Here is a 57671-nt window from a genome sequence, read left to right on the forward strand (position 1 = left end):
TTAAAACTGTTGTAATACTTACACAGTCTATGTTTTCAGCCTGAGCATCATTAAAATATAGTTACTAAAATTTACTAAACTTTATTACTCACCATAAAAATACCGGAAGAACCATAATAATTTATTATTTTAAGTAAAAATTACGCACAAACACTTAATTATGAAGCAATCCAATAATAGTGGCATACTTGAAAAGTTTGTCAATACAGTGATGGGTGTAAAAAATGGCAAGCAACAACAGTCTCGACAAACATCAATATCTACTGGGAAAGAAGTAGATATTAAAGCAATTTTAATTTATAAACTAGGTACTATCCTACAAATATTAACGATGACTGTTGTCTTACTAGGGATGGAAAAATTAGTGATGTTGATTGATCATAATTCTTCTATTCCCAGTTGGGTTAGCACATTCTTGGCAGGATTATTTTTTGCTGTATTAAGTATTCGTTCACGAATTTTTTCACTGTTAGATAACACCCGTTCTGGTCAAACGTACGACCAAGTGATTAGACCAAAATGGGCTCCGCCACCTTTAGCTTTTCCCATAGTTTGGATGATCATAGCTGTTTTGCGTGTAATTTCTTCTGTATTAATTTGGCAGCAAATGAATCACCAATTTTTAGTACTACCTTTAATTTTATTTGTAGTACATTTGGCTTTAGGAGATACTTGGAATACAATTTTTACTGTAGAACGTAGATTGGGCGCTGCTGTTCCTGTAGTTATTTTAGGCCCTTGGTTATCTGCTTTAGTGGTAACGGCAGTTTATTGGCAGACTAATCCTTATGCCGGAATGATATTATCATTTTCTTGTGTATGGCTAACCGTAGCGGCTGTATTGGTATTTAGAATTTGGCAATTGAATGGTTGTGAGCCATTGTATCCATTAAAACTCACATCAGAAAAATAAATAAAAAAAATCTTGAGCGATCGCAATTGAACACCAGATCAAGCTATCATCGAGTATTGTGGCTATTGCGTGTGTGAATCCTGGCATCTATCTATGACCGCTTCTGACTCTGATAACCAGTCAAAGGAATCTCTTCAACCCCCTGCGCCTCACGCGGACACGCGACTGGTAGACCGCAGTAAGCTGAGTAAAATGTATCAGCATTATGTGGAAATCAAAGATAAACATCCCCATGCTTTGTTGTTGTATCGGGTAGGCGATTTCTTTGAAACTTTTTTCCAAGATGCTGTTACTGTGTCGCGGGAACTGGAATTAGTTCTCACCAGCAAGCATGGTGGCGAAGTGGGACGAGTGGCGATGACTGGTGTACCGCACCACGCTTGGGAACGCTACAGCACCCAATTGGTCGAAAAAGGCTATGCAGTGGTGATTTGTGACCAAGTAGAAGATGCTTCTGAAGCCGTGGGTTTGGTAAAGCGGGAAGTGACGCGCATCCTCACCCCTGGCACGTTGTTAGAAGAGGGGATGTTAAAATCTAGCCGCAATAATTATTTGGCGGCGGTGGTAATTGCGGGGAATCATTGGGGTTTAGCTTACGCAGATATCTCCACGGGAGAATTTCTCACAACCCAAGGTAGCGATTTAGAACACCTGACGCAAGAATTAATGCGTTTGCAACCTTCCGAGGTGTTGGTTCCCACCAATGCACCTGATTTGGGTGCTTTGTTGCGTCCGGGGGAAACGTCACCCCATCTTCCCCAATGTTTACCGCCATCATTTTGTTATAGTTTGCGATCGCAAATACCTTTTTCTCAAGGAGAAGCTAGAAGTAAATTATTGCAGAAATTCAAGGTGCGATCGCTCGAAGGTTTAGGATGTGATCATCTGCCCTTAGCTGTGCGGGCGGCTGGCGGTCTTTTAGAATATGTGGAAGATACCCAAAAAGAAAATACAATTTCTCTGCAAAGACTCCGCACCTATACACTCACAGACTACTTAATTATTGACCATCAAACCCGCCGGAATTTAGAAATTACCCAAACCGTCCGCGATGGTACTTTTCACGGTTCTTTACTGTGGGCGTTAGATAGAACTAGCACCGCGATGGGAAGTCGGGCTTTACGGCGTTGGTTATTACAACCCCTACTGGATATTAAAGGTATTTGGGCGCGGCAAGAAACAATTCAAGAATTAAAAGAAAATACACCTCTGCGTCAAGATTTGCGCTATTTATTACGGCAAATCTACGATTTAGAACGGCTTACAGGTAGGGCGAGTTCGGGAACTGCCAATGCGCGAGATTTAATTGCTTTAGCTGATTCTCTCTCGCGTTTGCCAGAATTAGCCCGTTTAGTTGCTGATGCTAGTTCTCCTTTTTTGAAAGCTTTGCAAAAAGTCCCGCCAGTATTAGAGGAATTAGCCCGAAAAATTCAAGCCCACCTGGTCGAAGCACCACCCATTCATTTAAAAGAAGGGGGCTTAATTCGTCCTGGCATCAATGTATTATTAGATGAAAGAAAAGCGACTGTCGAAGCAGATCATCAATGGATTGCTAATTTAGAAGTTGATGAAAGGGCGAGAACAGGTATCCCAACGCTAAAAGTGGGATTTAACGAAACCTTTGGCTACTACATTAGTATTTCTCGCACCAAAGCCGACCAAGTACCCGCCAACTATATCCGCAAGCAAACCCTGAAGAACGAGGAACGCTACATCACCCCAGAACTCAAAGAAAGAGAAGCGCGGATTCTCAGTGCGCGGGATGATTTATATAAGTTGGAATATGAAATTTTTGTGGCGTTGCGGGAAGAAGTGGGCGAACAAGCCGAGGCTATCCGTCAACTGTCTCGCGCAGTGGCGGCGGCGGATGTGTTATGTGGTTTAGCTGAGTTAGCTGTGCAGCAAGGTTACAGTCGTCCTGAAATGATATCAGGGCGAGGATTAGAAATTGTAGATGGTCGTCACCCAGTGGTGGAACAGTCTTTACCTGCGGGTTTCTTCGTCCCCAATTCCACATATTTAGGGAGTGGGGAGTCGGGAATTGGGAGTAGTGAAAAAGCCCCACTCCCCACTCCCCACTCCCCACTCCCTGACTTAATTATTCTGACAGGCCCGAATGCCAGTGGTAAAAGTTGTTACTTGCGTCAAGTAGGATTAATTCAACTGATGGCGCAAATTGGGAGTTTTGTCCCGGCTAAATCTGCCAAACTGGGAGTATGCGATCGCATTTTTACCCGTGTTGGTGCTGTGGATGATTTGGCAACTGGTCAATCTACCTTTATGGTGGAAATGAATGAAACCGCCAATATTCTCAACCATGCCACATCAAAATCTTTAGTATTATTAGATGAAATTGGACGCGGGACAGCCACTTTTGACGGTCTTTCCATTGCTTGGGCGGTTGCAGAATATATCGCTACCGAGATTCGTTCCCGGACAATTTTTGCCACTCACTATCATGAATTAAATGAGTTAGCAGGGATGTTACCCAATGTGGCTAACTATCAAGTCACCGTCAAAGAATTACCAGACCAAATTATCTTTTTACATCAAGTCCAACCCGGTGGTGCTGATAAATCCTATGGTATTGAAGCGGGGAGGTTAGCTGGTTTACCTGCGGTGGTTATTCAACGGGCAAAACAAGTCATGGGAGAAATTGAGAAACACAGTAAAATTGCGATCGGGCTGAAAAATTTGACGTGAAATTAGAATTCAGAAGTCTGAATATTTATAAGAAGCAAAAAACTTTGATAAATCAAATGGACATTTTATTATGAATTAGATTCTATCTACACAAAGGTGAATTTTCCGTAACTCTTTGCGCCTCTGCGCCTTTGCGTGAGGCATACAGTTTTTGTGTTCCAACATTCATATCAAAAGTCACCTAAATAACTTTATTTAGGTGATTTCATATAGTAAATTTCCCTGATAAATAAAATAAAAAATAGTGCTTAACTGCCGAAAAATAAAACATACAAAAGGGCATCTAAAGATTAGATGCCCGTCATGTAGGAAACCCCCAAAAGGGTTGTCCTTACACCTTCCCAACTATCAGCAACATTAGATAATTTCTAATTAGATAACTAGAAATTATCTAAATCACAAATGTGAATACTGTAATTCTAAGAAATAAAAAATACGAATGCCGACAGTGTAACCACGGAAAAAGTGCCAAGAAACAAAATGCTATGTTTGAGCAGAAATGCTGATACAGATATATGAAGCAAAATTATCTGTACAAACTGGGGCTAGGGAGTAGGCGATCGCATTTTTTGAATATCTAATTCTCTTTTGCCAAGGTCTTGTGATTCTGCTCTGGGTAAAATACAACTCCGCAAATTGCTGCTAAAAATAACCAAAACAGGGTATTGACGCGAAAATCAAATAAAGTTACATCCACAGTATTGAATAATATCAACTCGCCAAATACCAAAAGATAACTGAAGAACAATAACCTATCTGCTTTAACCAAAGAATTAGATTGCCGTAAAAATTGCATACCTGCAATTAATATCCCAGCGAGTAAACCACAAAATAACAGAGTAGCAGGAAATCCGGTTTCCGCAGATAACATTAAAAACAAGTTATGAGGATGACCTAAATCAATATTCATTTTGGCTTTGTAAAGTGCGGAGAAACTACGTAAACCCCAACCAGTCCAAGGATGCTGTTGTGCCAAAGACCAAGCAAATTCCCATTGAGTTTTTCTCATTAAAGCTACTGGTCTGTCGGGATACATTTCATCGTTTAACCGCGCCCAAAAGAAAGCCGGAACTACACGACGGAAAATTTGGGCTATGGGGGAAGGGGCAAAAGCAGCCAACAAAATAGTAGAAATTACCCCAACCACACTACCAACCAAGATGCGCCAACCTTGATAAAGTGCGTAAGCTAAACAGGCAATCATCGCGATCGCCCATCCGTTGCGCGAATTAGTTAAAATCAAGGCAGCAAAACTGGCAATCAGTATTAGCGTCAACAAGCCAATCAGAGATTTTTTTCTTTTTCTGGATTGCCATTGTTCCAGTAATAAAGCTATCCCGACAGTAAAAATAATCGCCAAATAAGCAGCCAATAAGTTGGCGTGCATAAATAAAGCCGCCATTCGCCCTGGTGGTTCGCCTCCAGGCGCAACTGCCCAATCTAAAACAATCCACAAAAACTGTAATTTTAACGCCCAAGCTAAAAACAACTGTCCAAAGCCAATCACAATTACTGGTACAGCCCCAATTACCAAAATCCAGGCTATTTGGCGCAATTGGGCAACTGTCTGAATCAAGTTACCCCAACCAGCAAATACTAAAAAGTAAGGTACTAAATTAAATAAGCCTAAAAAAGCATCGGTTTTATAAGTGGCAAATCCTGACGTAATCAGCAGTAATAATGTCAAAATTGCAAAGCCCCGATTGATGGGGCGGCGAATAATTTGGCGGTATTGTTGCAGCCAAGTCAGTAAAGATGCCAAAATTATCGCCACCACCCCAACAAATGGACTGAGGGGAAAAATCAGTAGCCCAATTTGGAAAGTATTCCAAGCAAATTGGCTTTTCGGGTTGGGATGATCAAAAGCGAGGTTCAAGCTGGCTCCCAACATTCTGTGCGAGTAAGACGAATTTGGGCTAAAGCAAAAATAGTCGGGATGATGCGACCATAATTAGTAGCGATCGCTCGCCAACCTAAATCAGCCAAAAACCAAGTCCACATAGCCGGGCCGACAAAAGCAAATACCGTGCGAACTGCCCCATAACGAGCTGCACTTAGCGTCATACCCCGCCGCGCCATTTGCATCGCCACATAAGTTTCAAACTGGGTTTTGGCTACTGTTGAACCTGTAACCGCAGCTTGTTTGGCTACTTGATAAGTAGCAAAGTGCAAGGCAAATTGTCGCGCAATTTGTTTGAGGATGAACGGTTGAATGACAGAAGTAACAGCTAAAGCACTACCACCCTTAAACAGCAATCCCAAGGGATCACGCTGCAACATTAATGGTAATGGTTCTTTAAGTTCCGTTTTCACCAAATGACGCTGGACTTTGACAGTCAATTTTTGTTTTTCTTTTTCTGGCAGTTTTTTCCACACTTGCCCCAGCAGATGTAAAAATACTTCTGCTTCTAAATCGACAGTTGTTAAATGATTGGAATAAGGAATTTTTAAATATTTACAAACTTGAATTAAGGCTTGGCGGTAAGTTACTTGGTTTGTGCGTCCCCGCAACACTGTTACTCCATCAGCTGCCAAAAACCGGAAACGCTCTTCTAATGAGTCTAACCAAGCTTGGCGGCTCTGACTTTGAACTTCGATCGGTTCAGGTGTCTGAACATAATCTAGGGGATTGAACTTTCGACTAAACAAAATTGCTGTTAAATCTTGCAATTCATCATCTGTTGCTAGTTCTAAGGCCGCCCTGAGTTCATCCAATGTTCCTTTCCTCCCTTCCGTGCAGCTTGTCTGTACTTTATTCTACTATTAGCTTTTGGCGGTCTTTAGTAGTCTTTTTATCATGCGCCATCTGTATTTTGTCATTGAATCAAGAATTCAGAAGCCAGAATCCTCTACGGTAATGTTGCTAGAACACCTCTACATTCTGCGTTCTGACTCCTGAATTCTGTTTAATAATAACCAAAGACTTAACACAAAGGACTATTAACTAATGATAGACGTTGCTGTAATTGGTGCTGGTATGGCGGGGTTAGTTTGCGCCCAGCAATTAAAGCAAGGGGGATATTCAGTATTAGTTGTGGAGAAATCCCGTGGCTTGGGGGGAAGAATGGCCACACGTCGCTTATATGATACTTGGGCAGATCATGGCACTTGTTATCTCAAACCCAAGGGTGAGTTTTTCCAAGAGTTTATTGATTTATTGTGCGCTCGCCAAATTATCACAGTTTGGAATCGTGACCAACTCCCACCGCGTTATATTGCACCTGCGGGGATGAGTGCGATCGCTAAATTTCTGGCGCAAGGTTTGGATATACTACTCAATCAACGGGTAATCGCCATTCACCCAACCCCCGAAAATACTTGGCAATTGACGCTGGAATCTAGCAATGCAGAAATTACAGCCAAGGCGGTTGTAGTGGCGATTCCTGCACCCCAAGCTGTGATGTTATTAGAAGCTTTGGGTGAAGAATTATTAGGAACAGACTTTTTAACTAACCTGCGTTCGGTGGAATTTACGCCTTGTCTTAGTGCGATCGCAGGCTACCCCAATTCCACACCTCTACCAGATTGGCAAGCCCAAAGTTTTACAGATGATCCGGTTTTAGGATGGATTGGTTTAGATAGTAGCAAGCGTCCTCAACCAAAACAACCTGTATTTGTCGTCCAAAGCAGTGGAAATTTTGCCCAACAACATCTCGAATCCTCCGATTTACAACCAGTCGGGCAGAAAATGTTGCACCACGCCGCCCAAACTCTCGCACTACCTTGGCTAGAGACACCCGAATGGATGCAGGTGCATCGTTGGCGTTATGCCTTTCCTAGCCATCCTTGGACAGAAAGCATTTTATCTTCTGCCAGTGCTTCCTTACCTTTGGTGTGCTGTGGTGATTGGTGCGGCGGTAATCTCGTTGAAGGTGCAATGCTCTCTGGACTGGCTGCTGCCTTTGCAATTAATCATCATCTAAACCAAGCCACTCTCACTAATGTGAATTTTTTCAAAAATCTTACCTTTTCATAACATCTGTCGTTAGACTGGTTGCTTTGTGTAGCCATGTCTTTTTTCTCAAGATTTGCTACATTTTTACCTCAAAAATTTGTTATCTAGAATACATAGAGCAAGCTAAAAAATAATTTAGAAATCATAGGTAATAAATCAATAAGTAATGTAAATTACTAGGCAAGTTTTACTTACCTCAATATTTCATTCTCCAGAATGTTGTTAATAAAAAATTAAAATTGATCCCTTAATATTTATGCTGCGTTTTGTGTAGATTTTCGCCAAAAAGATAGAAATTTGAAATAATTGGGATTGTGGATCTACCGCTTTGTTAATGTCATAGTTGGTTGAATTTTATAGACAAAATTCAGAGTTAACTAGTATAAAATTTAACTTAAAATTCCATACCAAAAGTCTGATTTTGTACTGAAATCAAAGTTAAATTTAGGGTATAAAAACCAGTTCCGTGAAGCGGTTTTGGCGGATTAGTAGAACTCAGTGAGTCTGTAAAACAAAACTCAACCGTATTTCAATGGAGATAAAACCTTATGAGAACAGTAGTCAATTTAACCAGAGAATCATTAGTCAGCGAAATCAAAAGTGTTTTAGATACTTATGCCTACTATCCTTATCAAGAAACCTTTGCGATTCCTGAATTACGTCAAGAATTAATTGATTTTGTCATCAGCCGCATTCCCTGTTTTTATAACGAAGAGTTTGACAGAGAATTTCCCCTGCAAAATATCATCAAAGATGCTCCCATAGAGCAGAAATTTCCGCGGAGTCCATTAGAACAGAAATTACATTTACAAAACTTGATTCATCAAGGCATTTTTGCCATCATGCAAGATAAATCAGCTTGGATTAACAATCATCTATGTAGCACAGTTGAGCCTGGTTGTGAACCTTCTCAATGGTTTGGTTAATTAAATAAAAGTTTTTACATCTCTTCTTTGCAGCAACTCCCTATTATCTACAACTGGTGAAAAACTAGAAGTGAGCAGTGACAACAACTCCCCACTTTTAGTAAGTCTTAAGTACGGTGTGTTGATGATTTCAGCCTGACGCATCATACTTAAGATTTACTTTATCAAAAGTATCTAAATTCCAGATTTATCTGCGTCCATCTGCGTCCATCTGCGGTTAAATTTTTCTTGCTATACTTACTTATATAAAAAGCACTACAAGCTAGATTTATCAAGGTTGAGGTGTAACTAATAAAGTTAACGAATGAAAACTATCAGCACACTGTTTAATGCAGAACGGAACCAACTACAGATAGAGATTGATAATATAACTAGTATTGAACAAGTAGTTAAACTAGTTCAAAATCGACTCGATAATTTAGAAAGAATTTATATTAGCGAGCTAAATTTAACTCAAGTCCGTTTAGCATCATTTTTCTTAGAGATGCTGCGACAGTCAGTCGGTAATTTGACTGTGGTTAATCAGTCTCCACTTGAGTCACAAGAACAAAAGCAAATTAGTAATTTAACTACAAATGTTTCCCCTAAAAGATTAATCCTAAAACTGCTAAAGGTACTTATTTATATTGGCATTTTAGGTTCTTTATTTTCCTTAACCAAAATTAACTTCAATGCTTGGATGGGTATCTTACTAACTTCGCTGCTTCTTGGTTTAGAAGTTGTGCTGCAACTGGATAAAAGTAATGTTACCTCCACGGAATTATTAGAGATACCCCAACCTGTGCTGCAAGTGGATAGCAAACTGCTTTTAGATAACTTAGCTGATGCGCTGAATACTATTGATATAGCAGTGGCTAGGTTTGCAGAAGGAAACAAATTAGAAGACGATCGCACCTTAGAAGAACTACCAGAGTTACTGAACTTCCTCCAAAGGTTGATGGGTGCGTCATTTCTTGAACAGCCGCAAATGGCGATCGCTTTAACAAAACTCCTCCCGCAAATTCTTATGTCTCAAGGAATCCGCGCTCAAATTTACCAACAGCAAGCACCGCAAAGCGAGCGAGAATATTTTGACTTTGAACCGAGTATTGACCCAAACACCAAAGATTACGTTACCATCACACCTGCCTTGTTAAAAGGCGATCGCTTACTCCGGCGCGGTAGAGTGATTGAACCAGCGTACTCTGAGGCTAGGGATTAGAGGTTAGGGGTTAGGGATTAGAGGAAAGTTGCTGTAAAAGTATGAAAATTTCAGAAACAATTGGTTTTGATTTGGGACATGGTGAGACAGCCGTAGCCAAAGCCATAGTCGAAAGCATCGAACCGCCCCAAATGCTAGAAATTAATAACAAGAAAAATCAAATTACCGCTTTAGGTTGGCATCCCAAACTTGGTTATTTGGTAGGAGAACAAGCCTTAATTCAAGCTGGTGTTACTCAACTGACAATCTCATTCAAGCAAAAACCCAACCACGATGCAAATTACAGGAAAACAATCTCCACTTTTCTCGCTACTTACTATCACAAACTGCAAGAAAGCAAACAAATAGAAGGCGGTGAAAGTAGTTATTTTTACATTGGTTGCCCTTCAGGATGGTCAATGAGCGATCGCCAAGCATACCAAAAACTACTTCAAGAAGCTGGTATTTCCCACCTCAACGTTATACCAGAATCTCGCGCAGCTTTCATGCAAGCCAAAGAAGGCGGAAAGTTGGAGTATGAAAAACTCCTCGCATCGGTGCTAATTGTCGATATTGGCTCTTCCACCACAGATTTTACTTTAGTAAAAAGCTTACATGAAATTCCGTTAGATTTCGGAAGTAATGCTTTAGGCGCATCCTTAATTGATAAAGCGATTTTTGCCCGTACACTCGCCAAACACGACCAAAAAACATTACTAGAAAAAGTATTTCAAGAATATCCTCATCATCAAGCGCGTTGTGAACTAGCTTGTCGCAAAGCCAAAGAAGATTATTTTTCTAATGAACAGTTATATAACGACCCGCAATCTTTTGCCCGTGGCTTTGAGTCCATCAACGAACAGATTTATTTTATTCCCCAAGTCAACAAAGTGATGATGGAGGAAATTCTGCATCAACCGTTACCTGAACTAGGAAATAAAAGTTGGGTTCAAGCATTTCATGATGCTGTCAGCGAAGCCAAAGCCAAACTAGAACAACTTGATACAGTCCCCAAACTAGTGCTGATGACTGGAGGTGCATCCCGAATGAAATTTATCCACCAAATTTGTCAGCAAATGTTTCCCGAACCTGAAAGCCAACTCCGCCCCGACCCTGAACCGGAACGCTGCATTGCACTCGGTTTAGCGCGAGTCGGAAGATGGGATTTACGGGCGACGGCTTTTCAGCAAGAAGTTAATCAACTATTAGATTCCCAAAAACTCAAAGAATTGATTGCTAGACATATCCCAGAGTTAATTGAATTGTTAACTCAACCATTAGCCGACAATTTAATTGAACAAGCCGTGAAACCAGGAGTAAAAGACTGGCAAACCAATAAAATTCGCACTCTGGCTGATTTAGAAACATATATGAAAAATCGGGCAGAACAATGGTTAAAAGGCAATATTGCCCAGCAAATAATTAACAATCAATGTATTCTTTGGTTTAACAACAAAATTCAACCAGACTTAGCCGCAGTTACAGATCCCATCTGTCGGAGATTTCACATACCCAGAAGTAGTTTAAGGTTTGAAGATAGCATCGAACCCGCTTTTGTTAACCCAGAACTACGAATTGGCGATGCAATTTTGGCTGATACCGTGGCGTTTATTGTCAATGTCGTCATTGGTGGCGGTACTGTTGCTAGTCTGATTACCCTCATTCTTACAGGACACTTGACTTGGCCAATCGCATTAGTCTACGGTGCTTCTGTGATGGCAGCAGGTATGGAACTGAATCGGAAAACTGTCCAAGAAACAATCAAGAAAAATTTTGATATCCCCAGTTGGATTCGTTCTAATTTGATGAGCGATCAGAAAATTGCAGATATGTGCATTCAAATAAAACCAGAATTAGAAAATGTCTTTCGAGAACAATTAACTAATAATCAAGCAGCTTTTGAACAACTCACCCAAAAAGTTGAACAAGGTCTGCAAAAAGCACTTTCTACAAAAGTTCAAGAGGCGGTTATTTTAATTCAATAATAAAGTAAAATATGGGATGAATTTGTTTCACGCAGAGGCGCAGAGACGCGGAGAGGAGAATGAGTTTAATATTTAAGTAAGTGAGATTTTATTTCTTAATTTAGCAACACCTCATAAAAATACCTATCTGCGTTTATCCGCGTGCATCTGCGGTTAATTTTATTGCATTTTTTTAAGTAAGGCGTGATGATTGATAGTTCCGCAATCAAATTGTATTACTATATCAAAGACTAGAATCTCTGTTATAGCAGTCGAAGCATAGTTTAGGACTATGTTTGTATCTGAAACTCTTGAAAACACTTAGTTATTACTCAACACTCAAAACTCAGCACTCAGCACTCAGCACTTTGCAGTATCAAAAGCATCTATGCCGAAACGCCTTCTAGTTGTTGAATCTCCTGGGAAAGTCAAAAAGCTCAGTCAGATTTTGGGTTCTGATTGGATTGTGCGAGCTAGTTGTGGACACATCCGCGAACTGAGTAATACGGGGGAAGATTCTTTGGGTTTCGTCATTGATGATGGTAGTGTTAAGTGCAATTATGTACCGCGTGACCAACGCTCTAAAGAAACTATCCAGCAGCTAAAGGCAGTTACCAAACAAGTTGATGAAGTGGTTCTCGCCACTGACCCAGATAGGGAAGGTGAAACAATTGCTTGGCATTTAAAAGAAGTGCTGGGATTGCGAGAACCAAAACGAGTTATTTATAGTGAAATTACCGCATCGGCGGTGCGGAGTGCGATCGCAAATCCTCGCAAACTAGACTCTAACTTGGTCGGTGCTGGACTTTGCCGTGATTGTCTCGATAAGCTGGTTGGTTACAAAGGTAGTCCCTTGGTTTGGGCATTGAATAATGGTGCGAAGAGTGTCGGCAGAGTTCAAAGTGCAACTTTGCACCTAATATGTCAGCGAGAACGGGAGATTGTCACCTTTGTACCCCAAGACTATTGGAGTGTTTGGGTAGACTACGCTGAAGGATTCCGGGCTTTTTACAAAGGTACAACCAATTCTCTCAGCGATGCGCCGGAACCAGAAACGGAAACCCACGACGATGCAGCAGGTAATAACACCCAAGCGCCAGAGTCAAAGCGGGTTCTCTCGGAAGCAGAAGCCATACGTTTAGTTGAAGAAGCACGTCAGCATCCCCATCAAGTCGTTCATGTTGAAGGTAAAACCGTTTATCGTCAACCACCGCCACCATTTATTACTTCCACGCTGCAACAAGCAGCCGGTTCCAAGCTGAAATTAGCTCCTGACAAAACGATGGTTTTAGCCCAAAAGCTGTATGAAGCTGGGTTAATTACATATATGCGGACAGATTCAGTAATGTTAAGTCCTGAGTTCTGCGCGGCGGCTCGTAAGTGGTTGGAAGAACATGATCCGCAGAATGTACCACAGCAGCTTGCCAAGCATCGCAGCGCCAAAACAGCCCAGGAAGCTCATGAAGCAATTCGCCCTACTGATGTGTTTCGTCCATCAGTCCAGCTACGTCAAGAATTACCGCCTGAAGAATTTGATTTGTATGTGATGATTTGGAAAAGAGCGATCGCATCCCAATGTAAATCTGCTCAACTCCGCAAAACTCAGATTATCACACAGTCTAATTCACTGTTGTGGCAAGCTAGAGGGCAAGTAGTGGAATTTTATGGTTACGCCCGCTATTGGAATAACATCAGCAAAGATTCTGTTTTACCTCTTGTGCAGCAGGGACAAGCATTAACCCTAGAAAATGCCAATTTCGAGAAAAAACAAACTCAGCCGCCACCACGTTACAGCGAACCGAAATTAGTACAACTCATGGAGCGTAAAGGCATTGGTCGTCCTAGTACTTATGCTCCCACAGTTGCAACCTTAAAGAAGCGGGGTTATGTGCAGTTAACTAAGGGAAATCTGCAACCGACAACTTTAGGGCTAGAAGTTGATGATTTTTTACAGAAAGCTCTGCCAGATTTACTAGAAGCAGAGTTCACCGCCAAAATGGAAAGCGCCCTTGATGCGATCGCAGAAGGTAAACAAGGCTGGCAGCAATACTTAACAACTTGGAATAAAAATTACTTCGTCCCAGCTTTAGCAAAAGCCAAAACTGTTGCTGTAAGTCCTTCAAATACGAAATCTTCAGTAGCTGAACGTAAATATGATACTTCTAAAACTCGCTGCCCTGAATGTAATAATTTTCTCGCTAAAATTCCCAGCAGCAAAGTTAAGAAAAAATATTTCCTCAAATGCACCAACGGCTGTGCAAATATAGTCCTATTTTGGAGTGACTTCAGCAAGTCTTGGCAACCACCACGCACCCAAGAAACCAAGCCAGAAAATCACTCCCCAACTCCTGCGAAATTAAGCTCATATCCCTGTCCAGTTTGTAAAAAACCACTAGAAGAGTATAGCTACACCAAAGACGGACAAAACAAAACCATGCTGCGTTGTTCTGCTGCGTCTCGTCAAGATAAAAAGCATAAAGATGTGGCTTTTTTTAGTACAGCTAAAGGTTGGTGGAGTCCGAAGTTTGGCGAGTTGAATCCAGTAGCAAAATGAGTCAGGACTTACGCAAAAAGATTGTCTGCGAAGAATGGGTGTAAGGGTTTTGAATCAGGGGTAGATGTAGCCTAACTGACACAAGAGACAAACTAACACACAAATTTTTGGGAAAATCTGGGAATACTAAGAAAAAATTCTTCAACTTGAACGCAGTATGATTAGCACTCAAGTCAGTATTCCTGGGTATGTAGTCGGCGAACAACTCTATGATGGTTCGAGAACTGTAGTTTACCGAGCAGTTCGAGAAACTGACAATTTACCTGTAGTAATCAAACTGCTAAAAAATCTTTATCCCAGCTTTAGCGAACTAGTACAATTTCGCAATCAGTATACTATTGCTAAAAATCTCAAAAATCCCGGAATCATCCAAACCTATAGCCTGAAATCATTCCAAAATGGCTATATTTTAGTGATGGAAGACTTTGGGGGAATTTCCCTCAAGGATTATTTTGTTAAAAATTGTGTAGCTTCGCTGGGTGAATTTTTACAAGTGGCGATCGCACTCTGTAACACCTTAGATATACTCTACCACGAGCGGATTATTCATAAAGATATTAAACCCAGCAACATATTAATTAATCCTGAAACCAAGCAAGTTAAATTAATCGACTTCAGCATTGCATCTTTGCTGCCCAGAGAAACCCAAACTCTAGTCAATCCCAATGTTTTAGAAGGGACACTGGCTTATATATCTCCAGAACAAACCGGGAGAATGAATCGCCCAATTGACTATCGCACAGATTTTTATTCTTTGGGTGTAACTTTTTATGAATTACTTACAGGCGAGTTACCATTTTCATCAAATGATCCAATGGAATTGGTACATTTTCACATTGCAAAAACACCAAGGTTAGTACATGAAATTCATCCACAAATTCCAGATGTGCTATCACAAATAGTCGCTAAATTGATGGCGAAAAATGCTGAAGACCGCTATCAAAGTGCATTAGGATTGAGATTTGATTTAGAAAATTGTTTACATCAACTAAAAGAAATTGGTGAAATTCAGAACTTTAAAATTGCTAGTAGGGATGTGTGCGATCGCTTCATTCTGCCTGATAAACTTTATGGTAGAGAAGCCCAAGTAGAAACCCTAATGCAAGCGTTTGAGCGCGTCAGTCAGGGTGCATCAGAAATAATGCTGGTGGCAGGTTTTTCGGGAATTGGTAAAACAGCCGTAGTTAATGAAGTACACAAGCCGATTGTGAAACAGCGCGGCTATTTCATCAAAGGTAAGTTTGACCAGTTTAATCGCAACATTCCCTTCTCTGCATTTGTGCAAGCGTTCCGTAATTTGATGGGACAATTGCTCTGTGAACCTGATAGCCAACTCGCCCAATGGCAAGCCAAGATTCTAAATGCTGTGGGAGAGAATGGACAAGTCTTAATTGAAGTGATTCCCGAACTAGAGCAAGTGATTGGAAAACAACCTCCGGTGCTTGAACTCGAAGGCAATGCAGCTCAAAATCGATTTAATCTGCTGTTCCAAAAGTTCGTTGCTGTCTTTACCAAGGTCGATCACCCATTAACAATCTTTTTAGATGACTTGCAGTGGGCGGATTTAGCTTCGCTGCAATTGCTGAAACTATTAATGCAGGACAATGGCCATCTGCTGGTGTTGGGAGCCTATCGGGATAATGAAGTATCACCTGCTCATCCGTTTATCTTGACGGTAGAAGACCTCAAGAAATCTCAGGCGCTCGTCCAGACTATGACCTTGGCTCCCCTGACATTTGACAGCATCAACCGCCTCATTGCCGATACGCTAAATTGTGCGCCCCAACTGGCGCAACCCCTGACCAAATTCATCGATCGCAAGACCAAGGGGAATCCCTTCTTCACCACCCAGTTTCTCAAAGCGTTACACGAAGAAGGCTACATCACGTTTAAGAGCGATCGCCGTTATTGGGAATGCGATATTGCCCAAGTCGAAGCACTGACGATCGCAGATGATGTGGTGGAGTTTATGGCACTGCAATTGCAGAAATTACCCACCGAAACCCAACAGACGCTAAAATTGGCGGCTTGTATTGGCAACTCGTTTGATTTGACGACATTGGCGATCGTCTCTGAGCAGTCGTCTACGGATATCGCCACAGTCCTGTGGAAAGCCTTGCAGGAAGGCTTAATTTTACCAACCAGCCAAATTTATAAGTTCTTTCAGTTAGGGGAATCAGAGCAGACTCACACACAGAATAATATCAATCCCACCTATCGGTTTCTGCACGATCGCATTCAGCAAGCGGCCTACTCGCTCATTGCCCAAGAACATCGACAGGCGACCCATCTGCACATCGGTCAGCTCTTGTTAAGCAAGACAACTGCCCGTGAGCGGGAAGAACAACTGTTTGAAATTGTGAATCATTTAAATATTGGACGTTCTCTCCTAACAACACCACAGGAACGTGAAGAATTAGCAGAATTAAACTTGCTGGCAGGGCGGAAAGCCAAAACCTCGACAGCATATAATGCAGCAGTAAACTACCTCGCCACCGGCATCTCCCTATTGCCCAACGATGCCTGGGAGAATCGCTACAATCTCGCCTTAGCGATCCATACTGCACTGGTAGAAGCCGCTTATCTCAACACTGATTTTGAGCAAATGGAGCATTGGGCAAACCTCGTCTTGCAGCACGCCCGGACTCTACTTGATACCGTTCCAGTCCAGCAAACCCGTCTGCTGGGGGCTAAAGCCCAGGGGCAACTGCTTGAGTCACTCCAGATTGGCTTGCAGGTCTTAAAGTCCCTCGGCGTGGAATTTCCTGAGCAACCGACCCCCGCAGAGATTGGACAGGCATTTGCTACTACTGGTCAATTATGGCAAGGGCGATCGCCCTTGAATTTACTAGATTTGCCAGCCATGAGCAATCCCAATCACTTAGCTGCAATGGAAATTATGCCCGTTTTAGTGCCATCTTCGTTTCGGGCGATGCCTGCTCTCTTGCCACTGCTAATTTGCAAGCAAGTGGAATTGTCGATTCAATCGGGCAATTGTCCTACTTCGCCTTGCTCCTACGGTGACTATGGATTGATGCTCTGTAGTGTCATGGGTGATCTAGAGTCGGGTTATGCCTTTGGTCAACTGGCATTGGGTGTCATGGAACGGTTTCAGGCAAAAGCCTGCAAAAGCCGAGCTGTCTATATCGTGAATTTTTTCATTAGCCATTGGCAGGAACCACTGCACAACCTCCTCCAACCTTTACGAGAGTCATATCAGAGCGGTCTGGAAACGGGTGATTTGGAATGTATCGCCTTCAGTGCCCATGCCTACTGTTACTACTCCTATTTTGCTGGCAAGGAATTAATGGGTCTGGCAAACGAGATGGCAGCCTACCATCAAGTTGTTTATCCGCTCAAACAGGTGGTGATTATCAAGTATTTGGAAATGGCTCAACAGGTGGTACTCAACCTCCTCGGAGACACAGAGGTTCCCTGGCAGTTATCTGGTTCTGCTTATAGTGAACAATCTCTATCTTTCCAAACAACCAACCCTGACCAAGTTGAATGCTTCCACTTTTATTTCAATCAAACCTTTCTCTTCTATCTGTTTGAGCAATACGAGCAGGCGACGCAAACATCTGTCTTAGTGGAAGAGTATATGGGTGGTGGGTTAGCAACCTTCTCGTTAGCCCTCTATTCCTTTTATGATGCGTTGTTGCAACTGGCGCAATATCAGCAGGCTACGGCAGCAGAACAATCGCAAATTCTGACCCGTGTGCAGCAGCAGCAGGATAAACTGCAACGATGGGCAACTCTGGCTCCGTTTAACCATCAACACCGCTGGGACTTGATCGAAGCCGAGCGCCATCGGGTTTTGAGGCAACGGGCTGATGCGATCGAACACTACGATCGCGCCATTGCAGGAGCGAAAACCAACGAATATATCCAAGATGAAGCCTTAGCAAACGAACTCGCTGCTAAATTTTACCTGGAATGGGGTAAAGAGAAAATTGCTCAAACATATATGCAAGAAGCATACTACTGCTACGCTCGTTGGGGAGCAAAGGCCAAAACCGATGACTTAGAAAAACGCTATCCCCAATTACTCCAATTGATTTTGCAACAGCGAAAAATTAACCTCAATCCTTTAGAAACTATCGCCACAATCTCCCGTAATTCTGCTTCTCGATCAACTGCCACTTCCAGCAGTGACAGCACCAGTGTTTCAGATGTCCTAGATTTAACCTCTGCGCTCAAAGCTGCTCAAGCTATTTCTAGCTCTCTGAATTTAAATACACTCATCACTAGCCTCACTCGGATTATTGTCGAAAACTCTGGTGCGAAAAAAGCTGTACTGCTGCTGACTGAAGAAGATAATTGGCAAGTTCGAGCCACTACTTTGATTGAAAATCAAGAAATAAAAACTATTCTGGAACCAAAATCACTAGAAAATTGTCCAGATATTCCCGTCAAAATTATTCATTATGTCAAAAATACGCAACAAACAGTTGTGATTGACAATTGTCAAACAGATATTCCTGGTTTAATCGGGAAATATATGTTGTCATACCAACCCCAAAGTGTATTATGTAGTCCGATTATTAATCAAGGGCATTTAGTGGGCATTATTTATCTAGAAAATAAATTGACAAGTGGGGTATTTACTGCGAAACGGTTACAAATTATTAATTTACTTTGTACTCAAGCGGCAATATCTCTAGAAAATGCCCAACTCTACACTAATTTACAAGCAAGTGAAGCTCGGTTTTTACGACTGGCAGAAAATGCACCAGGGATGATTTATCAATTCCAGCTTTCTGTAGATGGTATCGCTTCATTTAACTATGTAAGTTCTGGATGTTATGGAATTTATGAAGTTTTACCAGAAGCAGCAGTAGCCGATGCTAATAACTTAATTTCTTTGATACATCCAGAGGAAATCAATTATTTTTCTGAGTCTGTAGCCATTTCCGCGCAAACCTTACAGCCTTGGCAATATCAAGGCAGGATTATTACACCTTCTGGTAAATTAAAATGGATTCAGGCTATCTCTCGTCCTATCAAACAAGATGATGGGATAATTATTTGGGATGGCTTAGTATTAGATATTACTGAACGTAAACAAGCCGAAGCTGCTGTTAAGCAAAAATCTCAAGAATTAGAAAAAGCGTTAAGAGATTTGCAACAAGCACAATTACAAATTGTCCAAAGTGAAAAAATGTCTGCATTGGGTAATTTAGTTGCTGGTGTAGCCCACGAAATGAATAATCCTTTGGGTTTTATTTCAGCAACTCTCTTACAAGCTCAACCAGCAATTTCTGATTTGAGCAAACACATTACACTGTATCAAGAAGCCCTGCCAAATCCCGGCGATGAAATTCAATCACACGCTGAAGAAATTGACTTAGATTATAGCTTGGAAGATTTGCCGAAGATGATGAATGCAATGGTCATTGCCTGCGATAGATTAAAAAATATCAGCACTTCTCTACGGACTTTTTCTCGCGCCGATAAAGACTATAAAGTGCCATTTAATATCCATGAAGGCATTGATAGCACCATTTTAATTCTCAAACATCGCCTGAAATCGAACGAACAACGACCAGCAATTGAAGTTGTGACTAATTACGGTAATTTACCTCAAATTCAATGTTTTCCTGGACAATTAAATCAAGTATTTATGAATATTCTCTCCAATGCTATTGATGCTTTAGAAGAATCTAACAACGGGCGCAGCTTTGAGGCAATTACTGCTAATCCTAACATGATTACCATTAAAACATTTATGGCAGATAATCATGTCCACATCTCAATCGCTGATAACGCGAATGGCATGAGTGAAGAAGTTAAACAAAAAATCTTTGACCATTTATTTACTACGAAAGCTGTGGGTAAAGGTACAGGTTTAGGTTTAGCGATCGCACGGCAAATTGTCGAAGAAATTCATGGTGGCAAGCTAAGTTGTCATTCTGTTGTTGGTCAAGGTACTGAGTTTGTGATTGAAATTCCAGCATCAGTTTGAAAATGTCACGTTCCTCAAACTAAAATGTTTAGTCTGCCTTGGTGTCAGCTACGCTATCTCCACTTTTGTATTATGTTGTCTTGATTTTGTAGTATATTAAGAACTTGTTGCTAATTGTGGTGGAAGTGATGACATCTTTATTGGAATACAAGACATTTGTGGATGTTGAAGACGTAAAAGATTTGGGTGTTATTGTTGGACAAGCCTTTGTTAGGTCTGCCAGTGCAAGTGAAAATTTCTTCAAATTGATTGGTTTGGAGAACTTGCGGGTGATTTGTCGAGAAGGGAAAGTGGCTGGCGGATTAGCGACTGTACCGATGGGGATGTGGTTGGGGGGTCAATCTGTACCAATGGTAGGGATTGCTAGTGTGGGAATTGCGCCAGAATATCGTGGAGGTGGAGTTGCGATCGCACTTATGCAAAATATGCTGCAAGAACTCTATGCAAAAGGAACCCCCATTTCCGTTCTCTATCCCGCGACGCAACAACTTTACCGCAAAGCCGGATATGAACAAGCTGGTAACTATTGTACTTGGGAAATTTCCACTCAAGATATTCACTTACACAAGCCACCTTTAGCTTTACAACCAATAGCAGACCTTAATTGTGAAATCTTGCATCAACTATATCAACAACAGGCGCAACTAATTCATGGTTATTTAGACCGAAATTCCAGTATTTGGAAAAGAGTAACTCAATTAGGAGAAAAAGAAACTGTTTATGGTTATTTAATTGGCAACCAAGACCAACCCGAAGGCTATATTATCTTGAGTCAACATTATCAGGTAGATCATGCAGTGATTAAAATTCGAGATTGGGTAGTTTTGAGTCATGCTGCGGCACAAACTTTCTGGTCTTTTTTGGCTAACCATCGTTCTACAATCAAAAAAGTCACTTGGCAAAGTTCGATTATTGACTCCCTAACATTAGTATTACCAGAACAAACAGCCAAAATTAAACATCAAGAACGTTGGATGTTACGGATTGTGGATGTATATAAAGCATTGCAATTACGAGGGTATAAATTAGGAGTAGAAACCGAATTACATTTAGCAGTTAAAGATGATTTATTAACTGGTAATAATGATAAATTTATTCTTTCTGTTGCTAACGGACAGGGTGAAGTTAAGCAAGGTGGTAAAGGAGAATTACAGATAGATATTCAAGGATTAGCTTCTTTGTATACGGGTTTATTTACCCCTCATACGTTAAAATTAGCAGGAAAATTAGAAGCTCCAGACACAGCACTATTAGCCGCAACAGAAATTTTTACTAGTTCTGCACCGTGGATGGCTGATTTCTTTTAAAAATTCCAAACTGTTCTGTGACAAAATAGTTTTATTGTCCTGGAGACGATGCACTATGGTTTCTACAATCAAGCACCGCTACACTTTGGATGAATATCGCGCCATTGAAGAAAAAGCCGAAGGACGCAGCGAGTATCGAGATGGAGAAATTGTCCCAATGCCAGGAGGAACGCTCAAACACAGCCGCATCGGTCGAAACATTTTGACATATCTTAGCTTTTTGTTGCGTGATACTTCATTTGAGCCAATTAACAGCGATTTGCGCCTATGGATTCCTGAATATCGGCGGGGTGTATATCCAGATGTGATGGTTTTTGATGGAGAACCACAACTCAATGAAGGACGCTTAGATGAAGTATTAAATCCTACAGTAATTGTTGAAGTCTTATCGCCTAGCACCGCAGATTATGACCGACAACATAAGTTTCGGATGTATCGTTCTATTCCTAGTTTTAGTGAATATTTATTAGTTGAACAGAATGAGCCTTTTGTTGAAAAATATACCAAGCAAACTCAAGGTTGGTTGCTGAGTGATTTTAAAGGTTTAGAGGGTTCGATTGCTTTGGAATCTGTTGGTGTTGATTTACCAATAGCGGAAATTTATCGCGGCGTTGTATTGGAAATTTAGGTGAAAAACTTGTGGCATTTGTTGGGTTTCACTTCGTTTCACCCAACCTAAAGAAGATTGCGATCGCCCTACAATAACCAAGCAAATAAATCTCTAACAGTAAGCTGAAGTTCATTTATAAAAGATGGTACAGAAATAAGTGCATCTGGCTCATCAAATACGGTAGTTTCTTGCTTGGGTTGAAAAACAAACACTGTTTGCTCATCTGGATCTATTAACCAACCTATTTGAGTTCCATGCTTTAAGCAATGAAGAATATTTTTCGTAACTTTTGTTTGATTTTGATCGGGCGATAAAATTTCAATTGTCCAGTCTGGAGGCAGAGCAAAAGTATTAGCTATTTCTCCATTTTCATCACGAGGAATTCTATCCCAAGTAAAAACTACAATATCAGGTACAATTGAACGTCCGCCAAATGTACAACGCAATTCAGGAAAGGCGCGAGCAATGCGTTTTGGCTTGACTATATTATTGATAGCAGGGACAAATTCTCCTTGAATCGCGCTATGTTTACCCTGTGGCATTGGTTTTTGGATAATTTGACCATCAATATATTCTAAGCTCGGTTTAGTTTCTGGTAGTTTGAGAAATTCCTCTAACGTTATGGGTTGAGTAGGAGTTTTTACCATTGAGACTTCCTCGCATAATTACGAATAATCTATCTTACGCAGAGGCGCAGAGGCGCGGAGAGGATTAGGAGTTTAACTTATGCAAAAATTCTTTTAAACTCCTACTTCTCTGTGTCCTCCGCGTCTCTGTGGTTCGTTCAAATTTAAGCCGCGTAACAAATAGGGGTAGGTTTTAAACCCACCCCTTTTTTGTCTGATATTCTGCGCCCAACGGCTGCTGCTACGGGCTTTAAAACATCAACTAAGTTCACCATATCTTCTAAAGACAATGCTTGACGGGCATCGGAAACGGATTTTTCTGGTTCTGGGTGACATTCAATAATTAATCCATCTGCACCACAAGCTACAGCAGCTTTGGCGACGGGTGCGACTAGTTCGCGTTTACCGACGGCGTGGGAAGGATCTACAATCACAGGCAAGTGAGTGATTTGCTTGAGTGCGGCGACTGCGCCTAAATCTAAGACGTTGCGGGTGTAAGTGTCGAAGCTGCGAATACCGCGTTCGCACAGGACGACATTTGGGTTTCCATGACTGAGGATATATTCAGCAGCCATAACGAATTCTTCTATGGTGGCGGCTAAACCACGCTTGAGCAAGATTGGTTTATCAACTTGTCCCAAGGCTTTGAGTAAGTCGAAGTTTTGCATGTTGCGGCTACCTATTTGCAGCATATCAGCAGATGCGGCGACAGTTTCGATTTGGGAAATTGCCATTACTTCTGTAACTACTGGCATATTGTAGAGCGATCGCACTCTCGCTAAAACTTCTAATCCCGCTTCAGCCATTCCTTGGAAAGCATAAGGCGAGGTGCGGGGTTTGTAAACACCACCGCGTAAGGCTTGTACAGGTGCAGATGATAGCTTTTGAGCAACTGTTTCCATTTGTTCTAAGCTTTCCACTGTACAAGGGCCGCCAATAATTACTAATTCTTCACCACCGAAGGCGACTGTCTCTGAAAGTTTCACAATTGTTTGGTGGTTGGGATGAGATTGGGCGGCTAGTTTAGCGTTAATCATGGTTTGATTCTCTGAAAGTTATGAAGTGTAGTAAAGTGCTGAGTGCTGAGTGCTGAGTGCTGAGTGCTGAGTATTAAATACTCCCTCTGCCTGTTTTATGCTGTGAATGAAAAAGCCCGGAAACTGAGAGTTCCGGGCGCGTTCTGGCTAATTGGCATGACGCTATTTACCCGGAGTTTGCTCTAGGCCAAAAGTAAAAGCTGTAAAACCAGTTAGTGAAATTAGTCGTCATGCTCAATACTCCTAAAAACAAAAAAACCGCAGAAGTCAGTTCTGCGGTTCATCGGGCGGTTTCCAGTTGGAAACGTGACTCACTCCCGGTGAACCGCCTTATGCCAAAAATAAAAGTAGTAATTGCTGCTGAACATATACGCTGGGCTGAGATACAAAATTGAATATAAAGCTTCCTTGAGCTTCAAGATAACAAAAGCGATCGCTCACGTCAAGCACCACAGGACATCAAAAAGCGATAGACTCATTACAACTCTGGGAATGGAGGCTTGTGGCTAGTTGGTAACTGAAACATGGGCTTTTAGGACACTCAAATGAGGCGAAGCAGTTCTCGCCAACCCTAAACAGCTTGGTTATTCAACTTGCACAAACATATATACTTTTGCGGAAAACTCAGTTTGATTATGCCCAGTTCCAAAATCTTCAGCAAATCTTTTGACACCTATGAAGTTTACCCTTGCCCAGTTTGTCGAGTCGGTAAAATATCACAAATGCCATTAATGGAGACTATGGCTTGTGATTTTTGTCAAGAGATTTTTACTGTCAATGTAGAGCAGCAACAAATCAAAATGCCTTCACGGCAACCGCCTTTGGTTTGGCGATGGAATGGCTTGAGTTGGACAGAAGCGCAGTTAGAAGGTGTGGAGTTAGGTTGGGGTTACGGATTTGCTGCGATCGCTTTTATATTTTTCCCTACAACTTTAATTGGCATTGTCGCTTTTTATTTTCCCCCATCGCTGGATTCTCCCCTCACTTGGATACCATACATCTGGACTATATTAACTTTTTTGTCACATTTATCAATCATTTTGTGGATTATTGTTGAGGTTTATCAAATTCCTGTTGCGGCATATTTCAGAGCTATAAATCGGTGGCGAAATGGAGAAATAGGAAGATGACGGTGATACAGATAAAAAGGGACAATAACTTAATTACTGGATGGTACAAGCCCCAAATTTATCTATAGAATCATTCGCAAATCCAACATCATCCTTTCTCAATGTAAGCTAATCGTCATTTAAATTACACCATGTTCATTGGTAATAAAAACTGCAAACCCTCTCCCTTACTCCCTGTCCCCTGCCCCCTGCCCCCTGCGACCTCAATCTGCTTTTTCATATACTTAACAGCTGATCCGTGGGGTTAATCACCAATCTCAATTCTCAAATCTAAAATTGTCTGACAATCGACTATCAACAACATCCTATGAACGAGTTGGAGCGGTATTATCGAATATTAGAATTAGAGCCTGGTGCAACACTTGACGAAGTTAACCAGGCTTATAAAGATTTAGTCTTTGTTTGGCATCCTGACCGCCTTCCCAAAGATAATATCCGCTTGCAACAAAAAGCTCAAGAAAAGCTCAAAGCCATTAATGAAGCGCGGGATAAATTGCGTTCTTTTAACGGTCATTCGACCAATGGTAAGCATCATACTGCTACACACCATCCATCACCCCAACCAAATGGGAAGCATTATGCTGCATCACCATATCAGTCGCCTCAACCGAATGGTAAGTATGATCATGCGTCACACTATCAGTCACCTCAACCAAAAAGACCGTCACCAACCCCCCATCACACACCAAACCAAAATCCAGATTTGAGTGGTAAAGATTTCAGTCGAGCTAATTTAAGTAACAAAGATTTATCTGGAAGAAACTTAAGTTATGCCAATTTAACTGGTGCAGACCTCAGCGATACTTTTATGCACAAAGTAATTTTGCGGGGTGCAAATTTATCAGAAGCCAATTTATTTAGAGCAAATCTACTTCTAGCCGATCTCAGAGAAGCCAATTTACGTAACGCTAACTTAATTGGTGCAGACTTGAGTGGTGCTGATTTGCGGGGGGCTGACTTGACTGGTGCAAAAATTCGTTCTGGCGATCGCTTGCTAGTGAAGTTGATTGGTGCTAACTTAGCAGGGGCGATTATGCCCGATGGTCATACCCATAGTTAATGATTAGCATATTAACTGCGATCGCTATTCCTCTTCACCCACACCAGATACATAAACTGTTAAGCATATAAGAAAGCACATTGAGGCCACAGAGGGCAGAGAGTAAGGGAGTAAGGGAGAGGGTTTGCAGCTTTTATTACCAATAAATATGGTGCAATTTAAATGACGATTAGCTTACCAAAGCTATCTAAAACTCCTAGGTACAAATTCCCGAATTTTCTCTTGTTTTCTGTTTCTTCAAGCAACCAATAATCTCTCCCCATCAGATGGAATTTGTAGATAAAAATTACGTATTTTAACGAATTCCAAATTGAGATTTATCACAGAAAATGTAGCAATCCATATTTTTGTTACATCTCCTGCATTTTTCCGGCTAATATTAATTAGCTGAGTATGTATGGCTGACACTAAAGATTTAAGTTAGGCTAAAGCCATTTGTGTGGGGATAACAAATATATATGCGCTCTGCCAATGCTCAAAATACTTCTGTGAAAGATAATCAGACTAGAACTTCCTCTACAAAAGAGTCTGTAACTCAATCGTCAAATCATCCAAGTTGGATTGTTGGCTTAGTTAACAATCTAAGTATCAGTCAAAAAATTGCTTGGGGTTATACTGTTGCTCTAGGGGCGGCTGTTATTGGAACAGTAGCAGGATTTATGCTAGGGGATTACTATCAGCAACAAGCCATCATTCAAAAACAAGAAAAATGGCAAGAAATTCAGCTAATTCGTAGTCTTAACTCTGTTTTATTAGAATTACAATCTCATCAAGGTAAAATCTTAGTTTTTACAGATTTAAAACATTGGCAAGCAGAACGCATTCATGTTATCCAAAACTCTGCTGAACTTCAACAAATTTGGGCAGAACTAACAACTTATGTTAATCAACATCCTAATAAAAAAATATCGAATTTCTTAGAAAATTATCAAAGTATTCCTACAGTATATAGCCAACAAATAATGGCGATATTAAATCAAAACTCTACATCTAATTTAAAGGCTGAAAATATAGCCAGTATAAAGGAAAAACTGTTAGCCCTTTCTCAAGGCGAAATATATTTTCAATTACACAATACTACAGATGCTTTGGAAGAATTACTCGCAGCTTCTGAGGGGACTTTTCAACGCAAAGAAGTGGCGGTACTGGCTACAGAAAAAGTCCGAGACAGAATTATCATTATTAGTATGCTGTCATCGGTAGCGATCGCTATTATACTAGCCCACTACACCAGCCGAGCGATCGCACGTCCACTCAAAGCCGTTCACGATATCGCGCTGAAGGTAACTCAGGAATCTAACTTCAATTTACAAGCACCAGTCACCACAGCCGACGAAGTGGGAATGTTAGCCGACTCACTTAATCAACTCATTCAACGAGTTCATCAACTTTTAGCAGAACAAAAAGCCGAAGCATCTCGACAATTAATTCAAAATGAGAAAATGTCGAGCCTCGGACAAATGTTAGCGGGAGTCGCCCACGAAATCAATAACCCCGTCAACTTTATTTATGGGAATCTTCAGCACACTAATGCTTACTTTCAAAATTTGTTAATGCTGCTAGAAGCCTACCAAGCCAAAGTACAAGATGATGAATTAGATGAGTTAGCTGAAGAAATTGACTTAGATTTCGTCAAACAAGACTTGCCAAAGCTATTACAATCAATGCAAGTGGGAGCTAACCGAGCTAAAGAAATTGTTTTAAGCTTGAAGAACTTCTCGCGGTTAGATGAAAATGAATTTCATGCTGTAGATATTCACTCTTGTATAGAAAGTACATTATTAATTTTAAATAATCGCCTGAAAAAAAGAATTAATGTAGTGAAAAAATATGGCGAAATTCCCAATATACAAGGCTATGGTGGTGCATTATATCAAGTGTTTATGAATATTTTATCTAACGCTATCGATGCTTTAGAAGAGTCCCAAAATGAAGAAGAATATCAAGAAATTGTTATTTCTACACAAAAACTCAATGCAGATTTGATAGAAATCAAAATTACTGATAATGGTTCTGGAATTTCTCCAGAATATCAACAAAAAATATTTGAAACATTTTTTACTACAAAACCCATTGGAGTTGGTACAGGTTTAGGTTTGTCAATTAGCTACCAAATTATTGTCGAAAAACACAAAGGTCAACTAATTTGTGAATCGGAGTTTGGTGAAGGCACGACATTTGCGATCGTATTACCAATCAAACATTCAACTGATGATGATACCTCTTTAGAAGAGAGCGACTTAGCTCTTACCATTAATGACTAGAGCCTAGTTCTCGCAATACCTGTTCGCCAGGAATAGATGTAATTTCTTCCTGTTCAACGGTTTGTAACCTGTTTTAAGCTTCTTTTTAGTTTGCTGATTTGGTATTGTAATTAAGAGTATCACCTTAAATTAACATACTATCAAAAAATCAAATTTATCTATGAATATTGCTATCATTGGTTGTGGTTATGTAGGTTGTGCAGTGGCTAAATATTGGCAGCAAAAGATGACTTTTATTGTTACCGCCACCACAACTACCCCCAAACGCATCCCAGAACTTCAAACTGTAGCGCAAAAAGTTTTCATTGCTAAAGGAAACGACGCAGCCACACTGCAATCAGTTTTGCAAAATCAAGATGTAGTTTTGTTGAGTGTGGGGGCAAAAGGCGCAAATTTATATGAAGAAACTTATCTAGAAACTGCAAAAACTTTAGTGGCAATTTTGCCGCAGTTACCTAATATTCGCCAAATTATCTACACGGGCAGTTATTCTGTTTATGGCGATCGCAATGGTGCTACAGTCGATGAAGATACACCCATAGAACCAACCCATGCTTCAGGCATAATTCTGCGAGAGACGGAAAAACTTTTACTTTCAGCAGCCAGTGAGAAATTGCATGTTTGTATTTTGCGCTTGGGTGGTATTTATGGAAATAATCGAGAACTAATTAAAATATTTAGTCGTGCATCTGGTACAACTCGCCCTGGTAATGGTGAAGATGTCACGAATTGGATTCATTTAGATGATATTGTCAGCGCCATTGAGTTTGCCCGTCAACAACACTTAAATGGTATTTATAATTTGGTCGATGATGCACATTTAACCAGCCAAGAATTACTAGATACTTTATTTGCGAAACACAATTTACCTACAGTGCAATGGGATAGTTCCCAGACAAGCAACCGCCCATATAATGCCAATGTATCAAATCAGAAAATCAAAGATGCCGGATACAAACTGATTCATCCCCAAATGATTTTTTGAATTTAATTCATCTTACTCAGTGCTGAGTGCTGAGTGCTGAGTGCTGAGTAAGAAAAAGATTACTCAACACTTTCTCACTTGGTAAATGTTATATCTTTTAACTCAGCACTCAGCACTTTCAACTCAGCACTCTTTACAAAGGACGATAAACGCGATAGTTAATTTCTGGGAAGATATTATCCATAACTTCGATTTTTTCTAGCCAACCACTGTCAACTTTACCGATTTTGACATCTTCATAAAGTTTATTAAACCGCATCAGGTGCGATCGCGTCCGGCGGACTGCATAAGGAACCATTGTTCCTGTCCGCATAATAAATGCCCAGTCAGAAGATTGTGCTAATAACAGTTCTCTTGCTGCTTGGTTTAGCGCCCGCCATTGCAACTCATCAGCAGGTTCCAACTTCGAGATTTCAATCATCCGTTCTGCGGCTTTGTGCAGATGGGGATAAATCCAAGCATTTGTTTCATTTAACCAATATTCGTGGAAACCTTTGTAACCCCAACTCGACTGAGAAGGACGGCAAACTTGCTGGCTGGGTTCGGCTCGGAGATAATCTGCCAAGTGAGTCATTTTATATGTACCTTGGTCATACCATGACTTACGGAATAAGTAGTCAATAAACCAAGGGCCTTCATACCACCAATGTCCGAACAACTCCGCATCGTAGGGCGAAACAATAATCGGCGGACGCTGCATAATTCCGTAAAGATGTTCAGCCTGACGTTCGCGGTTATACATAAAGTTGGCAGCATGTTCGGCGGCTTTTTCCCTTGCCCAGTATGGATCATACAGTGCCTTATCTGATAAACCTAAACCGCGTCCGGTAATTTTATGGTATTTAATCCCCGTATTTTTGCGCTGACCATTGGGCATGATATAGGGTTTGATATACTCATATTCTGCTTCCCAGCCCAAATCTTTGTAAAATTCTCGATATTCGGCTGCGCCAGGATAGCCCACCTCAGAAGACCATACCTGTTGTGAAGATTCATGGTCTCTACCAAACGCTGCTACCCCTGTTTCGGTAAAAATCGGCGCGTAGCTACCAAAACGCGGACGGGGACGGGCATAAAGAATACCATGTCCATCGGTGAGGAAGTAACGCAAGCCAGCATCAGCCAGCATCCTCTCCAGCCCTTCATAGTAGGCACATTCTGGCAACCAAATACCTTTAGGCGGACGACCAAAAGTTTGTTCGTAGTGTTCACAAGCTACTTGAATTTGCGCCCACACAGCTTGGGGATACATTTTCATCAATGGCAAGTAGCCGTGAGTAGCGCCACAAGTGATAATTTCTAAGTTATTACTATCTTGGAATTGCTTAAAAGCAGTTACCAAATCACCGTTGTAGCGTTCCCACATTTCCCGCGCTTCGTTAAACTCAGTAGCGTAGTGTTCCGCGAGATAACGAATATGCCCATTGTTAACATTATGCTCAATTTCTAGTTCTGTAAGTTCCTCTAATTTGGCTAAGTGAGCATCATAGCGTTCTTGCAATAGGGGATCACGTAGCATCGACACCAAAGGCGGTGTCATACTCATGGTGATTTTAAAGTCGATGCCGTCTCGCTTTAAGCCTTCAAAGACTTTTAGTAAGGGAATATATGTTTCGGTAATGGCTTCATAAAGCCATTCTTCCTCCAGCACATAGTCACTTTCTGGGTGACGAACGAAGGGCAGGTGTGCGTGAAGTACAAGCGCGACGTAGCCAATAGCCATAGTAATTTCGGGGTGATACTGGTAAATTTAAGGTCGAGGGGTTTAGCAGAAATTAACAATATTTTAAGACCTTCTGGGTATCGTCGTAGTCTGATTGTATTGAGAAAGTTGGCTATGGCAGATAGGGAAATCAGGCAGAAGGCTGAAAGATTATGCACGAAGGTTGTTTGTGGAGAATGGGTGTAGGGGAGAAAGGGTATGGGGTGTAAGGGTTTTAATGACCTATACCCCTTCACCATCCTTTCAAACCTAGATTTTGTATATTACTGTGTAAGTCTTGTGATCTGAAGCTTCACAAATGATTTAGTATTACCGGGAGTTTTTTAGTTTTTTGGAAAGAAAAATTCTAGTTCATAACTCAATTCAATACTAGTTAATAGAAGTGAATTTACTGAAGAAAAACACCTTCAAGATAGGAGTGTTTTCGTGATTTATACATATTTTGAAGAAATTGAATTTAATATCCCAATGATACCTTTGCGTTTGTGGGTACACGCGATCGCCGTGGCGAAAAGTTAGCCGTCAAATCTGTGGTGACACATATCTTGCACCTAGCCCCGACGAATGGAATTCGCGGCTATAAAAACGAAGTCCGCCTACGCGGACTAATGTAAAGTCAAGGGCTTTGAACCCGCGCAGGCGGGTTTTGTTCGTGTAGCCGCGACTTCAGTCGCTTGGTGCAAGATGTGATGTGAGTAAAGTCTCTAATCCCTAACCTCAAAAAAAATAATTAACCCAACTGATTAAATAAATCAGCCAAAATTACATTAGAAAATAAAAATCCTTCTGGGTCAGTTAATTGCAACCTTCCTTCTGTAACTTTTACCCAACCTTTCTCAAGGTAAGGTTGCAAACATTGATACATCTCCCCTATTTTCTCTTCGCCAAACTCTGCTTGTAAGTTAGAAACACTCACACCTTCAGCCAAGCGCAACCCCAACATTAAAGTTTCTAACAATACCTCAGCTGGTGGAGTAATTTCACAGTCAATTTTGCAGCCAGCTTGTACCCATTGATAATATTCCTGAGTTTTGCGGGGGCGCGTGAAGCGTTTCTTGTCAGTGTAACTAGCTGCGCCCATCCCAAAGCCATAATAAGGTCGGTTTTCCCAATAAACGCGATTATGCTGACACTGGTGTCCAGGTCGGGCATAATTAGAAATTTCATAATGGGCGTAACCTTTGCCAGTCAATACTTGCTGTCCCATCTGGTACATCTTGACAGTGGTTTCATCTGTTGGTAGAGGATTATCCCCTGGTTTGTAATAGCGATTAAAAGCTGTACCTGGTTCAATGGTTAAATCATAGATAGATATATGCGTCGGGTTGGTAGCTACTGCTTTTTCTAAAGAATCCGACCATTGATCTAAAGACTGATGTGGCAACCCAGAGATTAAATCTAAACTAAATTCGGGAATCTCGACTTTGTGAATTAATTCAACAGCTGCAAAGATATCTTTAACTGAATGCGATCGCCCAGCTACTTTTAACAATTCTTCTTGAAAGGCTTGTACACCCAAACTCACTCGATTTACACCCAAACTCTGATAGCCTGAGATATGCGCCAAATCAAATGTACCTGGATCTACTTCCATTGAAATTTCGACTTGGGGCGCAATTCCAAAACTTTGTTCTAAAGCTTCTAATATTTGTGCCAACTGCTGAGTTGATAGCAGTGAAGGAGTACCACCACCAAAAAAAATTGTCTGCAAAGATTGACTAAAATTAGGTGTATTGGCAATTTCTTGGCATAATACCTCTACGTAATGGGAGATTGTACCCGATGTTTCACCCCGCAAGCGATCGCCCACAACAGACACAGGGAAATCGCAATAAAAGCACCGTCGTCTGCAAAAAGGAATATGTACATAAGCAGAACTGACCATGCCAGAAACAGCAAATTTTTGATTCATTTTCAGCAATAATTACTTAACTTAACAAAGCATTACAAATTGCCAAAATAAAAAGTTTGTTTATGTTTTTTTATCGTTTCACAACAAAACCATGCAAAATATTAAAATAAAGCTCTTTAGTTATAATATTTGCAGATATTCCCTGCTTCCGCCCTTAGTCTAAGTCAATATTCATTATTGCCTTTTAGCGATGAAATCAAAAACATTTGATTTTATCGGGTAAAACAATTGCAGGAAAACAACACAACCATGCTTGATGCCATTATTATTCTCTCATTCATTTTGGCAGCAGCAGGCATAGGTTTCTACAGCACCGATCTGCTACCAGATGGCACGTTAGATCGAGTGACCAACCTAGAAGCTTTACGCCTCACAGTTGCCGTCTTTGCCGCTATTATTGGCGGTGCAGTTGGACTGAGTTTCCAGACGACTTATCGTCGCCTAGAGGCACAAGTCCGGGAAATGCCACTGGAAGCCATCTTAACGCGTGCCATAGGATTAGTCATTGGCTTACTACTAGCAAACTTAATGCTTGCTCCGTTATTTTTGCTACCTATACCACCAGACTTTAGTTTTATTAAGCCCTTGGTGGCAGTTGTTGGTAGTATTATTTTAGCTGTTACAGGCATGAATTTGGCAGATACCCACGGACGCGGATTACTGCGATTAATTAATCCGAATACTGTGGAGACAATGGTAGCAGAAGGTACATTAAAACCTGCCAATACCAAAGTTTTAGATACTAGCTGTATCATTGATGGTCGTATTGAAGCACTACTAGAAACAGGGTTTTTAGAAGGGCCAATCATCGTGCCACAATTTGTTTTACAAGAATTGCAGCAAGTAGCTGATGCTAGTAAAGACCAAAAGCGGGTGCGGGGAAGACGGGGTTTAGAAATTCTTAACCGCATTAAAGAAGCTTACCCAGAACGCATCTTAATTAACCCCATCGACTACGATGATATTGCCACCGTAGACGCGAAATTAGTCCGCTTTGCCCAAGAAATCAACGCAACACTGCTAACCAACGACTACAACTTGTCGAAAGTAGCCAGCGTGCAGAAAGTACCCGTGTTGAACGTCAACGATTTAGTTAACGCCGTCCGTCCCACTTATTTACCAGGCGATAACCTCGACCTCAAAATTCTCAAAGAAGGCAAAGAACCAAGTCAAGGTATTGGCTATTTAGATGACGGCACAATGGTTGTCGTTGAAGAAGGTAGCGGTTATGTAGGAGGTGAACTGCGGGTAGTCGTCACCAGCGCCTTGCAAACCTCAGCCGGACGCATGATTTTTGCCAAACCCCAAGCTTCAGCAATAGCGTGAGGGAAATGTCTGGTTCAATCACAATTAAATCATGCACAAGTAATGCGATCGGTGTAGTAACCCTGCACCGATTATTTTTTTATCTTGTTATTAGTAATTCCGCTCATGTTTTTTGTGAAATGTGTATCTATAAAACGCATATTTATTATATTTAAATTTTCCATTATTCTTGTATGGTAAAACTCTACTATCGTGGGATGGTGGCGCAAAATGGCAAACCCAAAATAGGTCGAAGTGCAAGACTATTAGGAATTAGACCAGGCATTGATATAAACGTTGAGCAAATGCCTGTAGGTTATCTTGATGAGCAAGGCTATTTGTTAGCAGAGTCAGAACGTGAAGTTCGAGGAGAGCTTGTTACTGTCGCCATCAAAGATACAAAGGGAATGTCTGTTTCTTTATCCATTGAAGCTTTACCAGCATTTCGTAAACCTCAAAAATTTGGTGGAACCGGCAAAGATCCTCTGTGGCAAATTGATGATAGTGATATCACTGGAGATTTACAAGCTATTCAAGATAGCCCAACCCACGTTAGCATTGTACCGAGAGTTACAATGTCTTTAGAAAGGTACGAATTAGCATTAGCAAACACCAAAAACTATTGGCAGAGAGTAGATTAAAACTATGAAAATAGGAAGCTCAAAACATGGCGTGGATATTTAGTTTATCAGCAGAATGCGGTTCTGATGAAACCACTGCTCATAAATTTGCTCAACATTTTATAGGGCAAATATTTATACTCTCAAATGGTAGTTCATGCCTATGTCACGTAGACACCTTTCAAGATATCGAAAGCAATTGGTGGTGTCGTGTTTACCCCAGTAATATTAGTGAAGTGGGAATAGATAGCCCGGAAAGTGCTTATTTAATGACAGAATTAGGTATTTTACTATATCAAAAACTACGCCTTGCTCCTCCCTTTCGTTATGCCTTAGTAGGTGTGGAAGTTGATGAATTCAGAACATATAGTGAATTAATTGAAGACTTACCTAATTTATCGATTCCTGGATTAGTTTTATCGCAAATAATTGAACAGGAAGCAGCAATATTACCTATTTTTAGACAATTTAGCTCTGGTTATATTTGGCAACCTTATCAGGGAGAAATTTATAATCCTCTAATGGTATCTCCAGAGTTAAAAACCAAACTTGATGAACTTTTGGTTATACGTTGAATTTAAGCTTTGATTGATCAAATAAAGAGTATAATTTGAATTATATTTAGTTTCGCTCATGATTTGTTTGTCTAATAAATATAATTGCGAAAAAATTAATAATAGGCAAAATCAATAATGTGAAGATTAAAGTAAAGATAAGAAGATTGTGATCTCTGCGCCTCTGCGGTTCCAATAAAAAACAGCCACCTTAAAGAAGTAGCTGCTTTCATATTATGCAACCTAATTTTGCTGGTTTAACCAAACTTCCAAATCAGCAACTTCCGAAAAATCTAATAAAGCCTCTCCTAATTCTTCTAATTGTTCAGCAGATAAATTACGTACCTGTTCAAGTAATGGTGTATTGATTTCACCAAAACGCCTTTTAAGCAAACGACTAATTAGTTTTAATGCTTCCTTTTGAACAATATCTTGATAAATTACAGAATCTTTCATGATATCTTCCCGTAATAACTGACGAATCAAATCTTTTTCAAACCGCAAACCCGCTAAAATTTCTACGCAACCAGCAATATTTTGTCTTTCTTCCCTATCCGAAATTGTAGCGACTTGTTCAGCCACTTGTGCAAGCAATCCTTGGGGGGAGGTAGTTCGAGTGAGAGGCGCTAACGGTAACAATGCAGGATTTGACAAAAATTGTGCTGATTCTTGTTCCCATAAGCGCACAACTCGATAGAGATGAATTGTTGTGTCGTCTCGATATTCTTCAGTGAACGCTACTTCGTTAGTTGTTTCTTGAAGAAATATCAATACTTGCACTACAGGACATCGATATTGACGCTTCAACCTCACAGAATAATCAAGCATTCGGAAGTTCAGCGCGGGAGTAGAAGTTGTTATAGTTTGAAATTCAATATGTAAAATTTGGTTATCTGTACGCAGAAATGTCACAGAATCAGCGCGAATTGGTTCAAGTGTTAATTCTGTTTTTAATACTTCAATTTGTTGTGTATCTACACCCAGTAACCAGCGCACAAACTCTCCTGGATACTGTTCTGCTAAATATTTACAAGCGTTATCGTAACTCAAATCTTGCTCCTAATATTACTTACTCATACCCCCAAATTTTAATTGTATTGTCAGTACTACCGCTTATTATATTTTTACCGTCAATACTAAAAGCTACTGAATTAACAGTTCCTGAATGACCTGAAAGGGTATTTATTAACTCTTTTGTACTTAAATGCCAAAGCTTAATAGTATTATCTTGACTACCGCTAACTAAAAGCTGCCCATCAGGGCTAAAAGCAACACTAGAAACAGGGTTATTATGTCCTAAAAATGTGTGAATTAATTCTCCATTGTACAAATCCCACAATTTAATAGTCTTGTCATTACTTCCACTCGCCAAAGTCTTACTATTGGGACTAATTGCAACTGCATTTACCCAGTTAGAACGTTCTTCAAGACTATAAATTGCTAATCCAGTTTTAATATCCCAAATTTTAATAGTATGGTCACGACTAGCACTAATTAATTGTCGTCCATTATTATCAATAATAATAGATGTAATAGCACTTGTATGACCATTTAATTGACAAATCAATTCTTCTGTATCTATATTCCATATCTTAATATTTCCATCTCCACTTCCAGTTGCAATACATTTTCCATCAGGACTAAACGCAATTGAATAAATATTAGCTGAATATCCAGTAAAAGTTGTACCTGTTTTTGCAAACCATAACTTAATTTTCTTGTCATCACTACCACTAGCTAATATTTGCCCATCAGGGCTAAAGGCTATTGCTCTAACATAGTCTGAATGTCCAGTAAATGTACCAATTACCTCACCTTGATGCAAATTCCAAATTTGGATTGTATGGTCACAACTACTACTTGCAAATGTTTTACCATTAGGATTAATAGCAAGACATAAAACAGATTTTGAATGTTCAATAAGAGTATTGATACATCGCCATTTCCGTTTTTTACTACTTTCAAAATCTGCTATTAACTGCAAATCATTATTATATATTGCTCGATAATGTTGAGATATAGAACTTAGCTGTGAATGAAGCTTACTTGTCCAGTCTGTAGGAATATCAGCCTCTATATTAAATAATTGCGGTTCATAATTCGGATCAATATTCAAATAATACCAATCTGCTAAAAATGCCGCTAATAACTTATGCAAGGTAACAATAGTTTTTCTGATAGCGCGAAAAGATTGATTTTCATCATTTCCAGCTTCTTCTAATTGCCTTTTTACTTCTTCCCAGTTCCAAGGTTCAAAAGATAAAGATACAGGTTCTTGCAGTCCCCAAAACCGAATATTAAAATAAACTTCATGGTCTGTAATATCAGTGTAAATAATTGCAGTTGGCACAGCAGATAAAATTGTTTCTAGTTGCTTAACTTCAGCATCAAAAACAGAACGTTCAAAATATTTACCATAAAATTCTACTGGGCATAAATCGCCCTGAAGTGGATAGTACTTTTCTAAAAATATCTTTAATTGATTACGAATCTCTTTATTGAGGCTGTCACGGAATGATATGGGAAAATCTTCGCTAATATCTGGAGGTGGAACTAACATCAATAAGCGAGGTTTCTGTTGCTCCTCAATAAAAATTCTCTGTACTTCATCACGACTTAAAATACCCGGCCACTTTTGTTGATCAAAAATTGCTTGAATCTCTTGTTTTTTGATTTCAATATCTTTAGCTGTCTTTTCTCGAATTAAATCTAAATATAAAGCACTTAATTTACGTCTATCTTCTAATTCCTCCTGTTTTAATTGCAAAGCCCTTTCTTCTCTTTCCGCCTGAACTGCGGCAATTTGTATATCTGTTTTTAAGCGTAAATCTTGAATTTGCAGTAATTCTTTCTCTCTAGCTTCTCGGCGATTATAATAGTCTATTTCTGCCTGACGCACTCGCGTATCTTTTCTAGCATTTTCAATTTTTGTTGGTAAATTATGTTGATTATCTTTGCCGAATTGTTTATCAAGAAAAGCAGCAACAATTTTTTCACCAGTTTGCAGAACGAAACCAACAACAGCAGCAATAATATCAAATCGCATAGATTGTTTAAGTATATTTTAAGTAAGTCTGGTCAATTCTAACACTTTAAAGTAGTGTGTCAAACGCATAAACACGTATTTTATAGATGACTCTGCACCTGGATGTAAAATAAAAAAACAGCCGCCCTACAAAGAAAGCAGCTGTTTTTTATTTAGCTCGTCTAATTAAATTTGTTAATATGCAAAACTCAAAATTATTCAAACAAATAACTTAAGAAGTTAACCAATTTTCTAACTGTAAATCTTTAACTCTGGTTAAGTCAGAATCGTGAGAAACTAAAATTAAGTTATGAACTATAGCAGTAGCAGCTATCAAAATATCTGCATCCTGAATGATTGTGCCTCTGCCTTTTAAGTCAGCATGAATTTCTGCGGCTTTTTGAAAAATTCTAATATCATCCAAAAATAAAATTGGATAATCTTGGCAAAATTGTTGAAATAAAGCTAGTTTTTTAGTGGCATTGCTACTTAAAAGCCCTCTTTGAATTTCATAGTACGTTATGCCACTAATTAAAATATCTATTTTTAAGCTACTGACTTCTTGCAATTTTAAATTAATTTCAGCATTTTGTTTTAGTGATGCTGAAACAATATTAGTATCTAATAAATAACCCATTTAACCTCGTTTTACAGCTTCATCAAAAAGTTGCATTTGCTCTGGGGTGAAATCATTTAGCATTCCTGAAACTAAATGCAAAGACAAAATTCTTTTAACTCGTTTTGTCAATTCTTCTTCGGAAATACAATTAATATCAGGAACAGAGCTTGGGTCAAAAGTACGATTAATTAGTTCAATCATTTCCTGTTTATTTAAGTTTTCTTGATAAATAAGATTATTATCAATTAATGTTGTGACAATTTCAGGTAATTTCTGAAAGTTAGATTGATAATTAATCAGAGTCATGTTTAAAGTCCCTCAAAATAAGGCAATTAAATTCTATGTTAGCAGCTAGAATTTCACTGAAAATATAGTAATTGACAAAAAAACAGCCGCCTCCACGAGAGAAGCAGCTGTTTTTTATTTATGTGACTACAGAGTATTAGTAATCGAAGTCGCCGCCGCCCATACCAGCGCCAGCAGCAGGAGCAGCATCTTTGGGTTCTGGTTTGTCAACAACGATACATTCGGTTGTCAACACCATACCAGCAATAGAAGCAGCGTTTTGCAATGCAGAACGGGTTACTTTAGCGGGGTCAACGATACCAGCAGCTAACATATCTACAAATTCGTTGCTGGCTGCGTTGAAACCAATGTTGAATTCTTTTTCTTTAACACGTTCAGCAATTACAGCACCGTTTTGACCTGCGTTTTCAGCAATTCTCTTCAGAGGTGCGGGTAATGCACGAGCGACAATTAAAGCACCGGTCAATTCTTCACCAGTAAGCTTGCCGTTTGCCCACTCTTCTAGTTGAGGAGCGAGGTGAGCGAGAGTTGTACCACCACCAGGAACGATACCTTCTTCTACCGCAGCTTTGGTAGCGTTGATAGCATCTTCGAGGCGGAGTTTCTTGTCTTTCATTTCGGTTTCGGTGGCTGCACCAACTTTGACTACAGCTACACCGCCAGCCAATTTAGCCAGACGCTCTTGTAATTTTTCTTTGTCGTAGGAAGATTCGGTTTCTTCCATTTGACGGCGAATTTGTTCAATGCGAGCTTTAACGCCAGCTTCGTTACCTTCAGCAACAATTGTGGTGTTGTCTTTGGTGATAGTAATGCGGCGTGCTTTACCCAAACCATCAAGCTTGGTGTTTTCTAGCTTCAGACCAGCATCTTCGGTGATAACTTGACCACCGGTAAGGATAGCGATGTCTTCTAGCATAGCTTTGCGGCGATCGCCAAATCCAGGAGCTTTCACAGCAGCTACGTTTAGTACACCACGCAGGCGGTTAACAACCAAAGTTGCCAAAGCTTCTTTTTCTATATCTTCAGCAAGAATTACCAAGGGTTTGCCTTGACGTGCAACTTGCTCAAGCACGGGTACTAAATCTTGTACCAAAGCAATTTTCTTATCGGTTAGCAGGATGTAAGGATCATCAAATACTGCTTCCATCCGCTCTGGGTCGGTTGCGAAGTAGGGAGAGATATAGCCTTTGTCAAAGCGCATCCCTTCGGTGATTTCCAATTCGGTGGTCATGGATTTTCCTTCTTCCAAGGAAATTACACCTTCTTTACCCACCTTGTCCATTGCTTGGGCAATCATCTGACCGACTTCATCATCGTTACCGGCAGAGATAGAACCAACTTGAGCAATAGCTTTGGAATCTTCTACAGGACGAGCGTGTTCAGCAATTTTCTCGACTAAGAAGGTGGTAGCTTTATCAATACCACGCTTCAACAGGATGGCGTTAGCACCCGCTGCAACGTTCCGCAAGCCTTCTTTAACGATCGCATGAGCCAATACAGTCGCGGTTGTGGTACCATCACCCGCAGCGTCGTTGGTTTTAGAAGCCGCTTGACGAATCAAAGAAACGCCAGTGTTTTCAACGTGGTCTTCTAATTCAATTTCTTTAGCAATAGTCACACCGTCATTTACGATTTGCGGTGCGCCAAATTTCTTCTCTAGAACTACGTTACGACCTTTGGGGCCGAGGGTAACAGCTACAGCCTCAGCTAAGATGTCCATGCCTCGTTCCAGAGCGCGACGTGCGTTTTCGTTGTAAATAATGCGCTTTGCCATAGTTGTTAATCTTCCTGTGTCAGTTATTTTTTGTCAGTGGTTGTTTGTCATTTGTCATTTGTCCAGGGACTTTTGACTTGTGACTTTTGACTTTTGACTAGGAAACGATTGCTAGAATGTCTTTTTCAGAGAGCAGTACATACTCTTCCGTGCCGAGTTTCACATCTGTGCCAGCATATTTGGAGTACAACACTTTGTCTCCAACCTTGACTTCTAACTCTTGACGGCTACCGTCATCGTTACGTTTGCCAGCTCCAAGAGCAACAACTTCCCCTACTTGGGGTTTTTCTTTGGCGGTGTCGGGTAAGTAAAGACCACCGGCGGTCTTTTCTTCTGATGCGCTTACTTTGACAAAAACGCGATCGCCTAAAGGTTTTACTGTAGATACGCTTAAAGATACAGCTGCCATACAAATTTCTCCAGAGTTAGCACTCTCAACTCCTGAGTGCTAATTTACCGAAGGAAAGCCTGCAATGGCAATATTTTGCGATGTACGGGTTTCCGAACTCTGGGAAGAAGGCAGAAGGCAGAAGGTTAATAGATAGACGCAATACGCTTAGTCATCGCTATTTTTTCTCCCCTGCCCCTCTACCCTTCTTTTCCCCACACCCTTGCACCCCTAAAGGCGAATTTCTCACGTATGGGTAGCGGGTGTGGGAAGTGTGGGGAGTGTGGGGAGAGAGGGGGGAAAGATTTCTTCACTATCCTCCCACACCCCTCTTTTCCCCACTCCCTAACCCTCAGTAATCGGAAGTTCACTTAAGTATTAGTACCTAATTAGGTTTAATTTTCTGATTTCCATCCGTAAGTTACGAATATTTTTATATGGTCAACTTTATTTGCAAAGCTTGGGAATTGTTATAGAACAGTAAACAGGGAGCCACAAATGAGTAACAATACCAAGATTCAACAACTATCACATCGACCAAACCATTAAATATGTAGACAACAAGAAAACCTTAAGTAATTGTGTAAAAATTTTAGGAATTGCCAAAAATCAGCGACATATTTTTATGTATGCTGACGACACAGTTGCTAACTCTGGTTAACAGCAAGTTATTTGGTAGTTCTGGGAAGGCTTAAATCAGCTAATCAAGAACTCAACCTTGGTTAAAAGCGATGAAAGTTTACCCCTCTGCATCTTGACAATTCAAGACAATTGCTTGCCACTTTGTTGTTCTAGACAGATAATGGTTTTCTGCTCGGATGGTGGTGTCTGGTATCGCCAAGCAAATTTGCAAGTTACTGAGAGGATCATCCAAACATACTTGATCGGCATAATGGTGGTAGAAGAATTTGCATTTTTAACCCATCTTTGCCGGAAATTCCCCTACTTGCTTGTTAACATCTGATAAGGCTTCACATCCGCAGGATATAGTAAAGCAGTAAGCTGATGAAAGTGCAGGTTGTTATAAAGCTGGGGTCATCGCAAGCCAATACTTACTAGTGAATGGCAGATGATTATTATCCAATCAGTGTTTTTTCACCCGCACCTTTCAAAGCGATATATAATAGCGCATTATAATTACTACTGCTCTACGTATCCTTACCGGACTTTTGCCAATGAGCTAGTGGTCTTAAATAAGGTGAGAACCGCTTTTGAGACTTCGAGGACGCAAAGGCAAGTTAAGTGGGAAAAAAGACAACATCTCCATAAATCCACCATTATTAAGGATAACCATTCAAGACCTTGATGGATCGAAGCGCGACAAGTGCCACTGCTATGAAAGAGCCCAGCATGAAAGATCACAAACGCCTTCTACTAATTGATGACGACCCTAACCTCATCTTGCTGGTAAAGGATTACTTGGAATTTAGAGGATATGAAGTCGTCACTGCTGAAAATGGACGCGAAGCTCTAGAAATTCTAGAGCATGATGTTCCAGATATGATCATCTGTGACGTAATGATGCCGGAAATGGACGGTTACACTTTTGTGGAACAAGTCCGGCAAAACGAACGCACTAGTTGGATTCCTGTTTTATTCCTATCAGCTAAGGGACAAAGTGCAGACCGAGTCAAAGGTTTAAATAAAGGCGCTGACGTATATATGGTCAAGCCTTTTGAGCCAGAAGAACTCGTAGCACAAGTAGAATCTTCGCTGAAACAAACTATCCGTTGGAAGGAACACCAAGCCAAAGGCGGGGAAAACGGTTCTCGTATTCAAGTTCCTTTTGATGTGCAGCTAACTCCAACCGAACTGAAAGTAGTACAGTTTGTAGCTAGGGGTTTAGCGAACCGAGAAATCGCTGAAGAATTAAATGTTAGTCAGCGTACCGTTGAAAGCCATGTGTCCAATATGTTGGGCAAAACCAATCTCCATAACCGCACTGAATTAGCGCGGTGGGCGATTGAAAATCAAATGGCTTAAAAGGCTTTCAGCATTCAGCCGTCAGCTTTTTATTGTTTCACTGACTGCTGATAGCTGAAAGCTGGTATGTCAGCTAGTACTCATGAAAGAGAGACTAGAGACTAAGTACTAGAGGCTGGAGACAAAAGAGCAGTATTTTTACTCAGCATTTAGCACTTAGTACTCAGCACTTTTTCTGTTCGGCACAGATGCTTTTCAACAGTAAAAAAAGCAGCTATGGCAGTCAAAGGATAGGTGAGGACATTTCAAAAGCATGAATGTCAGGTGTCGTAAAACTTTTAACTCCTGCCTTCTGGAGAAACTTGCGTGGGCGGGTTTCCCACGCCAGTCGCTACAACGGAGGGAACTTCCCTTTGTGTTCACCACTTTGCTTATGCCGGAAAACCCCTCCACCGCAAGTGGTTCACCGCAACGCGCTGGCTTGACTTGAGCAAAGTGTCGTCCTTCTGCCTCCTGCCTCCTGCTATAAATCCTGATAAAATGCGCCAATCTCAGCAACAGCGCACCCCACTAAACAATCAGTCATCCCAAGAATAAGTGGCTTCAGCAATTATTACTGGCTAATAGTGATTGAAAGTACAGCATAAATGGTGTGATTGCATCTACCCTCCTTGGGGTAATCTTTTTTTAGATTTTGGATTGAGATCGGCTTTGCATCAGTGCTAAGACATAACAACAATGCGGAAATGGTGAATCCTGCAAGCAATCCACTGCATCACTTTACCCAAAGATTAAAAGCGATCGCCTCTATGATGTTAGGGCGATCGCTTTTAGTTTGAATAAACACGATTTTCGCACGGAAGCACAGGTTTTATAAAGTTTTGCATCACTTGGCCTTTGTTAATTTATTTCATCATTTTGGGAAAACTAAAACCAGAATTTGTCAAGATTGTGGTAATAAAATCATGGCTTCAGTAAGTATTTCTGGATATAAAGTCAGCGAAGAACTCTACCAAGGTTCGAGAACAAGAGTTTATCGAGGATATCGAGAAACCGATCAAAAACCTGTAGTGATTAAGCTGCTGAGAAATGCTTATCCTAGTTTTCATGAACTCTTGTCATTTCGTAATCAATACACTATTGCCAAAAATCTCAACTCACCTTTGATTGTCCAAACCTATAGCCTCGAACCCTTCCAAAATGGCTATGCGTTGGTGATGGAAGACTTTGGGGGAATTTCGCTTAAAGAATGGGGAGTAGAGAGAAGCTTACAGGAGTTTTTAGAAATAGCAGTGGCACTCTGCAACACATTAGATATACTCTACCGCGAACGCATTATTCATAAAGATATTAAACCCGCTAATATATTAATTAATCCCGCAACCAAGCAAGTTAAATTAATCGACTTTAGTATTGCCTCCTTATTACCACGAGAAACACAAACTCTAGTTAATCCCAATGTTTTAGAAGGGACACTAGCTTACATTTCTCCCGAACAAACAGGGAGAATGAATCGCGGGATTGACTATCGCACAGACTTTTATTCGCTCGGTATAACTTTTTATGAATTACTCACAAGCGAATTACCTTTTGCATCAAATGACCCATTGGAATTAGTGCATTGTCATCTGGCTCAAACTTCCCCATTAGTGCATGAAATCAATTCCGAAATTCCTTTGATCATTTCCAGAATTATCAGCAAATTAATGGCGAAAAATGCTGAAGATAGATATCAAAGTGCATTGGGATTGAAATACGATTTAGAAAATTGTCTACATCAATTAAGAGAAACTGGCAAGATTGAGAGTTTTGAAATTGCACAGCGTGATGTGTGCGATCGCTTCCTAATTTCTGATAAAATTTATGGACGAGAAACTGAAGTTAAAACCCTATTGCAAGCATTTGATAGAGTAAGTTTTGGTGCAACGGAAATGATGCTGGTAGCTGGGTTTTCCGGGATTGGTAAAACTGCTGTTGTCAACGAAGTGCATAAACCAATTGTCAGACAACGCGGCTATTTTATCAAAGGCAAATATGACCAATTTCAACGCAATATTCCCTTCAGTGCTTTTGTGCAAGCATTCCGGGATTTAATGGAGCAATTATTAACAGAAAGTGATGTCCAAATTCAGCAATGGAAAACTAAAATCTTAGAGGCTGTTGGCGAAAATGGGCAGGTAATTATTGAAGTAATTCCCGAACTCTCAAGAATTATTGGTGAACAACCACCAGCGATAGAGTTATCAGGAACAGCAGCAGAAAATCGTTTTAATTTATTATTCCAAAAATTTACGCAAGTCTTTACCAGTGCATCACATCCATTAGTAATATTTTTAGATGATTTGCAATGGGCAGATTCGGCATCGCTCAAGTTAATGCAGCTATTAATGGCTGATACAAGCCATCTTTTCATTATTGGTGCGTACCGCGATAACGAAGTCAATCCAACACATCCATTGATGTTGACTTTGAATGAAATTGCGAAATCACAACCAAAGATTAATACGATTACTTTAGCACCACTGAGTCAAGTGCAAGTAAATAAATTAGTGGCTGACACACTCAAATGTTCAGAAGATGTGGCATGGCATCTCTCTGTATTGATTTATCAAAAAACTAAAGGAAATCCGTTTTTTGCCACACAATTTCTCAAAGCATTACATCAAGATGGATTAATTCAATTTGACTTTGAGATAGGCTGTTGGCAATGCAATCTATCAGAAGTGACGGCTCAAGCAGTTACAGATGATGTTGTAACTTTTATGAGTTGGCAACTGCAAAAATTACCGCTATCAACACAAGATGTCTTGCAGTTAGCTGCTTGTATTGGTAACTCTTTTGATTTAGCAACTTTGGCAATTGTTTCGCAGCAATCAGAAATTGAGACGGCTGCGGCTTTATGGAAAGCTTTGCAAGAAGGGTTGATTTTACCAATTGGTGATGTTTATAAGTTTTATGTCGGGAAAGAAAATCAAGCACGTACATCGGAAAATCAACTGATTGTTACATACAAATTCTTGCATGACCGAGTACAGCAAGCAGCTTATTCCCTGATTCCTGATGACCAAAAACAGACGACTCATTATCAAATCGGACAACTGCTGCTGCAACAGATATCCGCACAAGCAAGAGAAGACCGGATTTTTGAAATCGTCAATCAATTAAATTACGGCACGGCTTTAATTAGCGAACAAACTCAACGAGATGAATTAGCACAACTTAATTTGATTGCATCTCGCAAAGCCAAAAATTCTACCGCCTATCAAGCAGCGAGTGAATATGCCGCAGTGGGATTGTCTTTGTTGGCAGAAAATACTTGGCAGCAGCAGTATGAAATGACCCTCGCCTTGCATGAATTAGCGGCAGAAGTAGCACTGCTAAATGGTAATTTTGAGGCGATGGAACAGTTCATTGATACTGTCATTGAACAGGCACATTCTTTATTAGAAAAGGTGAATGTTTACTGCATTAGAATTCAATCGCATATTTATCAAAGTAAATTGACTTGTGCGATCGCACTTGCTCAACCAGTCTTACAACAGCTTGGTGTTACATTTCCCCAAACATCCACACCATCAGATTGGCAACAAGAAATCCAAGAGATTGAAGAACTGATTGGAGATAGGCAAATTGCCGATTTGGTTAACTTGCCACAGATGCGAGATGCCGAAAAACTCGCTATTCTGAAGATTTGCAATATCATCAGCCCAGCAGCTTACCTTACTGGTTCACCGTTGTACCCATTGCTGAATACTTTGTCTGTTAAACTCTCGATTCAGTACGGCAACACATCGAATTCTACTTTCGGCTATGTGAACTATGGTAATATTCTCTGCAATTTCTTCCAAGTCGTAGATACAGGAACACAGTTTGGTTCTCTAGCACTCCAGATCATCTCAAAACTCGATGCCAAAGCCACTAAAACAGAGGTTTTGATGCTCTTGGGGTTGTTTATTGTACACCGCAACTCTCACATTCAAGAAACACTACCCCTGTTGCAAGAAGGTTACACCACTGCCCTAGAATTTGGAAACCTTGTATTTGCTGGGTACAACGGCCACAGTTTTTGTCTCAATTCTTTTTGGGGCAGTCAACCCCTGGCTACCTTAGAGCAGGATATGAGCGCCTACTGCCATAGTTTGATGCAAATCAATCAATTGACAACCGCAAATTATTGCCGGATTTATTGGCAATCGGTTTTAAATCTGCTGGGTTTTGCAGAACATACCACTCTTTTGTCTGGAAAAGCCCTGGAAGAAACAGAATTTCGACCGCAGCTACAATCCACCAATGATGGCTATGGACTGTATATTTTCCATTTATATAAATTAATGCTTTGTTTCTTGTTTGGAGAAATTGAGCCAGCAAAAAATCATGCTAGTGAAGTCAGGTGCTATTTTATGGCTGGTGCGGGATTAGTCAGCGAACCAGTATTTTATCTTTATGATTCACTGCTGACTTTGGCACAATTGAATCCAGAATTAAACGAAACATCACAAGCATTACAGAGTGTCACAGAAAACCAAACCAATTTACAGCAATGGGCGCATTATGCACCCATGAATCACCAACATAAAGTGGATTTGGTAGAGGCAGAAAAATATCGGGTATTAGGCAAGAATTATGCAGCAGGAGATTATTACGATCGCGCTATTTCGCTTGCTAAAGCCAACAGCTACATCCAAGAAGAAGCCTTAGCTAACGAACTAGCAGCTAAATTCTACCTGGGTTGGGGTAAAGCCAAAGTTGCCGCAGGCTATATGCAAGAAGCTTACTATTGTTACGCCAAATGGGGTGCAAAAGCCAAAGTTGCCGATTTAGAAAAACACTATCCCCAACTACTTGCCCCGATATTACAGCAAACTCGTTCGACCCTCTCAATTAACGAAACTATTATCACTTTGGGGACTGTCACCTCCACCAGTTCTGCCACTTCTAACAGCAGTCTCTCAGATACCCTAGATTTAAAGGCGATTATCAAAGCTTCTCATACTATCTCCAGTGAAATCGAACTGGAAAAATTGCTGGCATCGTTATTGAGAATTGTCATCGAAAATGCCGGGGCTAATAAATGCGTGTTAATGCTGTTGCGAGACTCGCGCCTGTTAATTAAAGGCTCAATTACCCAGGGAACACAGCCAGTAGTGTTGCAGAGAATTCCTGTTGAAGATAGTCAAGATATTCCCCACAAACTAATTTATAAAGTCAAGCACAACAATCAAACTGTTGTCCTGGTGGATGCGACAGCAGATCCGCTTTTAGCCAACGATCCGTATATTGTGCGTCAACAGCCTCGTAGTATCTTGTGTAGCCCGATTTTGCATCAAGGCAAGTTGATGGGGATTTTATATTTAGAGAATAATTTAACTACAGGGGCGTTCACAAGCGATCGCGTCGAACTGCTCAACTCACTCTGCGCTCAAGCTGCCATTTCTCTAGAAAATGCCCGACTTTATGAACGTTCTCAGGAATATGCCCAACAGTTAGAACAGGCATTACACAACTTGCAAAATGCACAATTACAAATTGTTCAAAGTGAGAAAATGTCTGCTTTGGGTAACTTAGTTGCTGGTGTCGCTCACGAAATGAATAATCCTTTGGGTTTCATTGCTGCCAGTATCAAACAAGCTAAACCCACCATTACTGATGTTTTTGAACACTTAAAACTCTATCAAGAAACTTTTCCCAACAAGAGTGAAGAAATTGAAGACCATGCCGAATCAATTGACTTGGAATATAGCTTAGAAGACTTGCCCAAAATGCTTGATTCTATGACTTTGGCGTGTAACAGGCTGAAAAACATTAGTACTTCACTCCGCACTTTCTCTCGTGCCGATCGCGATTACAAAGTGCCATTTAATATTCACGAAGGGATTGATAGTACTATTCTCATTCTCAAACATCGCCTGAAAGCTAACGAACAACGTCCGGCGATTGAAGTTGTCACCAACTATGGTAATTTAACTCAAATTGATTGTTTTCCTGGGCAATTAAATCAGGTATTCATGAATATCTTAGCCAATGCTATTGATGCTTTAGAAGAATCAAATTATGGACGCAACTTTGATGATATTCAAGCCAATCCCAACAGAATTAAAATTACCACTTCCCTCGAAAACCATCTAGTTCAAATTGTTATTGCTGATAATGGCAAGGGAATGAACGAATCAGTCAAATCACAAATATTTGATAATTTATTTACTACCAAAGCCGTCGGAAAAGGTACGGGATTAGGATTGGCTATAGCAAAACAAATCATCGAAGGAGCCCACGGAGGAAAGTTATACTGTAACTCAGTTATGGGTGAAGGTACAGAATTTATCATCCAAATTCCTTTGTAAATTATTGCTCTAGTTTATAACAAATATAATCTATCCGGGAATAATAAATCACAACATTTTGAGGATTTAGTTGTATGGTTAGTACTCTTGTGAATATTCCCGGATATCACATAACTGAAGAACTCTACAATGGTTCAAGGACGCTGGTTTATCGTGGTTATCAAGACAGTGATTCCTTACCAGTAGTGATTAAACTACTGAAAAACTCTTATCCCAGCTTTCATGAACTCTTGTCGTTTCGCAATCAGTACACCATTACCACAAATCTCTACTCACCTCTAATTATCCAAATCTATAGCCTGGAAATTGTCCAAAATGGCTATATGTTAGTGATGGAAGACTTTGGCGGGATTTCTCTGAAAAATTATTTCGCTAACTATATAACATCTCTACAAGAATTTTTGCCAATAGCAGTAGCAATTTGCAACACACTAGATATACTCTACCGCCAGCGCATTATTCACAAAGATATTAAACCCAGCAATATATTAATTAACCCGGAAACTAAGCAAGTTAAATTAATCGACTTTAGTATTGCATCTTTATTACCAAGAGAAACCCAATCCCTCGTCAATCCTAATGTTTTAGAAGGGACACTAGCTTACATTTCTCCAGAACAAACAGGGAGAATGAATCGCGGGATTGATTATCGCACAGATTTCTATTCTTTGGGTGTAACTTTTTATGAATTACTCACAGGTGAATTACCTTTTGCGTCAAATGATCCAATGGAATTGGTACATTGTCACATTGCTAAAACTGCACCATTAGTACATGAAATCAATTCCAAAATTCCATCTGTACTATCAGAAATTGTTAGTAAATTGATGGCGAAAAATGCCGAAGATAGATATCAAAGTGCATTGGGATTGAAATTTGATTTAGAGAAATGTTTACATCAGCTAAAAGAAACTGGTAGGATTGATAATTTTGAAATAGCCACAAGGGATGTGTGCGATCGCTTCCTCATCCCCGACAAAATTTATGGACGAGAAACTGAAGTAAAAACCCTGCTGCAAGCCTTTGATAGAGTAAGTTTTGGTGCTACAGAAATGATGCTCGTTGCTGGGTTTTCCGGAATTGGTAAAACCGCAGTCGTCAATGAAGTTCATAAACCAATTGTTAGACAACACGGCTATTTCATTAAAGGCAAATACGACCAATTTCAACGTAATATTCCCTTCAGTGCATTTGTGCAAGCATTCCGGGATTTGATGGGGCAATTATTAACAGAAAGTGATGTTCAAATAGAGCAATGGAAAAATAAAATTCTAGATGCTGTTGGTGAAAATGCTCAAGTAATTATTGAAGTTATTCCGGAATTGTCAAGAATTATTGGCGAACAGCCACCAGCGATAGAATTATTAGGGACGGCGGCAGAAAATCGCTTTAATTTATTATTCCAAAAATTTACCCAAGTCTTTACCAGAGTAGAACATCCATTAGTCATATTTTTAGATGATTTGCAATGGGCAGATGCAGCATCATTCAATTTGATGAAGTTGTTAATGAGTCAAAAAGAAGGAGGCTATTTATTTATTATTGGTGCTTATCGGGATAACGAAGTTTTTCCCACTCATCCGCTAATGTTGGCATTAGAGAAAATTCAAAAAAACCAAGTAACTGTCAATACTATCGAGCTAACTCCGTTAAGTCAATCTGACGTGAATCATTTGATTGCCGATACTTTTAATTGCGAAAGCGATCGCGCTTTACCCTTGACTGAGTTAGTCTATCGAAAAGTCAAAGGAAATCCGTTTTTCACAACCCAGTTTTTGAAGGCGTTGTATGAAGATGGATTGATTGTGTTTGACTGGCAGACAGGCTCTTGGCAATGCGATGTTGCACAAGTGCGAATGCTAGCCCTCACCGATGATGTCGTGGAATTTATGGCATTACAGCTACAAAAGTTATCTCCCGCAACGCAAAACATTTTGCAGCTAGCTGCTTGTATTGGCAACTCTTTCGATTTAGGAACTCTGGCGATTATTTCCGAACAATCGGAAATAGAAACAGCAACAGCGTTGTGGAAAGCTTTGCAAGAAGAACTAATTTTACCGCAGAGCGAAATCTACAAATTTTATCAAAACTTGGAACTTGACTTTCAACACTTAAGCTCTAATACTCAACACTGTTACTATAAGTTTCTGCACGATCGCATTCAACAAGCAGCGTACTTTCTGATTCCCGCCGAAGAAAAACAATCTGTTCACTTGAAGATTGGGCAATTACTGCTTCACAATACACCAGCAGCCAACCTGGAAGATGGCATTTTTACGATTGTCAGTCAACTAAACTTGGCACAAGAATTACTCACCCAATCCGCAGAACGTCAAGCCTTAGCGGAGTTCAACCTTTTGGCAAGTCGCAAAGCCAAAACCGCTACAGCTTATGTTGCAGCTCTGCAATATGCCGAGAAAGGTATAGATGTACTGGCTGAAGACGGTTGGGAAACTCAGTATAACTTGACTCTGGAACTGCATCAAATAGCGACAGAAACAGCCCATCTCATTGGTGATTTGCAAAAGATGCAAACCTTTGCCAATCTAGTTCTCAGTCATGCCAAAACGCCATTAGATCGAGTCAGCGTGTATGAGGTGATTATTGAGTCATTTACTGCTCAGGCTCAGATTGCCGATGCGATCGCTGGCGCAATTACTATTCTGGGACAATTAGATGTGGAACTGCCCTCAGTACCTAGCCAAGCAGATGTAACAGCTGCCTTTGATGCCGTTTCCAATGTCCTTGGCGGACGCTCACCTGCTGAATTACTGAACCTCCCACCTGCAACGGATCTCAAGATTCTGGCAGCAGCACGAATTTTAACATCAGTAGCACCTCCGGCTTATCTATCCCAGCCACTTTTATATTTAGTGGTGATTTTAAAAAAGGTTTATCTATCAGTTGTCTACGGCAATGAGTCAACATCACCCTTTGCCTATGCTTCTTATGGAATATTGCTATGTGGTGTCATAAACGACTTGGAATTAGGCTATGAATTTGGTCAGTTAGCCCTGGATTTACTATCTCAAGATCCCAATTCCCAATTCAAAGGAAAAACTTTATTACTGGTCTATATTTACACTAGACATGGAAAAACGCATTTGCGTGAGACTTTACAACCTTTACACAATGCCTATTCTAGTTGTTTGGACGTGGGCGATCTGGCTTTTACTGGTTATTGTGCGTATAACTACGTATTATATTCCTATTTTGCCGGACAAAATTTAACTCAACTAGAATTAGAATCTCATGCCTATTGTCAAGCACTCGCTCATCTCAAGCAAAATCTCACTCTCACTTATGCTTTATTAGCTCGACAAATTATCCTGAATTTAACGGGATATGCAGATCATCCTGTGGATTTGATCGGTACAGCTTACAACGAACAGCAACAATTGCCATTGCATGAAGCCGCAAGCGATCGCACTGGATTAGCATTGCTGTGGATGAACAAACTAATTATTTCTTATCTATTCGGTGAGTTTGCCCCAGCCGTACAACAAGCCCAACAAGCAAGACAGTATTTAGATGCTCTTCTGTCTTTTGTTTATGTACCCATCTTTCATTTTTATGAGTCTTTAGCGGAACTAGCGGTGTTTGAACAACTCTCAGTTGCAGAACAACAGCAGATAAAAGAACGTATCGTTAGTAACCAAGAAATTCTCAAATACTGGGCAACACACGCACCCATGAATTTCCAACACAAATACGATCTGGTAGCAGCAGAGTGGTATAGAGTCTTGGGGAATCGAGCAGAAGCAATAGAATATTACGATCGCGCTATTTCTCTGGCTAAAGCCAACGGCTACCTCCAAGAAGAAGCCTTAGCTCACGAACTAGCAGCTAAATTTTACCTCGGCTGGGGTAAAGCCAAAGTTGCCGCCGGCTATATGCAAGAAGCTTACTATTGTTACGCCAAATGGGGTGCAAAAGCCAAAGTTGCCGATTTAGAAAAACGCTATTTCCAACTACTTGCCCCGATATTACAGCAAGCTCGTTCGGCTTTCTCAACTGATGAAACTATCTTCGCTCTGGGGACTGTCACCTCCACAAATTCTGCCACTTCTAGCAGCAGTGTTTCAGATACCCTAGATTTAAAAGCGATTCTCAAAGCTTCCCACACGATGTCCAGCGAAATCGAACTGGAAAAATTGCTGTCATCGTTGCTAAGAATCGTCATCGAAAATGCAGGGGCTGATAAATGCGTGTTAATGCTGTTACGAGACTCGCGCCTGATCATTAAAGGCTCAATTATTCTAGGAAAACAGCCAGTTGTGTTACAGAACCTCCTGGTTGAAGATAGTCAAGATATTCCCCAAAAAATAATCTATAAAGTCAAGCACAACAACCAAACTGTTGTCCTGATGGATGCAACAGCAGATCCCACCTTAGCCAAAGATCCGTATATACTGCGTCAACAGCCTAAAAGTATCTTGTGCAGTCCAATATTGCATCAAGGCAAGTTGATGGGCATTTTATATCTGGAAAATAGTTTAGTTGCAGGAGCGTTTACAAGCGATCGCGTCGAACTATTGAATTTACTTTGCGCCCAAGCCGCAATTTCCCTAGAAAATGCCCTACTTTATGAAAATTCCCAGAACTATGCTCAACAATTGACACAATCTCTCACGCAATTGCAGGCTAATGAAATCCGCTTTCAAAATTTAGCAAATAATATTCCGGGTATGGTGTACCAATTCCATCTGGCGGCGGATGGTTCCACTTCTACACCCTATGTTAGTTCTGGCTGTTGGGACTTGTATGAGTTAGATCCAGAGTTAGTAATGGCGGGGATACATAATCTTTATACAATGCACCATCCTGATGATCACGCAGCAATGGTAGAAGCCCTTACCTACTCTGCACAAAATCTCACCCCTTTTGAACAAGAATGCCGCCTTGTCCTGCCTTCGGGAAGGGTGAAATGGGTGCAATTTGCTTCCAGGCCAACGCGACGAACTGATGGGGTAATTGTATGGGATGGAGTAGTAATTGATATTAGCGATCGCAAACAAGCTGAACTTGCCTTGCAACAAGCGCAATTACAAATAATTCAAAATGAGAAAATGTCTGCTTTGGGTAACTTAGTTGCGGGTGTCGCTCACGAAATGAATAATCCTTTGGGCTTTATTGCTGCCAGTATTAAACAAGCTAAACCCACCATTGCTGATATTTTTGAACACTTAAAACTCTATCAAGAAACTTTTCCCAACAAGAGTGAAGAAATTGAAGACCATGCCGAATCAATTGACTTGGAATATAGCTTAGAAGACTTGCCCAAAATGCTCGATTCTATGACTATGGCGTGCGACAGGCTGAAAAATATCAGCACCAGTTTACGTACTTTCTCCCGTGCCGATCGCGATTACAAAGTGCCATTTAATATTCACGAAGGGATTGATAGTACCATTCTCATTCTCAAACATCGCCTGAAAGCTAACGAGCAACGTCCGGCAATTGAAGTTGACACTAACTACGGTAAATTACCGCAAATAGAGTGTTTTCCTGGGCAATTAAATCAGGTATTTATGAATATTCTTGCTAATGCTATTGATGCCTTAGAAGAATCAAATATTGGGCAGTACTTAGCAGATATTCAAGCCAATCCCAACCGCATTACTATTACAACTTCAATAGCAGAACGTTGGGTCAAAATTGCCATTGCTGATAATGCTAAGGGGATGAGTTCAGAAGTTCAACAAAAAATATTTGACAATTTATTTACTACGAAAGCTGTCGGTAAAGGCACCGGGTTAGGATTGGCTATAGCAAAACAAATTGTTGAAGAAATCCACGGTGGCAAATTGTCTTGTCACTCTGTTCTAAGCCAAGGTACAGAATTTATCATTGAAATTCCTGTATAGGAATCTGGTTTGATTTCTGAATCTAGTTGTGTAGATAGAGAATAGGGAGTGAGAGTAGGAAAGAAGCATTATTTGGATATACTTATTTTTTCATAAATCAAATATGAGTCCTAAATAAAAAATATACGCCTCCATTGGAGGCGTATATCTACAGCAGATTGCAGATGAATAAGGTACACATATAAATATTAAAACTATTGTGGAGTGGGCATCTTGCCCACCCTTGTATACCTTACTTAGATTAAATGTGCTGTATTTGAAAATTCAGCTTAAGCAGCCGCAGGTTCTAACAATTTAATATTCGAGAAAATAAATTCTTGAATATTCAGATGTCCATTGGTTTCGGTGCGAATTTCTCGACGGTTGAGAATAAAGTATTTGCCTACTTTTTCATATTCATCAGTAAATTCGCTTCTACTACCTTTTTGTTCACCAGTGGTGGGGTCATGGTAAACAGAGTCATAAGTGTGAGATAAGTAGCCTTCGCCAGTGTCGTGGCTGCTGAAAGTGTTGATAGTTACGACTACGCCGTGAATGTGACGGTGAACTAAGCTAACTTCGTTATTGCGGACTTTATATTTATCGCCAGCACCTTTACCACCAAGTATAATTTCGACTGCATCAGTTAAGTCGGTGTCACCATAGCTAAAAGTATTTTCGCCGTGGGTTTGTTCAAAACTGCGACGGACACGGTGAATAGCAATTTCCCAAGCTTGACCGTGGATGGCTTTTTTAACGGCTTCGTCTTCTACTCCCAAAACTTCCGCTTTGAGTTCAGCATTGATGATTACTTTACCTGTAGTAACTTTATCGTCATACTTATAGGTAACATCTGCGGTATAACCGGGGAAATTATTATCCCATGTGTAACGGTTTTCATAAGCAGCCCGGAAAAGTTCCTGAGCAGAGAGTTTGGTAACTGTCATGTGCTTCTCCTAGCGTATCCAGTGATAATAGCGTTTTATTCTTGCTGGTATTAGCATAGATGTAATTGTCGAGCAGAGCATAGTCCCCAATCGGGTACACTTATGGCTAATTCTCTTCATGCTGTATTTGGTGCGATCGCTAGTGTCCGTAATGAGCAAGAATTACATCTGGCTCTCAAGGATAAGATTAGCGACCATTTTGGCGTGCAGCATTGGGGTATTTATCTTTTAGATGAAACAACACCAACCGAAATTGATATTCCCGCTATTCCCTCAGTATGTTTAGAGGGGAACCCTGTTGGACGCTACGTTGTTGAGCGTCACGCTCCCGCCCATGAGCAATTATTATTATCTCCAGGCGATTGGAAACATTTTTGCTCCCGTTCTGACCACGAACACGTCATGACAGGGCCGATTGTTTGCGATGGTCAGTTAGTTGGTACTTTACACTTAGCACGCGATCGCGGCAAGCCTGCTTTTGATGGCAATGATTTAGCGGATTTGAGTGCTGTATGCTTGCATTTGTCTGCTAAACTCGCCACTTTAAGGGCAAAACCCACAACTTCACCTTTAGTTAGTCGCCTGACACCACGCGAGTTAGAAATCGCGGAATTGGTAGCCCAAGGTTTAACTAACGCCGAAATTGGTGAAAAACTCTGGATTACGCAAAACTCAGTTAAGCAAGCTTTAAAGCGGATGTTTCGCAAGCTAGAAGTATCAGCACGGGCAGAGATGGTAGCGAAGTTACAGGATGTTTTGGTTTCCTAGAGAATGATGAATTAATATGACTCGCCCACGCAACTTTTCGCAAAATCTAAAATCCAAAATGGTATAACCACCATCACCCCGGCTTTTTTCTACAGTCGGGGTGATTTTGCAGATGATCAAACATCTGGTTCAACAATAAGCGATCGCACTCTCCGGTAAAGTCAGAAATGCGATCGCTTAACTTTTTACTTCGTCACAACCAAATTAATTGGTGCAACTCCCGCCAAATCCAAAATCTTGGGAATCAAATCTTCCCGCTTCACCGCCATAATATGGACACCATGACATAATTGCCTTGCTGTTTGCACTTGTTCGGCGGCAATTTTGACACCTTCTTCTAGGGGGTCTTGGGCTTTGGCTAATCTATCAATAATATGTTCGGGAATATTTACACCCGGAACGCACCTATTAATAAATTGAGCATTTTTCGCTGATTTCAAC

Annotated in this window: 36 protein-coding genes (1 of these 36 running past the window's edge); 22 read left to right on the forward strand and 14 right to left on the reverse strand. The window is 40.5% G+C overall.

The features are described 5' to 3' along the window. The first annotated feature begins 160 nt into the window (after nucleotides 1-160). Nucleotides 161-913 carry a TspO/MBR family protein gene (locus H6G74_RS05435; protein WP_190966708.1) on the forward strand — a complete coding sequence of 251 codons (753 nt, stop codon included), beginning with the start codon at nucleotides 161-163 and terminating at the stop codon, nucleotides 911-913. A 93-nt stretch (nucleotides 914-1006) separates the two neighbouring features. Next, complete coding sequence (gene mutS / locus H6G74_RS05440; protein WP_190966709.1) at nucleotides 1007-3616, forward strand: DNA mismatch repair protein MutS; 2610 nt, start codon at nucleotides 1007-1009, stop codon at nucleotides 3614-3616. 577 nt (nucleotides 3617-4193) lie between these two features. Here the strand turns inward: mutS and H6G74_RS05445 are convergent. Further along, the gene (locus H6G74_RS05445; RefSeq protein ID WP_190966710.1) at nucleotides 4194-5507 is read right to left on the reverse strand and encodes an O-antigen ligase family protein; all 1314 of its coding nucleotides are present in this window, start codon (nucleotides 5505-5507) and stop codon (nucleotides 4194-4196) included. Continuing rightward, the gene (locus tag H6G74_RS05450) at nucleotides 5489-6331 is read right to left on the reverse strand and encodes a YaaW family protein (RefSeq protein ID WP_190966711.1); all 843 of its coding nucleotides are present in this window, start codon (nucleotides 6329-6331) and stop codon (nucleotides 5489-5491) included. The genes H6G74_RS05445 and H6G74_RS05450 overlap by 19 nt, the downstream gene beginning before the upstream one ends. Nucleotides 6332-6563: 232 nt before the next feature. Here H6G74_RS05450 and H6G74_RS05455 point away from each other — a divergent pair, with 232 nt between their 5' ends. The 8 genes from H6G74_RS05455 to H6G74_RS05490 all read left to right on the forward strand — a co-directional run bounded on the left by H6G74_RS05455 (nucleotide 6564) and on the right by H6G74_RS05490 (nucleotide 22095). Beyond that, on the forward strand, nucleotides 6564-7592 hold the full coding sequence (locus H6G74_RS05455) for an NAD(P)/FAD-dependent oxidoreductase (RefSeq protein WP_190966712.1): 1029 nt from the start codon (nucleotides 6564-6566) through the stop codon (nucleotides 7590-7592). 527 nt (nucleotides 7593-8119) lie between these two features. Further along, a complete protein-coding gene (locus H6G74_RS05460) occupies nucleotides 8120-8497 on the forward strand; it encodes a hypothetical protein (protein ID WP_190966713.1) in 378 nt (125 codons plus the stop codon). Nucleotides 8498-8801: 304 nt separating this feature from the next. Then, on the forward strand, nucleotides 8802-9698 hold the full coding sequence (locus H6G74_RS05465; RefSeq protein WP_190966714.1) for a hypothetical protein: 897 nt from the start codon (nucleotides 8802-8804) through the stop codon (nucleotides 9696-9698). Nucleotides 9699-9739: 41 nt separating this feature from the next. Then, nucleotides 9740-11662, forward strand: a complete 1923-nt coding sequence (locus H6G74_RS05470; RefSeq protein WP_190966715.1) for an Hsp70 family protein — start codon at nucleotides 9740-9742, stop codon at nucleotides 11660-11662. 367 nt (nucleotides 11663-12029) lie between these two features. Next, nucleotides 12030-14195, forward strand: a complete 2166-nt coding sequence (topA, locus tag H6G74_RS05475; protein WP_190966716.1) for a type I DNA topoisomerase — start codon at nucleotides 12030-12032, stop codon at nucleotides 14193-14195. 157 nt (nucleotides 14196-14352) lie between these two features. Further along, complete coding sequence (locus H6G74_RS05480; protein ID WP_190966717.1) at nucleotides 14353-20160, forward strand: trifunctional serine/threonine-protein kinase/ATP-binding protein/sensor histidine kinase; 5808 nt, start codon at nucleotides 14353-14355, stop codon at nucleotides 20158-20160. A gap of 128 nt (nucleotides 20161-20288) precedes the next feature. Next, entirely contained in the window at nucleotides 20289-21467 is a 1179-nt protein-coding gene (locus H6G74_RS05485) for a GNAT family N-acetyltransferase (RefSeq protein ID WP_190966718.1), read from the forward strand. A gap of 55 nt (nucleotides 21468-21522) precedes the next feature. Further along, on the forward strand, nucleotides 21523-22095 hold the full coding sequence (locus tag H6G74_RS05490; protein WP_190966719.1) for a Uma2 family endonuclease: 573 nt from the start codon (nucleotides 21523-21525) through the stop codon (nucleotides 22093-22095). A 68-nt stretch (nucleotides 22096-22163) separates the two neighbouring features. Here H6G74_RS05490 and H6G74_RS05495 read toward each other — a convergent pair whose 3' ends face one another. Then, nucleotides 22164-22724: a Uma2 family endonuclease gene (locus H6G74_RS05495; RefSeq protein ID WP_190966720.1), complete on the reverse strand. Its 561-nt coding sequence runs from the start codon at nucleotides 22722-22724 to the stop codon at nucleotides 22164-22166. Nucleotides 22725-22867: 143 nt separating this feature from the next. Then, a complete protein-coding gene (gene aroF / locus H6G74_RS05500) occupies nucleotides 22868-23740 on the reverse strand; it encodes a 3-deoxy-7-phosphoheptulonate synthase (RefSeq protein ID WP_190966721.1) in 873 nt (290 codons plus the stop codon). 635 nt (nucleotides 23741-24375) lie between these two features. On the opposite strand from aroF, the gene H6G74_RS05505 reads away from it, so the two are divergent. From H6G74_RS05505 to H6G74_RS05520, 4 genes are all read left to right on the forward strand, one after another. Further along, a complete protein-coding gene (locus H6G74_RS05505) occupies nucleotides 24376-24870 on the forward strand; it encodes a hypothetical protein (protein ID WP_190966722.1) in 495 nt (164 codons plus the stop codon). Nucleotides 24871-25177: 307 nt separating this feature from the next. After that, entirely contained in the window at nucleotides 25178-25930 is a 753-nt protein-coding gene (locus H6G74_RS05510; protein ID WP_190966723.1) for a pentapeptide repeat-containing protein, read from the forward strand. A gap of 458 nt (nucleotides 25931-26388) precedes the next feature. Then, a complete protein-coding gene (locus H6G74_RS05515; RefSeq protein WP_190966724.1) occupies nucleotides 26389-28194 on the forward strand; it encodes a sensor histidine kinase in 1806 nt (601 codons plus the stop codon). 160 nt (nucleotides 28195-28354) lie between these two features. After that, nucleotides 28355-29179 carry an SDR family oxidoreductase gene (locus H6G74_RS05520; RefSeq protein WP_190966725.1) on the forward strand — a complete coding sequence of 275 codons (825 nt, stop codon included), beginning with the start codon at nucleotides 28355-28357 and terminating at the stop codon, nucleotides 29177-29179. Nucleotides 29180-29312: 133 nt separating this feature from the next. On the opposite strand, the gene H6G74_RS05525 is transcribed toward H6G74_RS05520, so the two are convergent. Next, nucleotides 29313-30902, reverse strand: a complete 1590-nt coding sequence (locus H6G74_RS05525; protein ID WP_190966726.1) for a glycoside hydrolase family 57 protein — start codon at nucleotides 30900-30902, stop codon at nucleotides 29313-29315. A gap of 485 nt (nucleotides 30903-31387) precedes the next feature. On the opposite strand from H6G74_RS05525, the gene H6G74_RS31460 reads away from it, so the two are divergent. Continuing rightward, entirely contained in the window at nucleotides 31388-31516 is a 129-nt protein-coding gene (locus tag H6G74_RS31460) for a hypothetical protein (RefSeq protein ID WP_277927129.1), read from the forward strand. Nucleotides 31517-31632: 116 nt separating this feature from the next. Here H6G74_RS31460 and hemW read toward each other — a convergent pair whose 3' ends face one another. Further along, nucleotides 31633-32814: a radical SAM family heme chaperone HemW gene (gene hemW, locus H6G74_RS05530; protein ID WP_190966727.1), complete on the reverse strand. Its 1182-nt coding sequence runs from the start codon at nucleotides 32812-32814 to the stop codon at nucleotides 31633-31635. Nucleotides 32815-33063: 249 nt separating this feature from the next. Between hemW and H6G74_RS05535 the strand changes: the two genes are divergently transcribed. The 3 genes from H6G74_RS05535 (at nucleotide 33064) to H6G74_RS05545 (ending at nucleotide 35314) form a co-directional block, all read left to right on the forward strand. Beyond that, nucleotides 33064-34140 carry a PIN/TRAM domain-containing protein gene (locus H6G74_RS05535; RefSeq protein ID WP_190966728.1) on the forward strand — a complete coding sequence of 359 codons (1077 nt, stop codon included), beginning with the start codon at nucleotides 33064-33066 and terminating at the stop codon, nucleotides 34138-34140. Between the two features lie 173 nt (nucleotides 34141-34313). Next, nucleotides 34314-34760: a Tse2 family ADP-ribosyltransferase toxin gene (locus H6G74_RS05540; RefSeq protein ID WP_190966729.1), complete on the forward strand. Its 447-nt coding sequence runs from the start codon at nucleotides 34314-34316 to the stop codon at nucleotides 34758-34760. Nucleotides 34761-34786: 26 nt separating this feature from the next. After that, on the forward strand, nucleotides 34787-35314 hold the full coding sequence (locus H6G74_RS05545; RefSeq protein ID WP_190966730.1) for a hypothetical protein: 528 nt from the start codon (nucleotides 34787-34789) through the stop codon (nucleotides 35312-35314). A gap of 222 nt (nucleotides 35315-35536) precedes the next feature. Here the strand turns inward: H6G74_RS05545 and H6G74_RS05550 are convergent, their stop codons facing one another. The 6 genes from H6G74_RS05550 to groES form a co-directional block, all read right to left on the reverse strand. Next, nucleotides 35537-36343 carry a DUF4351 domain-containing protein gene (locus H6G74_RS05550; RefSeq protein ID WP_190966731.1) on the reverse strand — a complete coding sequence of 269 codons (807 nt, stop codon included), beginning with the start codon at nucleotides 36341-36343 and terminating at the stop codon, nucleotides 35537-35539. A gap of 19 nt (nucleotides 36344-36362) precedes the next feature. Next, nucleotides 36363-38339: a WD40 repeat domain-containing protein gene (locus H6G74_RS05555; protein WP_190966732.1), complete on the reverse strand. Its 1977-nt coding sequence runs from the start codon at nucleotides 38337-38339 to the stop codon at nucleotides 36363-36365. Nucleotides 38340-38550: 211 nt separating this feature from the next. Continuing rightward, nucleotides 38551-38955, reverse strand: coding sequence for a type II toxin-antitoxin system VapC family toxin (locus tag H6G74_RS05560; protein ID WP_190966733.1), 405 nt, complete (start codon nucleotides 38953-38955; stop codon nucleotides 38551-38553). Further along, complete coding sequence (locus tag H6G74_RS05565) at nucleotides 38956-39243, reverse strand: hypothetical protein (protein WP_190966734.1); 288 nt, start codon at nucleotides 39241-39243, stop codon at nucleotides 38956-38958. Nucleotides 39244-39379: 136 nt separating this feature from the next. After that, complete coding sequence (gene groL, locus H6G74_RS05570; RefSeq protein ID WP_190966735.1) at nucleotides 39380-41017, reverse strand: chaperonin GroEL; 1638 nt, start codon at nucleotides 41015-41017, stop codon at nucleotides 39380-39382. A 97-nt stretch (nucleotides 41018-41114) separates the two neighbouring features. Then, a complete protein-coding gene (groES, locus tag H6G74_RS05575) occupies nucleotides 41115-41426 on the reverse strand; it encodes a co-chaperone GroES (protein WP_190592386.1) in 312 nt (103 codons plus the stop codon). Between the two features lie 1284 nt (nucleotides 41427-42710). Here groES and H6G74_RS05580 point away from each other — a divergent pair. The 3 genes from H6G74_RS05580 (at nucleotide 42711) to H6G74_RS05590 (ending at nucleotide 55536) form a co-directional block, all read left to right on the forward strand. Further along, nucleotides 42711-43388 (forward strand): response regulator transcription factor, encoded by a 678-nt coding sequence (locus tag H6G74_RS05580; RefSeq protein WP_015113911.1) that lies wholly within the window; start codon nucleotides 42711-42713, stop codon nucleotides 43386-43388. 905 nt (nucleotides 43389-44293) lie between these two features. Then, nucleotides 44294-49669, forward strand: a complete 5376-nt coding sequence (locus H6G74_RS05585; protein ID WP_190966736.1) for a trifunctional serine/threonine-protein kinase/ATP-binding protein/sensor histidine kinase — start codon at nucleotides 44294-44296, stop codon at nucleotides 49667-49669. A 74-nt stretch (nucleotides 49670-49743) separates the two neighbouring features. After that, on the forward strand, nucleotides 49744-55536 hold the full coding sequence (locus H6G74_RS05590; RefSeq protein WP_190966737.1) for a trifunctional serine/threonine-protein kinase/ATP-binding protein/sensor histidine kinase: 5793 nt from the start codon (nucleotides 49744-49746) through the stop codon (nucleotides 55534-55536). A 269-nt stretch (nucleotides 55537-55805) separates the two neighbouring features. Here H6G74_RS05590 and H6G74_RS05595 read toward each other — a convergent pair whose 3' ends face one another. Beyond that, entirely contained in the window at nucleotides 55806-56462 is a 657-nt protein-coding gene (locus H6G74_RS05595) for a DUF3386 domain-containing protein (protein ID WP_190966738.1), read from the reverse strand. A gap of 102 nt (nucleotides 56463-56564) precedes the next feature. Here H6G74_RS05595 and H6G74_RS05600 point away from each other — a divergent pair, with 102 nt between their 5' ends. Beyond that, the gene (locus H6G74_RS05600) at nucleotides 56565-57230 is read left to right on the forward strand and encodes a LuxR C-terminal-related transcriptional regulator (protein ID WP_190966739.1); all 666 of its coding nucleotides are present in this window, start codon (nucleotides 56565-56567) and stop codon (nucleotides 57228-57230) included. 185 nt (nucleotides 57231-57415) lie between these two features. On the opposite strand, the gene H6G74_RS05605 is transcribed toward H6G74_RS05600, so the two are convergent. Beyond that, on the reverse strand, nucleotides 57416-57671 hold the 3' end of the coding sequence (locus H6G74_RS05605) for a methylenetetrahydrofolate reductase (protein WP_190966740.1). 674 nt of this gene lie beyond the right edge of the window; 256 of the gene's 930 nt are visible here — the last part of the coding sequence; its start codon lies beyond the right edge, outside the window; the stop codon is at nucleotides 57416-57418.

Origin of the sequence: Nostoc spongiaeforme FACHB-130, from assembly GCF_014698475.1 — a bacterium.
In the GTDB taxonomy this organism is placed as follows: domain Bacteria; phylum Cyanobacteriota; class Cyanobacteriia; order Cyanobacteriales; family Nostocaceae; genus Nostoc_B; species Nostoc_B spongiaeforme.

Bases quoted from the DNA above. Each gene is read 5' to 3' on its own strand.
- H6G74_RS05505 (WP_190966722.1), top strand. From the start codon at position 24,376: ATGCCCAGTTCCAAAATCTTCAGCAAATCTTTTGACACCTATGAAGTT.
- H6G74_RS05585 (WP_190966736.1), top strand. From the start codon at position 44,294: ATGGCTTCAGTAAGTATTTCTGGATATAAAGTCAGCGAAGAACTCTAC.
- H6G74_RS05510 (WP_190966723.1), top strand. From the start codon at position 25,178: ATGAACGAGTTGGAGCGGTATTATCGAATATTAGAATTAGAGCCTGGT.
- groES (WP_190592386.1), bottom strand. From the start codon at position 41,426: ATGGCAGCTGTATCTTTAAGCGTATCTACAGTAAAACCTTTAGGCGAT.
- H6G74_RS05485 (WP_190966718.1), top strand. From the start codon at position 20,289: ATGACATCTTTATTGGAATACAAGACATTTGTGGATGTTGAAGACGTA.
- H6G74_RS05560 (WP_190966733.1), bottom strand. From the start codon at position 38,955: ATGGGTTATTTATTAGATACTAATATTGTTTCAGCATCACTAAAACAA.
- H6G74_RS05595 (WP_190966738.1), bottom strand. From the start codon at position 56,462: ATGACAGTTACCAAACTCTCTGCTCAGGAACTTTTCCGGGCTGCTTAT.
- H6G74_RS05445 (WP_190966710.1), bottom strand. From the start codon at position 5,507: ATGTTGGGAGCCAGCTTGAACCTCGCTTTTGATCATCCCAACCCGAAA.
- H6G74_RS05535 (WP_190966728.1), top strand. From the start codon at position 33,064: ATGCTTGATGCCATTATTATTCTCTCATTCATTTTGGCAGCAGCAGGC.
- mutS (WP_190966709.1), top strand. From the start codon at position 1,007: ATGACCGCTTCTGACTCTGATAACCAGTCAAAGGAATCTCTTCAACCC.
- aroF (WP_190966721.1), bottom strand. From the start codon at position 23,740: ATGATTAACGCTAAACTAGCCGCCCAATCTCATCCCAACCACCAAACA.
- groL (WP_190966735.1), bottom strand. From the start codon at position 41,017: ATGGCAAAGCGCATTATTTACAACGAAAACGCACGTCGCGCTCTGGAA.
- H6G74_RS05455 (WP_190966712.1), top strand. From the start codon at position 6,564: ATGATAGACGTTGCTGTAATTGGTGCTGGTATGGCGGGGTTAGTTTGC.
- H6G74_RS05600 (WP_190966739.1), top strand. From the start codon at position 56,565: ATGGCTAATTCTCTTCATGCTGTATTTGGTGCGATCGCTAGTGTCCGT.
- H6G74_RS05490 (WP_190966719.1), top strand. From the start codon at position 21,523: ATGGTTTCTACAATCAAGCACCGCTACACTTTGGATGAATATCGCGCC.
- H6G74_RS05565 (WP_190966734.1), bottom strand. From the start codon at position 39,243: ATGACTCTGATTAATTATCAATCTAACTTTCAGAAATTACCTGAAATT.
- H6G74_RS05465 (WP_190966714.1), top strand. From the start codon at position 8,802: ATGAAAACTATCAGCACACTGTTTAATGCAGAACGGAACCAACTACAG.
- H6G74_RS05480 (WP_190966717.1), top strand. From the start codon at position 14,353: ATGATTAGCACTCAAGTCAGTATTCCTGGGTATGTAGTCGGCGAACAA.
- hemW (WP_190966727.1), bottom strand. From the start codon at position 32,814: ATGAATCAAAAATTTGCTGTTTCTGGCATGGTCAGTTCTGCTTATGTA.
- H6G74_RS05520 (WP_190966725.1), top strand. From the start codon at position 28,355: ATGAATATTGCTATCATTGGTTGTGGTTATGTAGGTTGTGCAGTGGCT.
- H6G74_RS05515 (WP_190966724.1), top strand. From the start codon at position 26,389: ATGCGCTCTGCCAATGCTCAAAATACTTCTGTGAAAGATAATCAGACT.
- H6G74_RS05525 (WP_190966726.1), bottom strand. From the start codon at position 30,902: ATGGCTATTGGCTACGTCGCGCTTGTACTTCACGCACACCTGCCCTTC.
- H6G74_RS05435 (WP_190966708.1), top strand. From the start codon at position 161: ATGAAGCAATCCAATAATAGTGGCATACTTGAAAAGTTTGTCAATACA.
- H6G74_RS05470 (WP_190966715.1), top strand. From the start codon at position 9,740: ATGAAAATTTCAGAAACAATTGGTTTTGATTTGGGACATGGTGAGACA.
- H6G74_RS05540 (WP_190966729.1), top strand. From the start codon at position 34,314: ATGGTAAAACTCTACTATCGTGGGATGGTGGCGCAAAATGGCAAACCC.
- H6G74_RS05555 (WP_190966732.1), bottom strand. From the start codon at position 38,339: ATGCGATTTGATATTATTGCTGCTGTTGTTGGTTTCGTTCTGCAAACT.
- H6G74_RS05460 (WP_190966713.1), top strand. From the start codon at position 8,120: ATGAGAACAGTAGTCAATTTAACCAGAGAATCATTAGTCAGCGAAATC.
- H6G74_RS05580 (WP_015113911.1), top strand. From the start codon at position 42,711: ATGGATCGAAGCGCGACAAGTGCCACTGCTATGAAAGAGCCCAGCATG.
- H6G74_RS05545 (WP_190966730.1), top strand. From the start codon at position 34,787: ATGGCGTGGATATTTAGTTTATCAGCAGAATGCGGTTCTGATGAAACC.
- H6G74_RS05495 (WP_190966720.1), bottom strand. From the start codon at position 22,724: ATGGTAAAAACTCCTACTCAACCCATAACGTTAGAGGAATTTCTCAAA.
- H6G74_RS05590 (WP_190966737.1), top strand. From the start codon at position 49,744: ATGGTTAGTACTCTTGTGAATATTCCCGGATATCACATAACTGAAGAA.
- topA (WP_190966716.1), top strand. From the start codon at position 12,030: ATGCCGAAACGCCTTCTAGTTGTTGAATCTCCTGGGAAAGTCAAAAAG.